Below are 57,671 nucleotides of genomic sequence, written 5' to 3'. Positions count from 1 at the left end.
CGTCTATTATCATTATTATCTGCGCTTAATAATGCCAGAGCACTGTATAAATTACCAGTAACCAATTGCAATTCATAAAAAATGCCCGCAATTGCGAGCATTTTATAGTCAACCTTTAAGTAAGACACTTACGCGAGCGAGCGTAATAAGCCTTGGGTATTTTTTCGCATTGTTCGCGCTATCATCAAATAGCCTAAACATGCCACAAATAAGCCACCGACTGCTGGGCCAATCACCCAAATATGAGGGTGAAACTTCCCTGATAGATCGAACATTTGTTTTTGCACTATTAACAGAGCAATGTCACTGACTATGGCTGCCACTAAACCTGCAGTAACGCCTAATAGTAAAAACTCATATAAGGTGGCATTTTTAATTAAGCGCCCTTTCGCACCTAAAGTTCGCAAAATGACAATCTCTTGCATTCGCTCGCCTAAACTTGCTTGCACTTGTGAAATAAGTACTAAAGCGCCACAGGCAACCACAATCGCTAGTACAAAGCCAATCGCTAGCGATACTTGCTCTATGGTTGAGCGAATTTGTTTAATGAAACTCTCAACATCTATCACGTTAACCGTTGGGTATTGACGCATTAGCTCATTAAACTCTCGTTTTTTCTCTGCTTTTACATTCACTGATGAAATATAAGTAGCAGGAAAACTCGAAAGCACGTCAGGGCTCAAAATAATAAAGAAGTTAGGTTTAAGTGTGGTCCAATTAACCTTACGTACACTGGTAATTTTTGCGTCAAACGACTGCGCACCAATTAAGAAAGTAAGCGTATCGCCAATTTGTACATCAAGGCGTTCAAGCATCGACTCTTCTACCGACGCCTCGGCTACTGAGTCTTCACTAAACCATGCACCGTCGATAAGCTCGTTTTGATTAGGCAAGTCTTTACGCCAAGTTAGGTTTAACTCACGGCCAATACCAGAGCGGGCTTCTTCGTCTTTCTTTTCGTTGTCTTCTTGCGATACTTCGCGGGCAACCAACTCACCATTTACGGCGTTTACACGGCCACGAACAACCGGATAGAAATCAGACGTTGGCATATCGTTTTGCGCTAAGAAGCTAGTTATAGGATCTAACTCTTGCTCAGTAATGTTCACTAAAAATGAATTAGGTGCATTTTCAGGAAGCTGAGACTGCCAGTCGGAAATCATGTCGTTCTTAAGTACAATTAAAAACAGTAATAGCTTGATAGCCAAAGCAAAGCTAATTAATTGCACAGCATTCACATTGGCACGCTTTTGAATTGACGCAATCGCCAATGACCAACTATTGCCCGGACTCAAGCCAAGTTTGCGGCCACCACCAAAAATAACCTTTGATAAGCCAAATAACACCGCAATTAAAAATGCCGTCGAAAGGAACAAAATTGCACTAATTTTGATGTTGTTACTAAATAACCACATCAGTAAAAACACAGTAAGCGCCGACATAGTAAGGTGCACTTTACTTACTAATAAACGGTCGCCTAAGTTACGGCGAAGTACACGTAGCGGCGGAATATCAAATAAATCGAGTAGCGGTTTAATTGAAAACATAACCGCACAAATCACACCTGTGCTGATCGCAATAATCCAAGGCTTTGCCGATGCACTCGGCAATGCTGTGCCCATGGTTTGTGCCAAATAATCGGTCGCAACCGCTTGTAAACCATAACCAATCAGTAAACCGACAATCACCGACATTGAACACACAAGGCTCAAATGTAATAAATAGATTTTACGGATCATCGCGCGGCTACCGCCAAGCGTTTTCATCATTGCAACTGGGTCGTACTGACGCTCACAATACCGTTTTGCCGATACCGCAATAGCAACGGCTGCTAAAATAATGCCTAGCAAACCAGCTAACAATAAGTAACTCTCGGCACGATTTAAACTATTAGAAATAGGTGACTGGCGGTCTTTAACACCATACCAACGTTGGTTTTCTTTCATTTGTGGTTTTAACCACGCATAAAAGGTATCTAAATTGTCTTTGTCGCCAGCATAAAGTTGACGGTAAAACACCCGACTCCCCGGCTGAATTACCTCTGTAACAGCAATGTCTGCTTCATTAATTAAGATTCGTTGGCTGCTTGAAAACACATTAAACGGTGCATCTGGCTCTTCAGCTACAACATGACTAGCCGTAAACGTAGCAGCGCCAAGCTCTACTTTATCGCCCACTTTAATATTAAGCGCATAAAACACAGATTCACTTAACCATACTTCACCACGGCTTGGAATGTCGTTTGTTACTTGTGGTTGGTCAGTCAGGCTAGTTTTAACTTTTAACTCGCCTTTTAACGGATAGGTATTTGATACCGCTTTAACCGAGCCAAGTTGCATTTCGTCACCGGCAAATAACATGGTATCGAAGTAGGTTATTTTAGCGGTGCGTAAGTTTTCTTGGTTGGCTTTATCTAAAAACTCGGCAGGTAAAGCATGGTTACTCGCTAAAACGCGATCAGCGGCAATAAAAGCACTGCTTTTTTCTTCAATACTTTGACCAATGCGGTCGGTAACCATAGACAGTGTTAAAACAGTGAGTACAGCTAAGGCTATTGCTGCACTGATCACTGTTAATTCGCCACGCTTAAACTCACGTGAAAACAGTTTTAGTGCTAATTTAGCCCACATTCGCTTGCACTCCTTCGCTTTCTTTTACAGTAACTAACTGCCCTGCTTCAATATGTAAAATCTGCTGACACTTTTGTGCTAGCTGCTCATCATGGGTTACTAAAATGAGTGTCGTGCCGTGCTCTTTATTTAGTTCAAATAATAAAGACTCAATTAACTTACCGTTTTTGCTATCTAGGTTCGCTGACGGTTCATCGGCGAATAAAATTTTCGGTGTACCAATAAATGCACGAGCAATTGCTACACGTTGCTGCTCACCGCCAGATAATTGCGATGGGTAATGACCCACGCGATGGCTCAAACCTACTTTTTCTAGTAGCTCAAGTGCTTGCTGCTTAGCGTCTTTGCTACCCGCAAGTTCAGCAGGAAGCATTACGTTTTCAAGGGCTGTTAAGCTTTGTACAAGCATGAAAGACTGAAATACAAAACCTACTTTTTCAGCGCGAAGTGCTGCGCGTGCTTCTTCATCTAATTCGTGTAATGCAGCTCCGTCTAAATGAATACTGCCGCCAGTTGATTGGTCAAGGCCTGCTAATAAACTTAATAAAGTAGACTTACCCGAACCAGAAGTGCCTACTACAGCAACTGAGTCGCCCGACTTGACATTAAAGCTGATGTCACTGAGGATGGTCAGGTCGCCCTCAACCGTGGTGACCGTTTTAGAAAGTCCTTTAACTTGAATGATGTTTAATTGAGAAAGCGCTGACATATGATGCATCCAATCCTACGTTTTATATTCGTTTTACTGTTAGTAATCAAACCACTTACGGCAGCAGCTGACAACACAATTTTAATTTTAGGTGACAGTTTAAGCGCCGCTTACGGTCTTAAACAAGAGCAAGGCTGGGTTAAATTGTTACAAGATAAGTACGATGAAAAAGACCAATCTGTATACCTAGTAAACGCCAGTATTAGCGGTGAAACCACAGGCGGTGCCCTAAGACGACTCGACGCGTTACTGAGCGAATTTGAACCCACTCATGTACTCATTGAGCTTGGCGGAAACGATGGTTTACGAGGTTTCCCTATTAAACGCCTACAAGCTAACCTACGTGATTTAATAACAAAAAGCCAACAAATCGGGGCGAAAACCGCCGTAATGGAAGTGCAAATTCCACCTAACTATGGCCCGCGTTATACCAAACTTTTCACCGATAGCTTTAAAACCATTGCCGATGAAACAGATTCTGAGCTCATGCCCTTTTTCATGCTTAGCATTGCAGGCCGTCCAGAACTTATGCAAAACGATAACCTGCACCCAAATGCCGATGCTCAACCATTAATACGAGACTTTATGTACCAAACGATCAACGATTGGCTAGATTAACCTCTAGCCCATTGATTTAATACCGATTGCCTGAACAATTAACAAGCAATCGAACAGCGGAGATATTGATTTTTATAAAAAAAGCCGTACTATGGCTTGCAACGTCGGCATATAGCGCAGCTTGGTAGCGCACTGTCATGGGGTGTCAGGGGTCGCAGGTTCAAATCCTGCTATGCCGACCATGTTTCCTTATCCCTATCAAACATTTACATAAAACCCTTACTTTTATAAGATCTAAAACGTTAATAACGTTGAAAAGCTATACACTAATTTAGCATCAACAGCTTCATGATCTTTAGCTACAAATTGTGCCGTCCAACCTTTGTTATCACTTGATGCTAAACCTGAAGAATGCAACTGACAAAAGAGTTGCTCTAAAAATAATGATTGGTAACTAATTAAGAGATCTTCCAACTCTGATTTACTTTTTGAAACTGGAATTTTTATTTTTGCGTTGTAGATAGCGTTAATGGGTTTTGGTTTATAAGCATTGAATTTAGTATATAAATCAATATTCTGATTGATAAATGAATCGAGTTCATCTCGCTCGGCTTGTTGCAAATGATAAACAAATGTTGAATCACAGCATTCTGTTGCAAAAGATCGCTTATAAGCGTCGTTTACAAAGCGTGAAGAGAAAACAACAGTTCTAGGTTTGTTAGTTTGACTTTGAATATCAAAATCATTGAGTTCTAGAATTCGATGAACTCTCCATATCCCTGAACCATAGCTTCTGACCCAATCTCCGACCTTAATATTATCGTCCATACTTTCCTTGATGCCTAACGCCTTGATAAACTGAACAAAATGGCAGGCTACAATTTGGAGCGGACACTGCCTTATCTTTTGTGTTTGATTTAATTACCTTGTTAAGGTTATAAAACACCTTTTTTGATTGAGTGTGCTTCAAGTTCTTTTGCTATTAAATCTCGATCTATATCTTTCGGTAATAAAAATGTAATTTCACTATCATCCGTAAACTTAAAAACTATGCCGTCAACAATAAACGTATACGAAGATATCAGCTCCCAAGGTATCGAAGTTATATTATCTGCTTTGATTCTAATAATACCTTTGGGGCCGGAATCAATTTTAACTGGTGACAGCCACCTGATCGTATACATGCCCCAAGCTAAAATGAAACCTCCTACAGGCGCAATCCAAATGGTTTTAGCTAGATGATTGATAAAGTCATCTTTAGTCAACAAACTTACAAGTGCCAAAAAAACGAAAAACAACGTCCAAATAAGGCAGCTGATTAAGACCCCTTTTGAAATGAGGCTATATCTTTCTTGATTTTGGATTGATTTAACCCAAGGTTCAGTCCACTTCATTGCCTGATTGTAACCCTAACGCCGCATAGAGGGCGGATAAAGCTTGGCTAAAATTAGAAACGAAGGAGCGCAAGCCAAGCATTTTGCGTTCTTTTGAGTAACTTGTTATATGACTATTTGCTGTCAAGCCAACATTTAGAAAATACTATGTTATTAGAGCTTGAAACAACAAGTTTATGGATATAATCCAAACCATGGACAGGTTCTGGGTCTTTACCAATCATATAAACCGTATTAGATGAGGTAATCAATTTTTCATTAATACTTATCGATGCTTCATTGTTTAATAATAAGCCTTCGAATAGACCTTGGTAACCTGCCATTACATGAATTGCTTTATTTAATTCTTGCCCTTGCAATCCTTCAGTTGGTATCCAAAGACTTGAATGATCAACAAGTTTGTTTTTGGGTAATTCAGACAAGCTACGAATTATGAATGCTTTTGCATTTTTTAAATAAGGTTTATGAGTTGCCATATTTTTCTCAACAAAGTTTATTGCTTTTGAAGCAGAGACAATAACTTTTGAGTTGTTAGTTTTATAGAAAATAGCAGGTAACTCGAAAGATTCGGGATGGCTTAAATTGGATTTCCATTTAACTGGGTATTGGTTTGACTCACAAGGATCGGTTTCTGCTCTTACAATGCAGGAAACTAAAAACACTAATAAAACTAAAATTTTCTGCATACTTCCCTAGCCATACAAGCCCCAAGTAGGGGTTGATATATGCTTGGCTAAACTTGTGATGTGAAGCGGAACTGAGCCAAGCTTTAGCAGTCCCATGCTTAATTGGCTTATTATGTTATCGTTGATAAATAACTTCTTTAACTATACTTGGACCGCAATCTCCACCAAATCCTACTACAATATAGTCTTTTCGTATTAAGCCAGCATCAATACTATACCAAGCCACAAGCTGTTCTCCTTCATGAAATACTTTTAAAGGAGCAATAAATGTTGGCTCTTCAATGCTACCTGAAACAAGCCAAACTGCATTCAAACTCTGATTTTCTATACTGTCAGGAAGATTAATCGTAACGAAGTAATTAGAGCTGTTTAAAGTGCTTTCTATAGTTACTTTGTTGCTGTGAAGGTCGTTATATTGTTTTTCGTCAGCATCGGTTACAACACAAGAGTCTGCATTTGCAAGGCAAGATATTGTTACTATTAACAAAATGATATACTTCACAACCAAACTCCGATTGAAACGTGACGCTTACGAACGGTACAAAATCGCAAGCTAAAATTGGCGACGAAGGAGCACAAGACTGTTGTTTTGTGTCCTTTTTTACCTTTTTTGTTATAACTAAATGACGCTAAACCTTTCAGGTTTAAATGCAAAAGAGCCTTCTGATTCGAAAAGCTTTAGTGCTAATGCTTCTGAACTATTCGCCTTTGCATATTCATGTTCTTGAGCTGTGATGCCAGTAATTTGTAGTATGTCAACTCGGCCTGATTCTAAGTTGAAGTATTCAGAATACTGGATAGGCTTTACAACCATAAGGGTAGAAATGTTGGGTTCTATTTTCATTGGAATAAGGTCTCCATAATCAACTAATGGCTTTTCACCATAATGCCCAACAGAAACCAATAAATTAAAAGCCACTAAACTTCGTAATATGTTGATAGCCCAGTCACTTTCTACCTCTGTTTCAAGGATAAACTCCGTACCGAAACCTGAGTATTCCTGTGGAGTATCAGACTCCCATGTATTTGACATACCAGAAGTAACATAAACCCAAGTTTTCCTGTCGCTGGTAGGGGCACACTTAAAAACACCGAAATGCAACCATCGTGGATCGATGTCATCGATACCAAATTGGTTCTTAAAAAGAGATCCATCTAAAGGGTAAATGCCTTCTCCAGTTCCACCAAATAATTCAGGATATACTTGTTCTTCTCTTTGTTCCCACGAATCTTCCAGCAGACTCATAATCTTCCTTTAGTTATAACATGTTTATAGCGAGCAAATCAGACGTTTTTCTACCACAGTATCGCTCGCTTTTCTGAATGACTCATTTGTAACAAACTTCTTAAGTAATTGCCAATACTACTAAAATGCAGGAGCTTTAGCTTTTGTCTCAGGACAAGAACGAGCTATTGGGTCGTTTTTCTGACGACTATGCAAGCACTTTACTTTGAGGAAATAAAAAAGCAATTGCGAACAGGCGAAGGACGGCTCTATATAAGAAAGGCCTTAGTAACACTCAGTTAGGGGCTGATTAATGTTTGGCTAAAATGCAAAGGTAGCGAAATCGAACCAAGCTTTAGCAGTCCCATGCTTAAACAGCTTGTTAGGTTTTCTTATACACATAGAACCTAAATATCATTGCTTGGGACAATGCAGTCAGCGCAAATAATACAGAATCCTGACTTTGAACAAAATACAACGTTAAGCTTACTAGAATACTAACTACCATATAGATCTTGAAGGAAGCATTTGCATATTTACAAATTACCCAATGAACAGGAAAGCCGACACATAGCCACCCGACCAACGATACAAGTAAATAGACACCTAGAAAAAGTAAACTTGATACAAATAAGCCAGCAATATCACTAGCGGTTGTAGGTAGTGAAGCCATAACCGAAGTTATTACGATTATTCCTAAGGCTACCCATGACAGGCTTTTGATAATTGCGCTATCCCAGTTTCCTAAGTTCACCACTCCCCCATTAAAACATAACTTCCAACTAAGGGGCGATAACGCATGGGCTAAAATTAGGAACGAAGTGACGCAGCCCATGTGTTAGCGTCCCAGCGAGCGAAGCGAGAGCCTTGAGTGGTTTGTTATACATTCGGTTCTTCACATTCGCTGCCAATGAGTCGGGTACTGACTTTTGAAAACAATATTGAAATAATCTTCTGAATCAAGGCTCCCATTTTTAACCATGGGAAAAAAGTAAATTGCTGCGCAAAGTGAACAAAATAAATATATGCAGCAAAATACTAATAGTATTCCAAAACCAAAAACCGAATACACGATTTGATCGCTATATTCTTTTAGTGGGACCTCAAGATCTACACCGAACATGGGCACGAATTTCATAAACAATAAATAAGCTATGAATCCTCCCACAATGCACCCGGTAGTACCAACTTTCGCCGACTTTTCGTAATAATACGGTTTAAGGTTTAACTGGCTCTTTATCGCTTTAATTAAAATAACCTATGCCTCGAGATTGTATAACATGTTTATAGCGAGCTAATCGCGTGTTTTTCTACCACAGCGTAGCTCGTTTTTCTTATTAGATTATTTCTAACAAACTTGTTAACTAATTACCAGTGTTATTAAAATTTAGGAGTTCTCGCTTTTACCTCAGGATAAAAACGAGCGATTGGGTCGTTTTTCTGACTATGCAAGCAATATATTTTGACAAAATAGAAAAGCAATTGCGGACGTTCGAAGCCCGCTTTTTTGAGAAATTCGCCAAACACGTCTTGGGGCAGAAATGAGTTACCCCAAACTCCCGCTCTATTATTTATCCATCTGTACTTCAAACTCTTTAAAAATACTGTTCACATTCACTTTTGCGCCTAGCTTTGCAGCGATTAAAAACAGGCCTGCTAGTTTTCTGTGAACGAACAAGGCATCTACGGGTGGTGCGTGCCAATGCTCTGAAGCGGTGCTCATTTTAAGGCCAAGTTCTTTAATGCGTTTTGGTAAGTCGCTATTTGCAAAGTCATACTCACCTTGGTACCGCAAAGGCTCGCAGGCGAGTAGAAATATATCAACGACATTATCTATATATTCTTGAGCAAGCCCTTTTTGAAAATAGCCAATTTGCTGTGCGGCTGTTGCAACGCCTGCTCTGTCGTTATTAATCGCAGCAGATAATAACTGTAAGTAGCCAGCACTAATATGTTGAGGTAATTCGCGGGTGGCGCCAAAATCTAAAAGCACTAAGCGTTGATTGTCGATTTGATATTGATAATTAGCAAAGTTTGGATCTGTTTGAACTAGTTTAAAGCTAAATAATTCGCGTAAGAATAAACTGAGTAACTGTTCAACCGCTTTATTACGAAGCGCTTGCTCACTGCTTGCCAGCTCATCTAGCTCTTGTCCCTCAACAAAGCTCATGACTAAAACTTGAGAAGAACTAAGCGAATCTACCACAGTTGGAATAAGGTAATTGTCGTCATCCTTTAAACACTCTCTGTAGCGTTTTAAATAATTAGCTTCTAACTCGTAGTCAGCTTCGTTTATAAGCTGTTGTTTTGCTTCATCGATAAGAGACTGTATTTCTACCTCTTTAGGTAATAAGCCACTGAGCTTCAGAAGGTAAGCTAAGTTATCAACATCACTGGCAATGCCTTTTGCAATACCGGGGTATTGCACTTTAACTGCTAACTTTTCGCCCGATTCTCGATAAGAAATATGCACTTGCCCTATTGATGCCGCAGCAAATGGTCTAAGTTCAAAATGCGATAATTGCTCTAGCCACGCATCGCCCCAATGCTCACGCATTACTTTAACTAGCTGCTTTTGTGGCATAGCTGTCGCTTCTGCACGCAGCCTTGCTAAAATTGCAGATAGTTCAGGAGTGAGTAATTCACCACTATCCATGGATAACAGCTGCCCCAATTTCATTGCAGCCCCGCGAAGATTTGCAAGCTGCTCTGCAAAGCGCTGAATATTTTTAGGCTGTAACAATAACTCTTGTCGTGATGTTTGCTTGCCCGTCGCCCATGCTTTTGTGCCTTCAAACAGCATATTACCCGCGACTTTACCAGCTAAAGAGCCAAGCCGAGCAGCGCGTGAAAACCGTGATGTTGGCACTGACTTTTGTTTATTACTCATATTGCTTCACACTATTAACTTTATGCTTTGAATACGTTGGTTGCTCAGCTTTAGATCCACTTTAGCTTTTACTATCTATAACCTTTTCGGCCGAAAAGTAAAAAGCCGCATGGCTTCCCAATGCGGCTTTTGATTAAATTAACAACTTAATAAATCGTTTTATTGAGTGTTACTGCTTACCAGACATCAACTGTTCCATTAATTGGCTAAAGTCGAAGCTGGTCGCTTTTTGTAATGGTGGATATTTTGATAATGACTGAATATGCTCACCAAGCAAGTGTTGTACGGGCTCATTTAGCCATTGTTTAGCTTGCACTATGTCGGAACGGTCAGTTAGGCCATCAAAGCTTTCAAACGGGTCCATACGTAAGTTATAGATAATCGGAAACTTTTGCTTTTCGTACTGAGCGTAATAGTTTTCGCTTGTTTCGAAATGAAGCTTCCACTGTTTGTAACGCACAGCTTTAATGCTCGATTCGTAATAATACAGAAAACTATCACGCGCACTTTCGTCTGTTTTACCTAACCAATAATCTAAGTTGTTTACACCATCAATAGGTTGCTTGTGTTCTTTAAGCGCTTTTTTCGCGATATTAGGCTCACCCGCTGCAGCTGCAAGGGTTGTATAAATATCCATGTGTGACTGAATGCCATTTAATACGGTATTTGCTGGAACTTTACCTGGCCAACGAACAATCATAGGAACGCGCACGCCGCCTTCGTATGTTGTCATTTTTTCACCGCGGAACGGTGTTGTACCGCCATGTAATCGAGCGCTGTGCTCTGGGCCATTATCAGTAGAGTAAATCACAATGGTGTTATCTAGGGCACCCATATCTTCTAGGGTAGCCATTAACTCACCCACTTGTTGATCATGCTCAATTAAACCACTGCCGTATAAATCATGCTCTGTAGTGTAATCTGCTGCTAAGTAACGGCTTTCATCACTTAAACGCGTGTACATGTGCATGCGGCTTGGGTTAAACCATACAAAGAAAGGTTTATCAGCTTTTTGCGCTCGTTTAATAAAGTCTATGCTTGCGTCCATAAACTCTTTATCAACGGTTTTCATTCGCTCACGAGAAAGCTGGCCAGTATCTTTAATTTTTTGCTTACCTACTTTACCAAAGCGTGGATCAACTGTTTTGTCATCTACATTTGTAGCGTAAGTATGTAAAACACCTCGCGTACCATACTTCTTGAAAAATTCAGGATCTTTCGGGTAATCACGTTGTTCAAACTCTTCTTGAGTATTCAAATGGTATAAATTTCCGAAAAATTCATCAAAACCATGGACGGTTGGTAGGTGCTCGTTGCGATCACCTAAGTGGTTTTTACCAAATTGCCCTGTTGCATAACCCTGCTCTTTTAAAACCTCAGCAAGCGTATAAGAGCCCGCTTTTAAACCAAGCTCTGCGCCTGGTCGGCCTACCGTTGTCATGCCACTACGAATTGGATATTGACCGGTAATGAGGGCTGCGCGCCCGGCTGTGCAAGATGGTTGCGCATAATGATCGGTAAACATGGTACCTTCATGGGCAAGCTTATCGATGTTTGGCGTTTTGTAACCCATGGTACCAAGCCCATAAGCACTTACGTTTTGCCAACCAACATCGTCGGGGAATATGATCAGAATATTAGGTTTGTCTTTAGCAAAAGCGACAGAGCTTGCTAAATATAAAGCAGCGGATGCTACGGCGAGTAGTTTTTTCATAACAGCAGTCCTTCGTGTATTGTAAAAAATACTATGTCGTTTAGTGATAAAACGAATAGTACTTTTTTTAGTCTACTAAAACTGCTATGTACCGCAATTAATTATTAACTTTAAACACAAAAAAACCGTATTTGCTTTCACAAATACGGTTTTTAAACGCTATAAGCTTAAATGTTATTTAATAACTTCTAAGCCACCCATGTAAGGGCGTAATACTTCTGGTACAACAATTGAGCCGTCTGCTTGCTGATAGTTCTCTAAGATTGCTACCAATGTACGACCAACCGCTAAACCTGAACCATTTAGTGTATGAAGTAGCTCTGGCTTTTTCTCGCCTTGACGACGGAAACGCGCTTGCATACGACGTGCTTGGAAATCAACCATGTTAGAACATGATGAGATTTCACGATAAGTGTTTTGTGCAGGTAACCATACTTCTAAATCGTAAGTTTTTGCTGCGCCAAAGCCCATATCACCCGTACATAAAATCACTTTACGGTATGGAAGTTCTAATGCTTGTAAGATTTGCTCAGCGTGACCTGTTAGCTCTTCTAGCGCTTGCATTGAATCTTCTGGTTTTACTAGTTGTACTAATTCAACTTTGTCGAATTGGTGCTGACGAATAAGACCACGTGTATCACGGCCATAGCTACCCGCTTCACTACGGAAACAAGGCGTATGCGCTGTTAAACGAATTGGTAAGTCGCTTTCGTCGTAAATTTCGTCACGAGCACTGTTCGTAAGTGGTACTTCTGCTGTAGGAATTAAGCTAAAACCAGGTTGTTGCTGACCGTCGTCATCAACTAAACCTAATGTGTGGAATAAGTCACCAGCAAATTTAGGTAATTGGCTTGTACCGTATAAGCTTGCGCTATTAACAAGGTAAGGCACATACATTTCTGTATAGCCGTTTTTGTCTGTGTGCGTATCAAGCATAAACTGCGTAAGAGCACGGTGCATACGTGCAACTTGACCACGCATAACAGTAAAGCGTGCACCACTGATTTTAACGCCCATTTCAAAGTCTAGGCCGTTTACGTCTTGACCAACATCTACGTGATCTTTTACTTCAAAGTCGTATGACTTAGGCGTACCCCAGGTTGAAATTTCAACGTTTTGGTCTTCGTCTTCACCTACTGGTACTGACTCATCAGGTAAGTTTGGAATAGCAAGTGCAATTTGCTTAAGCTCTTCAAGTACTGCGTCTTGCTCAGCTTTAACGCTGTCTAGTTGATCACCAAGGTTACTTACTGAATCAAGCAGCTGTTGTGCTTTTTCGTGCTCGCCTTTCGCTTTTGCTTGGCCGATAGCTTTGGAACTTGCATTACGCTCGCTTTGAAGTTCTTGCGTTTGTACTTGTAATGTTTTGCGTTTTTCTTCAAGTGCAGTTACCGCTGCAATATCAAGTTCGAAACCGCGTGTTGCTAAACGTGCAGCCGCTTGTTCGATATCTTGACGTAAATATTTAGAATCTAACATGTTTGATTTTTAACCTTTTTGCATTACCAGCTGAAGGCCCAGCCAAGCCATAAATATACACACCACCACGTTTAAGGTGATATTGAGGGCCATTTTAAAAAAGTGACCTTGTTGCAAGAGCAACAACGAATCCATTGAGAATGTTGAAAAGGTGGTCAATGCACCTAAAAAGCCAATACCAATTAAGGTTTTAGCGGGGCTAACAGCGATTATTTCTTTTTCAATCAAGCCGTATAAAATGCCCATTAACAATGAACCAAGAATATTAACTGTCAACGTGCCAAAAGGGAATCCCCTACCGAGCAGTTTTAGCATGGTTTCGCTAAGAAAATAGCGTAAACATGCCCCTGAAGCGCCACCCATTGCAATCATCATGTAAAGTTTCAAACTATTCATAACGTTTAATATCACTTTGCTCGTTGCGCTGAGTTAAATAGTCCAGCTTTTGTTTTATTTTTTGTTCAAGCCCGCGGTCGGTTGGGAAGTAATACTGGCGATCATGAATTGCCTCAGGGAAATACTTTTCGCCTGCTGCAAACGCACCTTCCTCATTATGTGCATACCGATATTCAGCGCCATAACCTAAGTCTTTCATTAAGCTAGTTGGTGCATTGCGTAGATGCTCTGGCACCGGATGGCTCGGCTCATTCTTAGCATCTTGCATAGCTTGATTAAACGCCATATAAACAGCGTTACTTTTCGGGGCACTGGCTAAATAAATGGTGGCTTGTGCAATAGCGCGCTCACCTTCACTTGGGCCAACACGTTGAAAAATATCCCACGCATTGAGTGCGACTTCCATTGCTCGCGGGTCTGCATTGCCAATATCTTCTGTAGCAATCGCTAATAAGCGCCTTGCCACATAAAGTGGGTCGCCGCCACCGGCTAAAATACGGCAGTACCAATACAAAGCACCATCAGGTGAACTACCTCGTACTGACTTATGAAACGCTGAAATCAAGTCGTAAAACTCATCACCGCCTTTGTCGTACTTGGCTAAGTGTGTTGGCAGCACTTGACTTAAAACATGTTGGTCAACAAGGTATTTACCCTGCTGCTCCGTGGTTAAATCAACAGCTTGTTCTAACAGGTTAAGCACTTTACGCGCATCGCCATCACTTGCTTGGCAAAGCGCTTGTTTAGCGTTTTCGGCAATTTCAATGTGTTTTTGGCTGAGCTCTACGTCTTCACGTAAGGCGCGTTCAATTACGTTAAATAAATCGGCTTGCTCAAGAGCTTTTAATACATACACACGGGCACGAGACAATATCGCGTTATTAAGTGCAAATGATGGGTTTTCGGTGGTCGCGCCAACAAAAATAAAAGTACCATCTTCAATATGTGGCAAAAATGCATCTTGCTGAGATTTATTAAAACGGTGTACTTCGTCAACAAACAATAAGGTGCGCTGCCCACGCCCAGCAAGGTTTGCTTTTGCTTCGCTTACGGCCTCACGAATGTCTTTTACACCTGCTGTGACTGCCGACATTTGAATGAGGCTGGCATCGGCATGGTTTGCAATAATCTGCGCTAAGGTGGTTTTACCAACACCTGGCGGCCCCCACAAAATGAGGCTGTGGCATCGACCTGCAAGAATCGCTTGGTAAAGAGGTTTATCGGGGCTTAAAAGGTGCTGCTGACCTATGTAGTCATTGAGTGTTCCTGGTCGCATGCGCGCCGCAAGTGGGCGCACATCAGGACCAAAATTAAATCCGAGATTACTCAAGCCTTAATCACCTTGGCTTTGGTCGTCAACTTCAACGCCTTCTGGAATGGTAAATTCAAAGGTTTGAGTTGCAAGTGCTTCGTTTACTTTAGCATCTTTAAAGGTAAATAAAGACTGCTGACCAGAGGTATCTAATACTGTCAGTGATGCTAGGCCTTGCTCTTTAGCGTTAAAGCGAATGTCTAACTTTTCAACTTGGCTCTCAACACCTTTGTTTGGCGTGACGCTAAAACCTGCATCAGTTGCCACAACTTGGTATTTAGCCCACTGCTCTGGATCTTTTGAAGTCAACAACACAAATGGAGTTGAATCAATCAGGCTGTGGGTATTCATAATCGTTACCTGCTCAGCAAAGCTGTCGAAGTAATACGTTTTATCGCCATTAGATACAAACAAGGTATCGTCTGGGCTTTGTTGTTGCCAGCGGATCATCATAGGTTGCTGAAGGGCAATATTCCCCTCACCTTGCATGATAGCTTCGCCTTGCGAATCGGTAACCTGCTGTGAAAACTCTGCTTTAAAACTTTTAATCGCAGCCAGTTGTTGTTGCAACGCTTCGCTGTCGTCTGCAAAACTTTGACCGCTTAATAAACAACCCATAATTAGGGCTAGGTATTTAATTTTTTTCATTAATTTGCTCCACCATTTGGCACTAAGACTTCGCGGGCACCGTTGTGTCCTGGTGCGCTAACAATGCCTGATGTTTCCATTTGTTCAACTAAGCGTGCTGCGCGGTTATAACCTACACGGAGCTTACGCTGTACACTCGAAACCGACACTTTGCCGGTTTCAATTACAAATGATACTGCTTCATCGTAAAGCGGATCTGACTCTTCATCACCGTCTTCACTGGTTTCTCCTGGTAGTAAAATTTCTTCTGTGGCATCGCCACTTAAAATTTCATCAATATAATTTGGTTTGCCACGTTTTTTCCAATCGTCTACAACCGCATGTACTTCGTGGTCATCAACAAACGCGCCATGCACACGCACTGGAACACTAGTACCTGGCGGTAAGTAAAGCATGTCACCCATACCAAGTAAGTTTTCAGCACCTTGCTGATCTAAAATGGTACGCGAGTCAATTTTACTTGAAACTTGGAACGCCATACGGGTTGGAATATTCGCTTTAATCAAACCTGTAATTACGTCAACCGATGGGCGTTGTGTTGCTAGCACTAAGTGAATACCTGCAGCACGGGCTTTTTGCGCGATACGTGCAATCAGCTCTTCCACTTTTTTACCCACGATCATCATCATGTCGGCAAATTCGTCAATGACCACCACAATACTCGGCAGTTTATCAAGCTCTTCAGGGCCATCGGCCATGCCGTCGGTGTCTTTAAACAGTGGATCTAGAATCGGTTGGCCCGCTTCTTTGGCATCCAGCACTTTTTGGTTGTAACCTTTTAAATTACGCACACCAAGTGCCGACATAAGCTTATAACGACGTTCCATTTCGCCTACACACCAACGCAATGCATTGGCTGCTTCTTTCATGTCGGTAACAACTTCACATAATAAATGTGGGATGCCTTCGTACACAGAAAGTTCAAGCATTTTCGGGTCGATCATGATCATACGAACATCATCAGGGCCCGATTTGTACAGTAAGCTTAATATCATTACATTAACGCCCACTGACTTACCTGAACCTGTGGTACCCGCAACAAGTAAATGTGGCATTTTACCAAGGTCAGCGCATACCGGCTCGCCAGCAATGTCTTTACCTAACACCATAGTCAGTGGTGATGGGTTTGATTCGAACTTAGGCGCGTTAATAACTTCACTTAAACGCACTATTTCACGGTGTTTGTTTGGCAGCTCTAAACCAACATAGGTTTTACCCGGAATAACTTCTACTACACGTACGCTTACAGCAGACAGTGAACGTGCTAAATCTTTCGCTAGGCCAGTGATTTTAGCTACTTTAATACCCGGCGCTAAATCAAGCTCAAAGCGCGTTACAACCGGACCTGGGTACACACCCACAACCGCAGCTTGAATGTTAAAATCAAGTAATTTGGTTTCAACTAAACGCGAAATACCATCAAGCTCTTCTTGCGATAATGGGTTTTTCGCTTTATCTGGGCGGTCTAATAAATCAAGTGATGGTAACGGGTTTGTAGGCGGCTGCTCTTCAAGCAGTGCTTCAAACTTTTCCTTTGCCGTTGGTGGTGGCTGATACGCAGGTTTCGGCTTAGGCATTGGGCGCGCAGGCGAAACAACCGTTGTAACAGGTTTTTCTGGCTCAACGACTGGGCTCTGATCAAGCGCATTCAGTGCCGATACGGTATCGAATGATTCATCATCAAGGGCACTAAAACCAATTTCTTGGTCAAGAATATCGTCTAGTTCATCAAAGCCTTTAAAGTCATCATCAGCTTTTTCAGCAGGCTTTTGCTTAGCTTTAACAGGCTTTGGCTCTTCTTCATCTGCATCATTAAAGCTAATAGCTGGCTCGTTTTCTGGTTCTACAAAGTTAGCGTCTGGCTCTGAAGTGGCGATATCTTTAACAGCTTCTTTTTCACGATGTAACCAAGCAGAAAATTGCTCACGTAAAAAGTAAAATGCTTTCATTACCCACTTGCCGACAAAATCGACAAATTGAACCCACGAAATACCGGTTAATAGGGTTAAACCAGCAAAGAAAAAACACAGTAATAAAATTGAGGTGCCGGTAAAATTAAAGGTAGGCATCATTGCTGTCGCAATAACATCCCCCACTACCCCACCAGATGAAAAGTTATAAATATCATCAAAATTAATGCTGCTGATTGCCGTCGCTGAAGTAATAAACAGCGCAAAGCCAATAACACGTAAGGCAAGCGTGGTGTAATCAAGCTGGAAAATACGGTGTGGTTGTTTAAACAATAAATAACCGAACAATTGAATGGCAACAGGCACTAAATAAGCAAGCCAGCCAAAAGTGAGTAATAGGATATCTGCAACCCAAGCTCCCGCTGTGCCGGTAATATTCTTAACATTAACAAATTCACCGGTTTGCGACCATGAAGGGTCCGCAGGATCAAAACTGATTAATGCACATAAAATAAATACTGCAGCAAAGGTGCTGATGATTAGCCCCGTTTCTAACAGTCTTTGAACACCATTTAGGCGCATAGCTCCCTATTCCTTATTATTCTTTACTGATCGATTAGCAGTGAAATACCTTAGCAGGAAATGCCGTTTGATGCACTTTATCTTAGCCTTGATGGACTGATAATGAACAAGTTTTTGTTACTCAATATGTATTTTAACAGTTTAGGCAATATATGGGCGAATAATGACCCCTTCTTCACCTTTTACTTCTTCCATTACCACATAAGTTCGGCTTTCACTGACATTTGGTAGTTTTAGTAGAATATCACCCAGTACATTACGATATTCCGACATATCATTTACACGTGTTTTTAATAAAAAGTCGAAATTACCCGACACTAGATGGCACTCAATTATTTCGTCGTGCTTTTTAACTGCAGCGTTAAACTCTTCGAAAACATCTGGTGAGGTTTTAGTGATGGTTACTTCTACATAAACCGACAAACCTTGGCCAAGTTTAGCAGGATCCACTACTGCTTTATAACCGAGTATATAACCTTCTCTTTCGAGCTTTTTTACCCGCTCCAAACAAGGGGTGGCACTTAGCCCTACACGCCTTGCCAGCTCTACGTTAGAGATCCGACCATCGAGCTGTAATTCCATTAAAATTTTACGGTCTATTCTGTCGAGTAATTGATGCATAAGCCAAACCAGAGTTTTGCACTGTTTAAAATTTATTTTTAGATTATATCACTAGAATAACACTTAAAAAAGGTGAGACACACTGGCTGGTCATGAATATAATAGTCAAAAATTTTATCCCGTTCTATTAAGGCGAAAAACTATGATTATTGGTGTACCTAAAGAAATCAAAAACCATGAATACCGTGTAGGTATGGTTCCTGCGAGTGTTCGTGAACTAGTAAACCATGGCCACCAAGTGTTTGTTGAAACTGATGCTGGTATGGGCATTGGCTTCACTAACGAAGATTATGTTGCAGCTGGTGCTGAAATTTTACCAACAGCAGCAGACGTTTTTGCTAAAGCTGAAATGATCGTTAAAGTAAAAGAGCCACAAGCTGTTGAGCGTGCAATGTTACGCGAAGACCAAATTCTATTTACTTACCTTCACTTAGCACCGGATCTTCCACAAACTGAAGACCTAGTTAAAAGTGGCGCAGTGTGTATCGCTTACGAAACAGTAACTGATTCACGTGGCGGTTTACCTCTTCTTGCTCCTATGAGTGAAGTTGCTGGTCGTATGTCTATCCAAGCTGGTGCACAAGCGCTTGAAAAATCAAACCACGGCCGTGGTATGTTACTTGGTGGTGTACCAGGTGTTGAGCCTGCTAAAGTTGTTGTTATCGGCGGCGGCATGGTTGGTCGTAGCGCAGCACAAATGGCTGTTGGTCTAGGTGCTGATGTTGTTGTTCTTGACCGTAACATCGACGTACTACGTGCATTAGACGCACAGTTCGGTAATAAAGTTAAAGCTATCTACTCTACTGCTGACGCACTAGAAAAACACGTATTAGAAGCTGACCTTGTGATCGGTGGCGTACTAATCCCAGGTGCAGCAGCGCCTAAACTAGTGACAGCTGAGCACATCAAAGCAATGAAGCCTGGTTCTGCAATCGTCGACGTTGCAATCGACCAAGGTGGTTGTATCGCAACTTCTAAAGCGACAACACACGCTGATCCTACTTACATTGTTGATGACGTTGTTCACTACTGTGTTGCTAACATGCCAGGTGCTGTTCCACGTACTTCTACGTTCGCACTTAACAATGCAACATTACCGTTCATCATCAACCTTGCTAACAAAGGCTATAAGAAAGCGCTTCTTGACGATGCAAACTTCTTAAAAGGCTTAAACGTGATCAAAGGTAAAGTTACTTATAAAGAAGTAGCCGAAGCTTTCAACATGGAATATGTTGACCCACGTACAGCAGTTGAAAATGCTTAATTAGAATTAGCATTGTGAAACAAAAAAAGCAGCGATATCGCTGCTTTTTTTATGCCTGTTTGCAAATAAAGTAGTTTATCTGCAAACAATTATATTTCTGATTAACGACGCTTAGTTTGTTTAGCGCGTTGATTGTGCTTTTTAACCGCCTTACGGATTTGGTTAATTTTGGCACGTTTGTCTTTACGCTTTTCAGGAATAACCGACAGCTTAGTTTGCGTTTCGCGGCCTAGCTGTACTGTTTTACGTAAATAGTTAACCGTGTCTAAATCAAGCTCAGCCCAACCACCTTGTGGCAAGCGCTTATCAAGCTCTAACTTACCGTAACGAATACGGATAAGACGCGATACTTCAACATCTTGTGATTGCCATAAACGACGTACTTCGCGGTTACGCCCTTCTGTTAAAGTCACATTGAACCAACGGTTGATACCTTCACCACCCATAGGTTTGATGTTTAAGAATTTTGCAGGACCATCTTCAAGCTCAACGCCTTTTGTTAAAGTGCGTAGCGTTTCGTTAGTTACTTCACCAAACACACGAGCTGAGTACTCACGCTCTACTTCGTAGCTTGGGTGCATTAAACGGTTAGCAAGTTCACCATCGTTAGTAAATAGCATTAAACCAGCGGTATTTATATCTAGTCGGCCAACTGCAATCCAACGTTCGCCATCAACACGTGGTAAACGGTCAAATACCGTACGACGACCTTCAGGGTCTTTACGTGTACATAACTCGCCTTCTGGCTTGTTATACATAAGCACTCGACAAATACGGTCGGCTTTGTCTTCAATTTTAACTACGTGACCGTCAACTCGAATTACATCGGTTGCTTCAACACGGTCGCCTAAACGTGCCACTTTACCATTCACGCTCACACGGTTGGCATCGATGTATTTTTCCATTTCACGACGTGAACCCACGCCAGCACGGGCTAATACTTTTTGTAACTTTTCAGTTTCTACATTACTCATTCAGATAGTTCTCTCACAGAAGGATCGCTCAATAGCTGGTTGATTTTACTCTCCTGAAGTTCAGGTAACGGCGGTAATTCATCTAAACCAGCTAATGAAAAATAATCTAAGAAAGCGGATGTTGTGGCATACAACGCTGGGCGCCCAGGCACCTCTTTATGACCAACAACTCTGACCCACTCTCTTTCTAATAAGGTTTTAATAATTCCTGAGCCAACAGTCACCCCCCGTACTTGTTCAATTTCACCACGGGTAATAGGTTGTCTATAGGCAATCAAGGATAAAGTTTCTAGTAGTGCTCGTGAGTATTTAGGTGCGCGCTCTTGCCATAAGTTTGCCAGCCAAGGCGCTAAACTAGCGCAGGCTTGAAACCTGTAACCGCTGCCTACTGCAACAAGCTTAATGCCTCGGGTTTGATAATGCGTTTGAATTTGTTCAATTGCATTATTAATGCGCGGCATAGATACGCTTAAATCAGCTAATACTGTCTCTTTTAAATGACGTTTAGACACAGGTTTTCCAGCAACAAAAATCGCGGCTTCTATGATTTCGACTAACTGTTCATCACTGATACGTTTTGTGGCCATCACTACTAAAGGTCATTTTAAATCACTAACGCTCTATTATGACAGAAGTCGGCCAAGGTTGGAAAAATTATTGTAAAAAAGCCAGTGTAAAACACTGGCTTTAGGGGATATTTATGAATGAATATTGAAATTAGCTATTTTTAACCATTTCAAGGGCATCATCTTCGGCAACGTCACTGCCATATTTGCTAATGTAATTAACAAACTCAGTGCGGCTTACACGCTTATCTTTGTTGATATCCATATAGCCAAAGTGATTTGCGATATCGTCGTCATCGGCTTCTTCAATAGAAACATAACCATTTTTGTCGTTATCTAACGATTTAAAGTCATTTTCGATTGGGTCAAATTTAGCGATTTCAGCTTTAAATGCTGATTCAGATACCTCACTATCAGTTGCCACTTTGCCTGTATTTAGCTGCATGTATGCATTAAATTCAGTACGGCTGATTTGCTCATCCATATTGGTATCGATATTTGAAAAATGATCCCAAATAGCATCATCGTCAGCTTCTACCTTAGAGATATAACCGTCATTGTCATTATCTAGGCTGCCAAAATCACTGTCGATTTTTGCTAAAGAGTTACTTGCAGAACATGCTGAAAGACTTAGTGCTGCTAAAATTGTTGATGCTAAAGTTAACTTGTTCATAAGACATTTCCTTGTAGTCGATTAGATTCACTTCGAATGTTACAAGTTGAATGCCAAAATGCCTTATTGGCTAAAATCAAGCACTTACAGCCTGGTTAAGTTGGTGTTAAGCCTATGATTTAGCAAGCTTTTCATGGATTACTGTAATTTTTTCATAAAAAAAGCGCTCCGAAGAGCGCTTTTTACAAATAACAAAAATGCTGCTATTAGATAGCTGCGTTTTGGTAACGCTTAACGAAGTCTGTTACTGCTTCGCCATTACATTTTAACGTATTTAAGTTACCAATTTTTTCACGCACAGGTGTTAAACCTTTTTTAAGTGCAGTGATGCAAAGTTGAGTTTCTTTTTGCTCATTTTTAGCAAACACTTCAACAGCTGCTTTTGCTGCTTCTTGTGATTGTGCTTTTTTAGCAATTTCACGGATGTCAGTACCGTTACATAAAATGCTTTTTGAAAAACGTGACATTGAAATGCCATGCTTTGCTGCTTCTTTACGTGCAGCGGTAAACCCTTCGTTCGCACTTAAGCTACATAACTTTGATTCAATACGGTTATCAGCTGAAAAGTAGTGCGGGTTGCTTGCTAATGAGCCAAATGAGATACATGCAAGAGAAAGCATCACTAATTGTTTTTTCATGGTTTACCTTTAAATAGTACATAATATGAACGGATGGTTTGCGCGCATTATATAAACAAAAATCAGTAGATCAACTGAATTATTTATTTAATTTAATAATTAATAGTGAGTTAACAATGTTTTTAAATTAAGCAGCAATTGATCAACATTTACCCAATTTGATTTTCGTAATTAGCTCATGAATAAGCCCTAGTTTGATGATAGAATTGCGCTAAACACTGAAACAAAAATAATAGGTGCACCATGAAGGTAATCTCATTTAACATTAACGGCCTGCGCGCTCGTTTACACCAATTGCAAGCCGTAATTGATAAACATCAACCAGATATTATTGGCTTACAAGAAATCAAAGTACATGATGAGGCCTTCCCTCTCGAAGATGTGCAAAAAATGGGTTATCACGTTTATTTTCATGGTCAAAAAGCGCATTACGGCGTGGCTATGTTATGTAAACAAGAGCCGAAATCAGTAGTTAAAGGCTTTGCAACCGATACCGACGAATCACAGCGTCGTATGATCAGTGTTACCGTGACACAAGAAAATGGTCGTGACCTAACGGTGATGAATGGCTACTTCCCGCAAGGGGATAATATTGCCCACGAAACCAAATTCCCTTATAAGCGTCAATTCTATAAAGATTTAATGACTCACTTAGAAGATAACCACACGCCAGAGCAAGATGTTATTGTGATGGGCGATATTAATATTTCACCAACCGATCTCGATATTGGTATTGGTGAACCAAACCGTAAGCGCTGGTTAAAAACAGGTAAGTGTTCTTTCCAACCTGAAGAGCGTGAATGGTTAAGCACGTTATTAAACTGGGGCTTTAAAGATACCTTCCGTGAACTTTACCCAGAAAAAACCGAGCAATATTCGTGGTTTGATTACCGCTCTAAAGGTTTTGATGACAACCGCGGTCTGCGTATTGATGTGATCTTAGCAACCCCTGCTCTTGCTGAGCGTTGTGTTGAGTCTGGTATCGATTACGAATTGCGTGGTATCGAAAAACCATCTGATCATGCGCCAATTTGGTCAACATTTAACGCATGATAGACACTATGCAATGGCAGCTCCCATTGTGGAGCTGTGTGGCTATAATACTTTGGCTCAGCTTTGATAAACAAAGCCTGTCACATTTGCTGGCAACACCGATAAGACAAGTGGGTGTGCTCGCATGTGCCCTTGTACTTGCGGTACTGTGGCGCATTAAAGCGGGGATATTACCTGGCCTCGAATTGCATATTTTGGGGGTCACTGCAGTGACCCTAATTTTAGGTTGGCGACTGGCAATTTTTGCAAGCCTTCTTGCAAGTTTACTCTTGGTATTAGTCGCTCAGTTGCCAGTATCAATACTGCCAGTGCATTTATTGTTTACTGCTTTTTTACCAATAACATTGAGCTATTTGTGTTTTGTGCTTTGCTATAGCTACCTGCCGAGACACTTTTTTATTTATATCTTTTTATGCGCGTTTTTAACCGCTGCTGTTATCGCCTGTATTAAAATACTTACCAGCGGTGTGTTTTATTACTTGCTTGGTGATTACAGTTTTATTGAGATTTCAGAAAACTATCTGATCCTGTGTGCCATAATTTGGTTTCCTGAAGCAATGCTCAATGGCATGGCCATTACCTTGATGATCACCTATCGCCCTCATTGGGTTAAAACCTTTTATGATAAGGACTATTTAGACTCATGAGTCTTCACTATCACTGCCCGCTTTGCAAACTTGAACTTACTCTAAACGACAAAACTTACCGTTGTGACAACAACCACAGTTTTGATATCGCCAAAGAGGGTTATGTCAATTTACTTCCCGTGCAAAATAAAAAGTCGAAACAACCGGGCGATAACCTTGAAATGGTGCAAGCACGCCGCTCATTTTTAAGTGCCGGGCACTATTTGTTTTTACAGCAAGCTTTAGCAGAGCTAGTGGCCTCTCTCGAACCAAGTTCAGTGATTGATTTAGGCTGTGGTGAAGGCTTTTACACGCAAGCTATTGCAGCGCAGTCGAGTGCCGATGTATATGGTGTTGATATTTCTAAGCCCGCGGTAAAATACGCCGCTAAGCGTTACGAAAATGCGCATTTTAGTGTCGCGTCGATTAGCCAAGCCCCTTTTGCAGATGCGCAGGCTGATGTGCTTGTTAGTGTGTTTGCCCCTTTATTTGCACAAGAACTTGCTCGCCTTGCCAAACCGCAAGCTAGTTTAATTGTTGCAAGCCCTGGCCCTTGGCATCTTAAAGAGTTAAAAGCGTTTATTTATGCCGATGTAAAACCGCATACAGAGATAGAACCACCAGCAGGCTTTAGCAAAGAGTCGATAAACTTGTTAGAGCAACAAGTGCTGTTGTCTGTCGATGAGATAAAACATTTAATTATGATGACGCCGTTTGCGTGGAAGTTTCGCCCAGAGCATTGGCAGCAGATAGAGCAACAAGGCCCACAAAAAGTAACGTTATCGTTTTATGTGAGCCAGTTTGTTCGCAATTAGAAGTGTTCTTTAGTGAAGGCTTTATCCATTTTTTCGAACATATCTTTTAATAATTGAGCTAAGTCAGTGTAGCGTGGTTTTTCAGTCGTTAATTGTGACTGATAACCATGCGCCTTCATTTTACTGTGCAGCTCTGTGTACCAACTTAGCATTGCTGGCTCTAAACGGGTTTCTGCACGGCGGCCTAGCCACAACAAACCTTGAAGTGGTAGTGATAAAAAGAAAAGCGCGATAGTGATAGCTTGTGGAAAATAATCACTACCTAAGTAATTAACTTGCATAAAAACGGTCAGCATTGCCAATATTGGCATCACTGTAATTGCCAGTTCAGTGGCCTTGATCACTCTAAATTCGGCAAACAATGGAGCGAGCTCTTGTCGCATCGGCCATTTTTTAGCGTACTGACGACCTGTTTGCACTTGTGACATGACACCTTTTTGCATCATCACTCCTAGGGTCTTCAACTTGTTTCACAACCGAGTGTAACACACTCCCGGATACAATCCCTGCAAAACCTGTCCTAGTTTTAATACCAAATTAATGGTTAGGAGACTAACGTTTAAAGTCTAAATGAGATAAAATGTTATCGGCTTAAGTCAACCAGACTTTAGTATAATTACAGCCTAGCTTTGTTAAGTGTAGCAACAAAATACTTATTTACTATACTGGCAAAGAATTCTAATTATCAAGCCTTAATATACACTGACTGATATCGTACTTTTAGGACCTAGCTATGTCGACGCCCCTTTGCTCACCACAACATGTTTTAGTACTTAACTGTGGTAGTTCAAGTTTAAAATTTGCCATTTTAGATGCCGCCACTTCTGACGAAGTTATTTCTGGTTTAGCTGAGCGCCTTGGCTCAGATACGCCTTCAATCAAATATAAATATAATGGTGAAAAACAACTTATTGAGCTTGCAAAGGGCCAAGCCCACGATGCAGCAATTGCTGAGCTTGTGAAGCTAGTTAATGAGCTAGACCTTGCAGATAATTTAATTGCTGTGGGTCATCGTGTTGTGCACGGTGGTGAGCATTTCACTGAATCTGTGCTTATTGACGATGATGTACTTGCAGCTATCGAAAAAACAGCGGCACTTGCACCACTTCATAACCCTGCCAACTTATTGGGCATTCGTACTGCACAGCAAGCGTTCTCAGCGCTGCCACAAATTGCTGTGTTTGATACGGCATTTCACCAAAGCATGCCAAATCTTGCTTACTTATACGCCCTACCTTACTCGCTTTATAAAGAGCACGGCGTAAGACGTTATGGGTTCCATGGCACGAGCCATTATTATGTTGCAGGTGAAGCTGCAAAATTATTAGGCAAAGAGCGCGAGCAAACCAATGTGATCAGTGCACATTTAGGTAATGGCTGTTCTGTATGTGCGATTAAAGATGGTAAGAGTGTTGATACCAGTATGGGCCTTACACCGCTCGAAGGCTTAGTGATGGGTACCCGCAGTGGTAGTATCGACCCGGGTTTATTCACGTTTTTAACTCAGCAACTAAATTATTCAGTGCAAGAAATTGATGACTTACTTAATAAGCAAAGTGGCTTGTTAGGTATTAGTGAATTATCAAATGACTGTCGCACTATTGAAGAAGCCGCCGTTGAGGGCCACCCACAAGCGAACCTTGCACTCGATATTTTTTGCTACCGTTTAGCAAAACAAATCGCAGCATTTTTAGTACCTGTACAACGCCTTGATGCACTTATTTTCACCGGTGGTATTGGTGAAAACTCAGATATTATTCGTGACAAAGTAATCACTCAGTTAGGCTTTTTAGGCCTTGAGTGTGACGAAGCTGCAAACTTAGCGGCACGTTTTGGTAAAGAAGGCTTAATCTCAAAAGGCCAAGCGCATGCTAAAGCGTTTGTGATCCCGACTAACGAAGAATGGGTTATTGCTAACGATGCAGCCCGCATTGCAAAGGAGGGTTAAGTAAATGGCACGTAGAATTATGTTGATCCCTATTTCGACGGGGGTTGGTTTAACATCTGTTTCTGTTGGTTTAGTGCGTGCACTTGAGCAAAAAGCGCTTAAAGTGAACTTTTTCAAACCAATTGCACAGCCGCGTTCTGGCGATACAGGTCCTGAAAAGTCGACGCAAATTGTCACCCATGGCTCGCCAATTAATCCGCCGACACCATTTGAGCTTAGCTATGCAGAGCAAATGATTGGTGATGGTAAAGGCGACGACTTACTAGAAGAAATCGTAGAGCGCTTTGAAAGCACTATTAAAGAAGACGAAATTGCTATTATCGAAGGTATGGTGCCAACACGCCGTCAGCCTTATGCAGGCCGTGTAAACCGTGAAATCGCGCAAACACTGGGTGCTGATATTGTTTTTGTTTTAACGCCTAGTAACGATAGCAACGACCAAATTGAAGACCGTTTAGAAATTGCCTCAGGCAACTATGGCGGTGTTAACCACCCTCGCGTGTTAGGTTGTATTTTCAATAAAGTTAATGCCCCTTTAGATGACGAAGGTCGTGCCCGTGCAGACCTTGTTGAAGCTCATGAACCTGAGCAACTTGAAAACGAATTAAACCGTTTAGCATCATTGCCTATTTTCAGAAAACACCCATTTAAGTTATTAGGTTCAATCCCGTGGGATTTCGACCTAGTAGCACCACGTGTACGTGATTTATGTGAATACCTAAAGGCTGAAGTTATTAATGAAGGCGACATGGCTCACCGTCGTTTACGTCGCGTTACTTTCTGTGCTCGTACTGTATCGAATATTTTAAGCCACTTTACCCCGGGTGCATTACTAGTTACTCCGGGCGATCGCTCTGATGTACTCGTTGCTGCTTGTTTATCAGCCATGAATGGTACCAAGCTTGGGGCTATTTTATTAACCGGTGGCTTTAAGCCTGAAGATCGCATCATGAAATTGTGCGAACAAGCTATGAATACCGGCCTGCCGATTCTGGCAACAGAAGAAGATACGTGGCGCACGTCTTTATTACTGCACAACTTCAATATGGAAGTACCGTGCGATGATGACCAACGTATCGATAAAGTAAAAGATCACAACGCTAGTAACATTGACTCTGACTGGTTAGACAGCCTTGCAAAAAGTGTTGGTCGTACTCGTAAAATGTCTCCGCCAGCGTTTCGCTTCTTACTAACAGATAAAGCCCGTCAAGCGAAGAAAACGGTTGTTTTACCTGAAGGTAATGAGCCGCGCACGATTAAAGCCGCAGCAATTTGTGGTCAACGTGGCATTGCAAAAACAATCCTACTTGGTGACAAAGAAGAGATTTTGCGAATTGCTGAGCAACAAGGTGTTGAGCTAAACGATAATGTAACCATTGTTGAACCAAGTGATGTGATCAACGATTACGTTGCGCCTATGGTCGAAATTCGTAAAAGCAAAGGCTTAACAGAAGTGGTTGCCCAAGAACAATTACTTGATAACGTGGTACTCGGCACAATGATGCTTGAGCAAGGCAAAGTAGATGGCCTAGTGTCGGGTGCTGTTAACACTACAGCCAACACGATACGCCCACCGCTACAGTTAATTAAAACTGCACCAGGTTCATCGTTGGTATCATCAGTGTTCTTTATGTTGTTACCTGATCAAGTTCTGGTATACGGTGACTGTGCTATCAACCCTGACCCAACAGCAGAGCAACTGGCCGATATCGCGATTCAATCAGCGGATTCAGCGGCTGCGTTTGGTATTGAACCGCGTGTTGCAATGATCAGCTACAGTACGGGTACTTCGGGTTCAGGTGCTGACGTAGAAAAAGTGCGTGAAGCCACTAAGCTTGCCCAGCAAAAGCGCCCTGATTTAGTGATTGATGGCCCGCTTCAGTATGATGCTGCAATTATGGAAAACGTAGCACTTAAAAAAGCACCTGACAGCCCGGTTGCAGGTAAAGCAACAGTGTTTGTATTCCCAGATTTAAATACGGGTAATACAACTTATAAAGCCGTACAACGTAGTGCTGATTTAATTAGTATTGGCCCTATGCTGCAAGGTATGCGTAAGCCGGTAAATGACTTGAGTCGTGGTGCATTAGTAGACGATATTGTTTACACCATTGCCCTTACAGCGATTCAAGCTAAGCAAGTTGAAAGCTTACAAAATTAACCCTTCAAAATTTAGGCTAATTTATAAAACCTTTATAAATTAGCCTATTAGCTTCTTTATACTGACCTATTCCCATATTTATCCACAGATTCTGTGGACAACCTCAACAGCGATATTGAGTAAAACCTCAGCAATCAAAATTATTGCGCTTTATCTTAACTTTGTTTACCTATACTATAAATTCAAAGGCTTCAAAGATAGGATCGCAGATGTCAAAACAAACGTTACAACTTCATAGTGAAGAACTTACCATTCATAGTTTAGATGTCGATGCGACGATTGATCCTGCCTTACTCCAACAAGCTATTTTCTTTATTGCAAAAACGGCTGATGAGCTGTCTATTGTCTGCCCTAGTAGTTTCCAACTCGACAGTCTTGATCAAGAAACCGACTGGAAAGCACTGGAAGTCATTGGCCCACTTGGTTTTTCGTTAACTGGTATTATGGCGAATATTTCTGGCGTACTAGCAAAAGCGTCGATCTCGATTTTTGCCCTATCAACCTACGATACTGATTATGTATTGGTGAAAAAGCAAAGTATGGCCAAAGCTATTACAGCCCTCAAGAAAGACGGTTACCATGTGCTAGGTGATGTTAAATAAGCCATGACTAACGAAGTTCAATACTTACCCGAACGTAGCCTTAGAAAAGCGCGCTGCATGGCCATTAAAAGCCCATTTACCGGGCGTGTAAAAAGCATTAGCGAGCACCCTGAACCATTTTTTCGTTTTGCTACCCTTGGCCCAGGGATTAGTGTTGAACTAACTAGCCACAACATCATCGCGCCATTCGATGGCACCCTATTACAAGTTAAAAATGCCGGTAAAGAATACATTTTACAGGCAAAAAACGGTTTAAAAGTTTTATTAAACTTATCGTTTTCATCGGTTGAAGAACATATCAATCACACCAATATTGCTAAATTAAACGGCAGTAAAATTAGCAAAGGTGAACGATTAGCCTATTTTGATTTACGCGAGCTGAGCAGCCCTATGCTTGGCACACTGTGCGTTCTCAATAGCCAACACCTTGGACCCCTATATTATTCACTATCTCAGGTCACTGCTGGGGTAGACACATTACTCACTGTAACTAAAAAGTAGAATTTATGACTATCATGTACGGTATCAGCAACTGCGATACAATCAAAAAAGCCAAGAAATATTTAACTGATAACAATCAAGAATTTACTTTCCATGATTACCGTAAAGACGGCATTAGTGCTGAGCTAGTTAACGAATTTGCAGCGCACATTTATTGGCAAGATTTAGTTAATAAACGCGGCACAACTTACCGTCAATTATCTGATGAGCAAAAGCAAAGCCTAGATAAAGAATCTGCATTAGCATTGCTGGTTGAGCAACCTGCGATGATCAAGCGCCCGGTACTTGTGCATAACGGCCAATACCACTTGGGTTTTAAAGCCGCTCAATACGATGAGATCTTTGCCTAATGACTCACCCTGTTATTGAACTTGCTCAAGCGCTTATTCAGCGTGAATCAGTAACGCCTGAAGATGCTGGTTGCCAAGCGTTAATGAACGAACGCCTTGAAAAACTAGGCTTTAATATTGAATCACTGTTTTTCACTGATACCTTGAATACTTGGGCTCGTAAGGGCGATGCGTCACCGCATTTTTGTTTTGCTGGTCACACTGATGTTGTACCAACAGGTCCTGAAAAAAATTGGCAGCACCCGCCTTTTTCTGCACTGGTAAAAGACGGTATGTTACATGGTCGCGGCGCAGCCGATATGAAAGGCTCTTTAGCTGCCATGGTAGTTGCCACAGAGCGTTTTGTGACTAAACACCCAGATCATAAAGGGTCAATTTCGTTTTTAATTACGTCTGATGAAGAAGGCCCGTTTATCAACGGTACAACCCGTGTTATCGATACTCTTGAAGCACGTGGTGAGAAGATTGATTTATGCCTAGTTGGCGAACCATCTTCACGTGATGTACTTGGCGATGTAGTAAAAAATGGTCGTCGCGGTTCTTTAACTGGCTTTTTAACTGTTAAAGGTGTGCAAGGCCATGTTGCTTACCCGCATTTAGCGCAAAACCCGATTCATTTAGCAGCACCTGCATTGGCTGAGCTGAGTCAAACCGAGTGGGATCAAGGTAACGAATTTTTCCCTGCAACGAGCTTTCAGGTTTCGAATATTAACGGTGGCACTGGTGCCGGTAATGTGATCCCAGGTGAGCTTGAAATTCAATTTAACTTTCGCTTTAGCACCGAAGTAACTCACCAAGAACTACAACAGCGAGTCGTAGAAATTGTTGAGAAACACAACCTGAATTACGAGCTAAATTGGATTGTAAATGGACTGCCGTTTTTAACCGATCATGGCCCGTTAGTTGATGCCACCGTGCACGCTATTAAGCAGGTGACTGGACGCGACACCGCGCTTGAAACCACCGGCGGTACTTCTGATGGTCGCTTTATCGCACAAACGGGTGCCAAGGTCATTGAGCTTGGTCCTCGTAATGAAACTATTCATAAAGTAGATGAATGTGTTAGCACCGATGATTTAATTCAACTTGCTGATATTTACGAAGTCATATTAGAGCAACTGCTTACATGAACCAAACCGAGCTTAAACAATGCGCCACGGGGTTAAGTAGCTCACATTTAGTTGAGCAACAAAATCATCGCTTGCATCGTGATATTGTTAATGATTTTTTAGCTCTGCAGCAAGGAGCAAAAGAAGCTGGTATTGATCTAACAATTGCCTCAAGCTTTCGTGACTTTCATCGTCAAAGTGCTATTTGGAATGCTAAATTTCAGGGCCTTCGACCAGTTTACACCCTTGAGCAACAAACGGTAGATTTAGAAAGCCTAAGTGATACTGAAAAGTGCCACGCTATTATGCTTTACTCGGCACTTCCAGGGGCAAGCAGACACCACTTTGGTACCGACCTCGACATTTACGATACCCGCCCTATTGACGATGATTACCAGCTGCAATTAACGCCTGATGAGTATTCGCCCACAGGACCTTTTGCCAAGCTTGCTGCATGGCTTGACGATAACCTAGAAAAGTATGGTTTTTATCGCCCTTATAAAGATTACAAAGGTGGGGTTGCCCCTGAACCTTGGCATATCAGCCATATTGGTGTATCTGCAAAGATGATGGAGCATTTGTCAGTTGCAACATTACAGCAATGTATTGAACAAAGTGAGCTCAGCGGCAAACAAGCGATACTAGCTGAACTTAACACTCTGTATGAACGCTACGTATTAAATATTAATACGCCCTAATTTTAGCCATTAAAAACACCAGTACAGCGCCAAGAATTAAGGCGCTGGCTAAAACTAAACGCGCTGTTAATTGCTCATCTAAAACCACCACCCCAGCTAATGTGGCAAGCACAGGCACGGTTAGCTGCACCACCCCTGCTTGGCTACTTTTAAGCCTAGGTAGTGCAATGTACCAAATGCTATAGCCAAGCCCAGATGCAAGCGCTCCAGAGGCTATCGCTAAATAAACCCCACTAGCAGTAATACCTTGCCAATCAACCACGGCTAGAAACACTAAAATTGGCACGAGTATTAAACTTCTTAGAAAGTTAAAGCTGGTTGCTTGCAACGGTGAGCTGCATGATTTTCCGCGAATACTGTAAATACCCCATGCCACGCCACTTAACGCCATAAGCATTGCTGGTATGAAAGAAGGCACTGTGGCTGAGGGCAGCATTAAGTAAATAAAACCCGCAAAAGCAACAAACAAAGCCCCCCACTGCACTTTACTGAGTGGTTCTTTATTTAAAACACTATGGCCTATCATGGTTAACTGTACTGCCGAAAATAAGATAAGTGCGCCTGTGCCTGTGTTTAAATCAACATAGGCAACTGAAAAGCACAGCGCGTAAACAAATAAACTAAGGGCACTGATATTGTTACCTTTATCGGTTAAAGGTTGTGCTGATTGTGATTTTGATCTCAATAAAGTTGTTTGCCATAAAAGTAAGCCAAGCAACATAAACGCCCCGCTGGCTAAGCGAATAGCAGTAAAACTTAACGGATCAATATCACCACTTTGTAATGCCATCCGGCACAGCAAAGAGTTAGCTGCAAACGCACAAAGTGCAATCAAGGTATACAGTATGGTGCTCAACAAATGAGTTATCCTTTTGGTTTTAAAAAAGATAAGACCTAAAATTAGACAATTAACTTACGATTTTTTACATAATTTATCATAGAAGGTTAAGCCTCGTATGCTAATCTCAGTACATTGTTTAAAAGGAGTGTTCAGTGCATCGACGTTTATTTATTGGAGCTGCTCTACTGTTATCTGGTTGCAGTACCATAGGTATTACTGATCTATTCCAAGATTATGCGACGCAGCTAAGACCTGTGCGCCAAGCTATTTCTCAAAATAACATAGCAAGTGCGCAGCAACTTTTGCCAAGTAACAGCCGAGGCCATAGTAACTATTTGTTAAATCAGCTTGAAACGGCCCGTCTTGAGTTTTTGGCTAAACAAAATTCTCAGGCCAATGAGACCTTTGAAGCTGTTTATCAAAATATGGAAAAAAAGCGTCAAGCAGCCAAAGTACAACTAAGTGCAGGCCTTGAACAAACAAATTCATTATTAACCAATGACTCAGTGATTGGTTATGAGCCAGCAGCCTATGAAATGACCATGCTGCATAGCTACAAAGCACTGAGTTATGTATTTGATAAGCAACTTGAATCTGCATTAGTTGAAGTTAGACGTGCAAATAAAGTGCAAGAAGATGCACTAAAAGACAACCAAGCTGTACTTGATGAACAAGCAGAAAAGGCAGCCGAAGGCTACCCTGATATGGCTGAGCTAATTGGTAATGTCAAAAATGGCTTTCAAAATGCCTTTACGTTTTATTTGTCTGGCCTACTTTATGAGGCAGATAAACAGTTTGATGATGCCTATATCGATTATAAGAAAGCACTCGAAATAAATAGCGAAAATAGCTACTTACAGCAAACAGTGTTACGCCTTGCCAAAAAACAAGGGTTTGATCAGGACTTTGAAGAATTTAGCAAACGCTTTGGCAAGCTAAAGCAGACTCAAGCAAACACGGGCCAAGTAATTGTAATTGCAGAGCAAGGGTTGATACCAGCAAGGCAAGAGTTTCATTTACGGTTACCCATTTATACCTCCCGTGGTGATGCACGCTTTTACAGTATTGCCATGCCAGTTTATCGCGATGCGCCCTATGCGGGCAGTGATAAAACCGTGAGTCTCGGTGGCGAAAATTTGCCACTTACGCCCATTGTTAGGCTTGAAGCGTTAGCAGCAAAAACTTTGAAAGATCAAAGTACTGGCAGAATAACCCGCCAAGTAATGCGTTTGGTAGCAAAAGAAAAGATGCGTGCAGAATTGGCAAGAAGCGGCGGCGATGTCGGTAATATTTTAGCGAATATTTATAACATTGCATCAGAGCAGGCTGATACGAGAAGCTGGTCGACTTTACCAAGTCAACTGAGTATTGCACAGCACGCGATGCCAGCAGGTCAGCACGCTTTAACCGTGCCAGGGCATGGCGAAATAGACTTTACGGTTAGTAAGCAAGGGTTAACCTTGATTTTTCTAACCTCTATAAATAACTACTACGACACACATGTCGTACAACTCTAGGAGCAATGATGAAATACTTAGTGCCACTATTAACCATTTTACTTGTTGCGGCTTGCTCCTCACGCCCTACCACTTCTGGCATTGGTGTTGAGCAGGCATCACAACAGTATAACCAACAACTGATTGTTAATAAACCAGAACTTGGCAAGAAATTAGCCATTACAGATGTAAAAACACGCCAAACAAATGGCTTAACAGATGTTGTTGTGACACTGGCAAGCCAGTACAAAAAGTCTCAATACTTACAGTATCAATTTACTTGGTATGACGCTGATGGCTTTGTTATTCGCGTCAACCACTCACCTTGGCAACCTATTACATTATTTGGATTTGCCAAGACCCAATTACCGGGCCTAGCCCCGACAGCAAATGCTGTCACCTTCTCGCTTGCAGTGCGTGAAGTGTCAACAGAAGCACAAGAATTTGAAGATTAAGGATACTACAATGAAATTACTTTCTGTTAAGTCGGCTGCGGCCGTTGCAATGACAAGCGCTTTATTGCTGTCTGGTTGTGCTAATAAAGCCGTTGTTAGCTATGGTGATGCGCAAGCTGTTGAAACCACAGATATCAACTTTGGCTCAACGGATCTACAAAAAGTAGCAAGCCAAATGACAGACTCGTTACTTGCTTCACCTGTGGTTGGTACCATGACAGCAAATACCCGCCCTATCGTGTTTGTTGAGCGTATTAAAAACAAAACGAGCGAGCATATTGATACTGAATCTATTACTGATTCAATCTCAACACAGTTATTACGCAGTGGTAAGTTCCGCTTTGTTGATATGACCCGCGTTGAAGCTGTGCGCGAGCAACTTAATTTCCAAAACGTTGACCCACTTGTAAACCCAAATACCGCTATTGCTTTTGGCCAGCAAGTTGGTGCGCAATATATGTTATACGGCAACTTATCGAGCATTGTTAAATCAAATGCTGACAAGGCTGATGTGTATTATAAATTCACTATGCGTTTAATGGATTTAAAAAGCGGCCTAGTTGAGTGGGCTGATGAAACTGAAATCCGTAAAACACGTGAGAAATCAACTTTTGGCTGGTAGTCAGGAGGGTTTATGAAATACCTAGTAGCAATCCTTGCAAGCTGTTTATTACTGAGCTCGCCTAGTTATGCTGATTATCAGCGTAACAAAGCAGTACCTGTACAACAGGTGTTGTTTGGCTCAGTACAGTCAGTGCGAACAATTACTGAACAAGAGCTGGTCAGAGATAAAACCAACGGCTGGGAAACGTTTGGAGGTGCGCTAATTGGCGGTGTTATCGGTAATCAGTTTGGTGGCGGCAGTGGCCGCACTGTAGCAACCATTTTAGGTTCGATGATTGGTGGCTCTGTTGCTCACAACCGCCAACAAAACAGTCACGTTATACAATATCAGCTCGTTGAATTAATGATCAAAGTAGAAAGCGGCGAACAATTTATGGTTGTACAAGATAAAGACAACCAAATGCTGTTTAACCAAGGTGATAAAGTACGTTTGGTGTACCTCACCGATAACACAGTGCGTGTTGATAAAGCTTATTAAAAAAGCGAGCCTCGGCTCGCTTTTTTTTAGCTTTGTCGATAATCAGCGAAGAATCGCTGCATCTTACTCATGGCTTCTGTTAAATCATCTTTGTTTGGTAAAAATACTAATCTGAAATGATCAGGATCAGGCCAATTAAATGCGCGACCATGCACTAATAAGATTTTCTCAGCTTTGAGTAAATCTAAAATCATGCGCTCATCATCTTTAATGTTAAAGTGCGCCGTATCCACTTTCGCAAATGCGTAAAGTGCCCCTTTAGGCTTTTTACAGCTAATACCATCAATGGCATTTAAGCCACGCCATGCAATATCACGCTGCACATACAATCGACCACCAGGGTTTATCAAGTTATCGATTGACTGCACACCGCCTAAAGCTTGTTGAATAGCATACTGAGCAGGCACATTGGCACATAAGCGCATTGATGCCAGCATATCTAGGCCACGGCTTAAGTCGTCCATCATGCTAGTACGACCGCTTAAGACCATCCAGCCCATACGCAATCCCGCAGCGCGGTACGTTTTTGCTAGGCCATTAAAGGTAATAATTGGCACATCATCACACAGCGCACCAATCGAGCTGTGGCTGACACCGTCATACAAGATCTTCTCGTAAATTTCATCGCTCAGTAACAATAACTTGTGCTCGCGAGCAATATTGATAAGTTCCATCAACAGATCATCACTATACACCGCCCCTGTTGGGTTATTCGGGTTTATAAGCACCAACGCTTTGGTCTTTGAGGTGATCTTCGATTTAATATCAGCAATATCAGGGAACCAATCTTGTTCTTCATCACATAGATAATGCACAGGGTTACCCCCTGCTAATTTAACCGATGCTGTCCATAACGGATAATCCGGTGCAGGAATAAGCACTTCATCGTCATTATCAAGTAATGCTTGTGTGGTCATTTGAATTAATTCGCTGACCCCATTGCCGATATAAATATTATCGACATCAAGATTAAATAATCCTCGTTGCTGATAGTGTTGATAGACAGCCACACGGGCTGAGTAGAGGCCTTTAGAGTCACAGTAGCCTTGGGCTGAATATAAGTTACGAATGATATCTTTGTGCATATCTTCAGGCATATCAAAGCCAAAGGCAGCTGGGTTGCCAATGTTTAGCTTTAATACTTTTTGCCCTTCGTCTTCCATTTTTCGAGCTTGTGCAAGCACAGGCCCACGTATGTCATAACAGACACCGTCTAGTTTGTGACTCTTTTTGATTTGTGACATGGTTACCTCTACTAATTAGCCTTAAGACTAACCCAGTAAGGGGCCACCACGCCAGAGGATTATTGCGGTTATAACTGAAATAAATTCAAGTTTTTAGCGAGTAGCGAACCAAGCTTGTAATTTTTCTACAGAACCTGAAACTTGTTCATCAAGGGTTTGTGATTTTTCTTGTGCAGTGGCTACATCACCTTGGTTCAAGGTCAGTTCAATTTCTTGCGCAAGCGATGATAAACTTGCAGCACCAAATTGAGCTGCATTTGATTTTAAACTGTGTGCATGCCTTGCAGCTGCTTCGTTATGTGAACCAAGATTTGCAAGTACTTCAGAACCTAAACGCTGAAATTCACTACAACAAAAGGTCAAGGTGTCGGCAAATTGGTCACCTAAAAGTGATTCCATCCCTTCAAGTGCACTCTCATCAATTGTGATTGTCGTCATCTTTATCCCTTAATCAAAAACGTAATTATATAAATCGCAACTTTAGCCGTTCATAGCTAAAAAGCAAACCTGCTTTGCGAGTTAAGCTCATGTATACTAGGCATAGTTTTGATTTACACCTGAGTTCGTATGGCTAGAGAATTGTGCTCACATTGTGGCTTTTCAGTTAAAACCTGTTTATGTGATTCAATAAGCATAATCAATAATAAACTAAAAATCATTATATTACGCCACCCTAGTGAGGAAAAAGTTACTAAGAACACCGCTAATTTACTGAATTTAGGCTTAGATAATTGCCAGATCCTTGCGGGTGAGTCAGAACAAGACTTTTTACAGCTTGCAACATTGCCAAAAGCAACAACTGCGGTACTCTATCCTGCTGATAATGCATTATGTTTAGATGAACACACAGCCACTACAGATGCTTTAAAACAGTCTTTAACTCATTTAATTGTAATTGATGGTACGTGGAAAAAAGCCTACAAAATGCTGCAATTAACTCCAAGCCTTCAGGGGTTTCAGGCTGTGAGTTTTAAGCAAATACCACAAAACAAATACGTCATTCGTAAAGCACCACGCGCAGATAGTTTATCAACTTTAGAAGCAGTGGCTCATAGCCTTAAACTGATTGAAGGCCTTGATGTAACACCGCTATACAAATTATTAGCAGCACTGGTCGATAAGCAAACCCAACATATGCCAGATGATGTTAAGGCACGCTATTTATAATGCGTGTATCAAAACGACTTAGCGCGGGTTTTCACCGTCAGGGACCAGATTATCGCTTTGATGATCAGGTCGATTTTGACGATATTCGCGATACCTTTGGTTTTCGTACTATGGTGGTTGGCAATTGGGTTAATAAGCAAGAGCGGCTATTAGCGGCGAATTTAATTTACGATGCCTTAGCTGATCTTGCGCAAATACTGGCTTTACCCCCAACGGCAATTGGCCTTAGGGGTAAGCTTAATTTTGCCTTTGGTCATGGTGGGCAAAAAGGTGTGCAGGCTCATTACAATGCCCACAGTCAAACCCTTGCGCTAGCAAAAAATGCCGGTGGTGGCGCTCTCGCCCATGAATGGTTTCATGCGTTTGATCACCATATTTGTCAGCATTTATTTAAGAGCAGAAAGAGTATGCAATTTTGCTCAGCACTGTGGCTCGAACAGTCACCAGATTTGAGTCATCCACTTAATCAACACTTAAATGAGTTTTACCATCAGGTATTTTTAGACACATCAGGTGAAAATCCAAATGCGTTCGTGAAGCAATCTATCGCTTTTGATAGGCAAGTAAAGCAACTTTATATGAGTATGCCTGAAGAACTAGCGGCTCGCTGTTTTGAAAAATGCATTGCCATGCACCCTGATATAAAAAATAGCTTTTTAGTGAGTGGGTTATCGACAAGTGGCTTAATCTACCCAGATGAGCAGCATACAATGCGCTGCTTTTCAGCACTGCTGAATTACTTTAATCAGTTAGGTTCGCTGTTGCATCAAGGCTAATTTCAACTTTCTGCACCTCGCTTATCCAAGTTAAGTAATCATCTGCACAAAGCGGTTTTGAAAAATAATACCCTTGTCCAAATTGGCAGCCATAACTTTGCAGCATTGCTAGGCTTTGCTCATCTTCAATACCCTCAGCAACAACATGTGCACCCAAAGTAGTGGCGATATCACAGGTAGCCCGGCAGATACTCTGATCGTTAACTGAAAATGGCAGGTTTAACACAAATTGTTTATCTATTTTAACTTCATCAAAGCCTAGCTGGCTCAGATAGGCAAGCGATGAGTAGCCAGTACCAAAATCATCAATTGCAAGCTTTAAGCCGATTAAACGGTAGTCATCAAGTGTCGCTTTAATTTTTTTACTTTCTTCTAAAGTGGCTGATTCTGTCAGCTCCAACATCACAGATTCAGCCGCTACTTTTTGCTCATTTAAAATAGTGATTAACAGCACGGGTAAGTCTTTATTTAATAAATCTTTTGCTGAAATATTTATAGAAATAACGTGATCGGCTATCAGTTTGCAAAACTTTGCTTGCCACTCAATGCCTCTTTCAACAACCCATTCAGTTAACTGATTGATCACACCGGCTGACTCTGCAATTGGAATAAACACATCAGGGCTTACTGCACCAAAAACGGGATGCTGCCAACGCAGTAATGCTTCACAGCCAACAACTTTGCCTGTTTTTAAGCAAATCTGTGGCTGAAAATGCAAGCTGAGTTGGTCTTCATCAATCGCTATTTTAAGCGCTGCAGCAATCGATAACCTTTGCTCAGATAGGCGTGCAGTTTCTGAATCAAACATGCGCCAACGCTCACCTTGTAAACGCTTTTCAGACATTGCTTGTATCGCACATTGGAAAATTTGTTTCGCGGTATTACCGTGCATTGGGTAATAAGCAACGCCGATATCAACACTGTCGACTAAATTAATTTCTTCATGGGTGAGCCCTTCTTCAAACACACCATGGATCAAACATGCAAACTGCTCAATGTGACTTAGTTCAAGCTCTCCCATTATTAGACAACCAAATGTGTTATCATCAACATGTGCAAGCCAAGCACTTCTACTGGTTTGGATTTCAAGTTTTAGTGCATTCATACTCTGCAACTGAGTATTTAAGATACTTAATCTTTCATTGATACAAATATTGGCCTGTTCAAAGCCAAAGGTAGAACGGGCATTTGAAAGTACATGAGCCTTAAATAATAAAACTGAGAAGTGTTGTTTCTGCGAAACTTTTTTCACTATCTGCGCGAGCAAAAATTGCTTATTTGGCAGTTTAGTATCTGCATCATGCAGCATAGAATAATTAAATGCTGATATTTGCTGGCGATCTTTTAACAACAGTACGGAACATATCGCCAACGAAGTGAGCAGCAATATGGTGTTATGGACACCATGATAACCAATCCCAAATCCATTCCAAATAACTAGACTCAGCACTTGAATAACAATAGTTAAAAGCATAAAAACACGTAGGTGGGTTCGGCTATTTTTACGCCCCATTAAACTAAAAAATAGAGCACCAGCAAAACTCAAGAATCCAACGCAAGAAACGATAAATAACCACTGGCGATTGAACTGTGGTTGAATTGATGACAGTAAAGCTGCAATAAGCAAACATACAATCATTGCTTGCCATGCTTTTTTAAAAAGAGGTTTGTATGTATGAATGGCTAAAAAATGATATAAAAAGTAGCTAACAAAACACAGTGCAAATTCATTAACCGGCCATTTTGCTTCCCAATCTAAGCCATCAACTAGATAGTTGATTAAACCGTTATCTATGAGAAATCCGACCGTAACAAGCAAAAAGTAGGCACTTAACACCATATACTTTAGTTGCTGAGAGACAAAGAAATATACTGCGCACACGAACATGCATAAAATTAGCACGCCTAAAATTGCGCCATAGCTTAAAATTATTTGATGTAAATTGGTTTCAAAAGTTTTAGCAGAGACCACCCCAACTTCTATCGTCAATGCCCTATCGTGCTCAAAGTTAACCAATGCCCAGCGATGGCCCTGACTATGCTCTATTAACCAATACGGTCTCACATTTGATAAGCTTTCGAGTGAAGCGAGTCGCTGATTATTGGTAGCCTGATAGTTTTCATCTAAAAGATAAAATTTAGCCCAGCTTAAATTAGGCTCACCAAGATACACAACATAATTTTTATTGTCGGGTAGTTGGAATAAATCGATTATTAACCAATGAGATGTTTGCGGGGCAAGGCGAATAGAGCTGCTTTCGAGTGCATTCAGCTTTTTAGCATTTTGTAGTGATTGTTCCAAGGATTCACTTAATTTGGCAAGTGGCTCAGCGGAGTCAAGCAGCCAAACTGACGCACTATCACTGGCAGCAAAAGTACTTACGCTGTGTAACAACACACAACACAGAAATACGAGCAATTTTTTTATAACCCGATGGACTTGCTTGCCAATAAAGTGCATTTTAGCTCCGTGCTTTAAACACCAGCTAAAAGTATGGGAGGAATACGCTTAAATTGCCAATTATGCAGGCTTTTATTAGGTAAAAAGTTCAGTAACAAAATGTTATGTGGCCCGAAAGCCACACAAACTCTAATTATTTATTATCATCACTGATACGACTTGCAACCGCCGAATTTTGATCTTTATATTTTGCGTCTTTACGAACGTTGTATGGGTTTTCTGCAGGGCTTGTCATGGTTTCAAAGCTCATAGCACCAATTTTCATCATTGGGCGTAAAGCCAATGGCAATTTACCTGAGTTATAAAACTCTAACACGATATTACCAGACCAGCCTGGATCAATACGATGTGCTGTTACATGAACCATCAAACCAAGACGTGCTAACGATGAGCGACCATCTAACCAACCAACAATATCTGCTGGTAATGTTACTTTTTCGTGGGTGATAGCCAGTGCCAATTCACCTGGGTGGAGGAAAAATGCTTCTTCTTCAGCAAGCACAATTTCATCACTCATAATTGATTCCATCGCCTTGTTAAGCTGATCTTTTGGACCACTTAAGTCAACATAGGCTGCGGTATGATCTTGGAAAACTCGAAACTTGTTGCCCAAACGCAAGTCTACCGTCACACCTGAAATCATTTCTTTACTCGGTGTTGGCTCAATAACAATGCGGCCTTCGTCAATATACTGCTGAATATGGGTATCTGATAATCTCATTTATTATTCTACCTAAAACAACTTAAACATATGATTTTAAGCTGAAAAAACACGCTAAGCTCTAGTTGAAACACAACAAAAGTCGAGTGTGTATCAGTAAAGCCAGATGGGGTGGATATAGTGTGACATATATTACACAAATCAACAGCGTGTTGCGCGAATAATTCTCAACAAAATAAGATAAGCCATCTCAGGTAATAAGATCAGTGATTTCTGATTTATCTAAAGTACTGGGTTTTGTTTTAATTACGCGATTACAAGGAGAATGAGGATAAGTTGTTATGGATTACGTTATTTTATCCGTAATAACATTGCCAGCATGCGTTGTAGCAATTTTAATAGCCAAACACTATGCTAAAAAGCACGATTTATGGCATGGCTTTCTCGTTTTTGTCGGTTCACTACTATTAACTAGCTGGTCGGTAGTGGGCTTAGTTGCTAACGAAACGTTCTTTTTCCCGCTACCTTCATTACTCACTATTGCCTTTTACTTCTACTGTTTTGGTGAAACCGATATTGTGTTCATGCCTAATTTATTAATTAATCCTGGCATTGCTATTTTCTGCTATTTTTTTGGTTACTTACTTTATCGCAAGAAGCCTCTTTAAAAACGTCTTAATTATCAGATTTAAAATAAAAAAAGCCGCTCATTGAGCGGCTTTTGTTCCATCGGGATCACATATTAAAAGCTATAACGGGCACCAATTGTGTAACGAGGTCCGTATTGACGAGCAAATAAGAACTGCTCTTCGTAACGACCGTAGCCACGCTCAGTTTCGTTATTAAGGTTTATACCTTCAAAGAAAACAGTCATGTTTTCGTTGATGTCGTAGTTAACACTTAAGTCCCATTGACCGTAAGTATCGCCAAACTGTGGCGGAGCATCAGATGAGCCTTGCGATTGACCAACACCAATTAAGTAAGAATCACGCCATGCGTAAGTTACTTTTACTGATAAGCCGTCTTTATCGTAAAAAGCTTGGAAGTTAGCTGAATCACTTAAACCTGATAATGGAGCTTGTTGAGTCAAACTTGCTACATCAAATTCAACATCACCATCAACAAACGTAGCATTAACCCCTAAACCAAAGCCACTTTCACCAAATAAGTGTTGAACAGCAACTTCAAAGCCATCAACTGATTTGCTATCAGTATTTTGTGGCTGAGAAATGTTCCATACCATCAATGGATCTGAACTCGTTGGCTCAATGGCACCGTCCGCATTACCATAACCTAATGCCAGCATTTCATTGAACACAGCGTCACTCGTTGCCTGCTCGCCACGTGCTTCTACAGATGCAACAGCTTCAAGGTAACGCGGACCATTCAAGATATCGTATAAACCATCAATGGTTGTTTCTGTGATTTGCGTTTGAATAAAGTTATCCACATCTTTTTTGAAGTAACCAACCGATGCGTAGCTACCTTCACCGTAGTAGTACTCAAGCGATAAATCTAAGTTTGTAGACTCAAATGGCAACAGGTTAGTATTACCTTGACCACCAGTACGCGAACCAGGTTTCGGGCTACCCGTTAAGCTTCGGCCACCAGCCAAATTACCAAGCGGTGCGCGAGCCATGGTTTTACCCCAAGAAACACGACCTACAAGCTCGTCTGTAATTTCAACTTTTACGTCGATATTTGGTAACCAGATATCATAATTACCTTCTTCTTGATAAAAGTTATCTGTACCGCCAGTTTCGTACTGCATGATCCACTCAGATGCACTCACCCAGTTAACTTGACTTTCAACACGTTGACGAACCGTACTGGTCACATCAGTTTCTTCATAACGAAGACCTGCGTTGATTTGAACAAAGTAATCAGACAATTCAAATTCCCATAAGCTATTCACATAGAAGCTTTGCGTTTTTTCTTCTACGTAGCTTTCACTGTCGATACCATCAAAAAATGGGTCAATTGAATATTGATTATCGCCTAATAAATCTTCGTTTAAATAAGCAAGCTGGCGAGCTAACGCTTCTTCAAAGCTATAGGTGTAATAGTAATTTGGTTCAAGGGCACTACCACCACCAGCAAACTGATCTAGCATGTCGCCAGTATCATTATAAGTGAACATGCCATCAGGGAAGATTTCGGTGAAAGATGGATTAAAACCTGGGCCGCCACGTAAGCCACTCCACGCAGTAAAACCACCCATAGTTTGCTTAGTATTTGCAGCACCGAATTTCACTTTAACAAGCGGAATTTCAAAGCTTTCATTGAACCAGGTTGCATGAAGCTGTGCTTGCTCAACTTTAGACTCGCCTGGCGAGTAACTAAACTGGCTGAAGTTTGAATCAATCTCACTTGGGTCTAGTACTGTAGTACCGTTGTTCCAATTGACGTATGCATGTGGAATTTCGCCAGTGCGATAGTCATATACTTTGCTCTGTAACTGGTCTGAGCCAAGAATGATTTGGCCATCAGAACCTAAGCCATCATCTGCGCCGTTATCTGTTTCGTTTTTCGAATCATGATAATCGAACTCAAATTCCCACTGGTCATTGATTTGCCATTCTAGGTTTAAACCAATTGAACGTGCTTTAACTTCTGTAGTGGCACGACTTGCGGTGAATGAACCATCATTACCACTGATATCGGCATAAAGTGCTGTACCATTTTCATCAAGCTCATAACTATTGATGTTACTGCCAAACTCATTCCAAATACCCCAACCTGCAGTTTCAACACCGGTGATTGCACGACTTGCCGTGTAATCAACTGTTGCAGTAAAGCTTTCAACTGGTGAGTACTGTAAAGTTACTTGGCCATTAGTACGCTCACGTTCAACATCAGCAATACTGTAGTTCATGTCTTTCGGGAAGAAATGATTACCGACACGATTGCCTTCGCTATCGACTGCACGTGGGTCAATGTAGTCACCTTCATCAAGGGTTGGTAAGTCAACATTGGCCTGCCAACCTTGAATATTGGCACTTTGCTGTTGAAAATCACGTTCTTGATGAGAGAATGATGCCGCAAAACCAAATGTATCATCAGCATAGGTATTGCTGTACATCGCTGAAAACTCTGGCGTTACATCATCACCTTTTTCATTTGACGAGTCATGAATAGCTTTAATCGACGAGCTAAACTTTTCGCCTGGGCTATTTAATGGGCGAGTTGTAATAATATTTACAGTAGCACCTAGACCACCACTTGGAACATCAGCTTGACCTGATTTTGCTACTTCAAGTGCACTTACACCATCAGCGGCAATATTCTCAAGGGCGTATGAACGCGTATAACCTGTACCTGGCATTTGACGGCCATTCAACATTACTAGGTTAAACTCAGGGCCAAAACCACGTACCGTAATTTCGCTACCTTCGCCGTTTGAACGGCTCACTGATACACCGGTAATACGCTGTAATGATTCAGCCAAGTTAGTATCTGGGAACTTACCCATCTCTTCTGCTGAAATCGCATCAACAACACCTGCTGCATCACGTTTCATATCCATGGCGCGGATCATACTGCCACGAATACCTTTAATTTCGATAACTTCAATATCGTTATCAGCTTTCTCTTGCTCATCCTGTGCATAAGCAGACATAGTGCCTAGCCCTGCGGTTAAAATCATCGCAACTGACGCTGCAAGAGGTGTTTTAATAAATTTTGTGCTTTTCATGATATACCTGCTTTTGCAATATGTTGTCATGGATACTGGGTGCTGTAATCAGCACCCATCACTTGTTGCCAATGTTAATTACGGGTTTGCAATAACTGCATTATCAATACGGTAAACCGCACCTTCACCCATCCCCCATGACGGGAACACCATAACAACGTCGATTGCACTAATATCAAGACCTGCACTTAGTAAATCGGCAAGTGTATAAGTATAGGTTTGCCACTCACCAACCACAGGCTCGACACCTTCTTGGCTTGCACTTAAAGCAAGCTCCACAGCTTGACCTGCATCGTTTGATTCAATTTTGAATAACCACTGAGCATCTTGGTTGCTGGCGTTTGAAACAATCTTCATTTCAAAACGAACCACACCTTCAGATAATAAGTGCGATGCATCAAAGCTCACGCCATCATCAGCTAAAAAGCCCATTACCGTTGCGGTAGAACCAATTTGAAATTCTGCCACAGAGCCATGAGTTTCATCGTCAGTTTCGACTGTTGGCGTGCTACCAGCACAACAATCCCAAATGCTCCACTTTTCTGCCACGTTTTCGGCAAACAGCGTCAGCTCTGATGCTGTCGATTCTTGCTCTGGTGCATAAATGCGAGCATTGTCGACACGGTAAACGGCACCTTCACCTTGACCCCAAGCAGGGAAAATCATGATTACATCAATAGCACTTACATCTAAACCTGCGTTTAATAAAGTACTGATTGGGAACGTGTATGTTTGCCATTCACCAGCAACAGGGTCAACACCTTCTGAGCTTGTGTTAAGGTTAACTTCTACTGCTGTTGCACCTTCATTCGACTCAACTTTTAATAGCCAAGGCGCATCTGGTGTTGATGATAAAGAGGTGATCTTCATCTCAAACTGCAGCATGCCGTCATCAACCAATGCTGATGCATCAAACTGCGTACCACTACCACCTGATGAAGTACGGTTAATAAAGCCCATTACCGTAGGAGTAGCACCAATAGAGAACTCAGCAGTTACACCATGTTCTTCGTCGTCGACTACTTCAACAGGTGTTGAACCACCACAACAATCCCATAGCGGCCAATCAAGATTAGTTTCATCAGTGAATAAAGTTAATGAAGGTAATGTTGTTGTGCCGCCATTGGTAATTTCAACATTATCAACACGGTAAACAGCACCCTCACCTTGACCCCATGCAGGGAAAATCATGATTACATCAATTAGCGATACATTTAAACCTGCGTCAGCTAATGTTTGCAGTGGGAACGTATATGTTTGCCATTCACCAGCAACTGGGCTAACACCTTCAGTGCTATCACTTAAGTTGAGCTCAACGGCTGTCGCGCCTTCATCACTTTCGATTTTAAATAACCAAGGTGCATCTGGCGTTGATGGTAAAGACGTTACTTGCATATCAAAAGTTACATAGCCATCTTCTAACATTGCACTTGCATCATAAGGAGAGGCTTCACCATTTTCATCGGTAATAAAGGCATCACGGCTAATAAAGCCATTTACTGTAGGCTCTGCACCCACACTAAATTCAACTACATTACCACGGTCTGCATCTTCAACTAACCCTGGCGTTGTGCCACCACAACAGTCCCACGCAGGCCAGTTAGGGTTAAAGCTGCTATCAAAGATAGTAAGTGGTGTGATTGTGCCATCACTTGGTGGTGTTGGCGCCGGGGCTGCACCTTGCACAAGTGCATCTTCTAAATTGTCGTAACCTGGGCGAACTGTTTCACAGCCTTTACCTGTGTCTGGATCTTGAGCACATTCATAAACACGTACATAGTCAACTTCAAAAGTTTGACCATTTTCGAATGCACTTGCATCAATACCGGTTGCATTAACGTTTTCAGGCCAATCACCGCCAACTGCGAAGTTAAGAATTAAATAAAACTCTTGGTCATAAGGAGATTCATCCCAAAACGTTTTTAACTCACCAGTTGTTTGGTCAAAGTACTCTGTGTACCAACCTTTATGTTTTAGAGCCAGCGCTTCACCATTTGCATTGTAAAGTAGCTCTGACTTGCGCTGTGTCGCGTATAAGTAGTCATCAACATACCAGCGAATTTCACCCTCTTGCCACTCAATAGCATAAGTATGAAAGTCATCAGCAGGGTTTGACCCTTGGTCAAATGCATAAGCCTTACCACTGCTATCATTATTTGGCCACTCTTTACCATAGTGAAGCGTGCCGTAAATATTTGACTCGACACCATCTTCGGTTGGAACTTTTAAGTTAACCGACTCAACAATGTCAATTTCACCAGAGCGAGGCCAGCCACCGTAAACTTCATCGGTTGGCATCATCCAGAACGCAGGCCAAGAACCTTGCCCACTAGGTAGCTTTGCACGTACTTCAAAGCGACCATATTTAAAATCAGCTTTATAGCGAGTATTGATACGTGCAGACGTATAAGGTTTTGCTGCACCCTCTTCTGCAGGTAATGCAACAATATTTAGAATACCGTCTGCAACAAAAGCGTTTTCTTCACTGTCGGTATAACATTGTTTTTCGTTATTACCGCCACCCGCACAGTCTATTTCGAAATTCCATTTGTTGTCATCAATGGCATCGCCGTCAAAGTTATCTTCCCAAACCATCACCCAATCTGAAACAGGTTCAGTTGGATCAACAGTATCTATTTTTGTATCTGTGGCAGAGCCACCGCAGCCAGCTAAAGTCGCTACAGAAAGCGCCATTGCTAGTTGTGTTAAGTGTGTTTTGAATTTGTTCATTGCATTGAACCCTAACATTATGTGTTTGTTAGTACTCAACTGATATATATAGAGTATAGTTTTAATCAGTCAATTGTAAGCGCTTACATTAAAAGCCAAATAAAAAGCCCTTTCAATGTAAGCGCTTTCATTAGGGTGTGACACGGTTACTAAAACGTCAATAAAATATTAACATTTACTGCGAAATTGTTTTTAGTCTAGGTGGTTAACAAGGCAAGACGTGAACAAAAAAGTGAGGAAGTACCCTTACAGCAAGACAAATCACTAATAACAACTTTATTAATTAAAAAGTCTCGCTGTAAAAATATTTGCTACTATCAGTCTTCGGTAATGATGATTTCAATAGAAGTTGACTGCGCCTGTTGATAATACAAGCTACTAGCAAGCACACGGGCAGCGGTTTTGTAGGTTTCACTTATTTTAGCCGCGTTGTCTTTGGCTATTAAATTGCCCTGCTCTGAGCTTTCGCGAATTTCAATAGCCAGCGGAATATTAGCAAGCACCGGTACACCATGACGATGCGCTAATGTCACAGCGCCATCTTTACCAAATACATGATTGGGCTCACCACAATGTCCACACAAGAAATAACTCATGTTTTCAATTAAACCAAGCACAGGCACGTTCACTTTATTGAACATAGCAATGCCCTTTTGCGCATCTGCTAAGGCCAAATCTTGAGGCGTGGTAATGATCACCGCACCACTGGCTGGCACTTTTTGGCTCATGGTTAATTGAATGTCACCGGTGCCTGGAGGCATATCTACGATAAGATAATCAAGCTCTCCCCAAGCGGTTTCGTTCATTAATTGATTAAGTGCACCTGATGCCATTGGCCCGCGCCAAACGGTTGCATCATCGCTAGGTACTAAAAAGCCGATCGATTGCGCTTTGAGGTTGTGCGCTTCAAAAGGAAGTAAGTTTTTATCATCGGCTGCTTTCGGCTCAGCACCTTGTAGGCCAAGAAGCAGCGGAATAGACGGACCATAAATATCGGCATCGAGAATACCCACTTGGGCACCCTCTTGCTCTAAAGCTGAGGCAAGATTCACCGCGGTGGTTGACTTTCCAACACCACCTTTGCCTGACGCAACGAGCACAATATGTTTAATTTGCTTAAAACTATATGTACTAGGTAATTTAACTTTTGCGCTAATTGACACAGGCACTGATAGTTTATCAGCGACAAATTTTTCAATCTCGTTGATTTCGCCACAGCCAGCGAAAGGTAGGCTAAGTTTTACCTGCCAGCTTTTATCGCTGTTTTGATTAAGCTCTTCGAGCCAGTCTTGCTCAATGCCAATGGCAAATGCGCTACTACGGTAGGCGGCTAAGGCAGCAATGATAGGTGCTTTTTCAGCCGATTTACTTGAGAATAGTTTTGACAGTCCAAACATAGCAATAAATTAGCGTTTCTTTGATGAAAAGTGCTGCGGAATTATGTAACATTCATGGCATTAAAACCAGACAATTAGATAATATCATTGCTTTAGGTTGTATATAAGCAACTCACAATGAATTAAATAATGATATTCGAGCATGTTTGCATCGAACTAATCTCAATTCGGAATGATTATGGCACAGCGAAAGATCCTGATTACTAGCGCATTACCTTATGCCAATGGCCCGACTCACTTAGGTCATTTACTAGAATATATCCAAACTGATATTTGGGCGCGTTTCCAAAAACAACAAGGTCATGAAACCTACTACGTTTGCGCGGATGATGCTCACGGCACACCAATTATGCTTAATGCGCAAAAGCAAGGGATCACGCCAGAAGAGATGGTTAAAAACGTGAGTGTTGAACGTCAACGTGACTTTGCTGATTTCAATATTGAGTTTGATAACTATCACAGCACGCACAGTGAAGAGAACCGCCATTTCAGCGAGCTAATCTACAACCGTTTAAATGAAGCGGGTCACATTAAAAAGCACACTATTTCTCAACTTTTCGACCCTGAGAAAGGTATCTTCTTACCAGATCGCTTTGTAACAGGTACTTGCCCAACGTGTAAGTCTGAAGATCAAAACGGTGACAGCTGTGATTCTTGTGGTGCAACTTACAGCCCAACTGAGCTTATCAACCCACGCTCTGTTATGTCAGGTGCTGAGCCAATCTTAAAAGATTCAGAGCATTACTTCTTCGACCTACCTGCTTTTGAAGACATGCTTAAAGAGTGGTTACACTCAGGTACGATTCAACAAGAAATGGCGAACAAGCTTGATGAATGGTTTGCGGATGGCCTACAGCAGTGGGATATCAGCCGTGACGCACCTTACTTTGGTTTTGAAATCCCAGGTGCACCGGGTAAATACTTCTACGTGTGGTTAGACGCACCTATTGGCTACATGGCGAGCTTTAAAAACCTGTGTGATAAGAAAGGGATTGATTTTGATGCATTCTGGAGCGAAGACTCAGATGCAGAGCTTTACCACTTCATTGGTAAAGATATCATCTATTTCCACAGTCTATTCTGGCCTGCAATGTTAGATGGCGCAAAATTCAGAAAGCCAACAAATGTATTTGCCCACGGTTTTGTAACTGTGAATGGCGCGAAGATGTCTAAATCAAAAGGCACTTTTGTTAAGGCGCGTACTTACCTTGATAACCTAGATCCTGAATATCTTCGTTATTACTACGCAGCAAAACTAAACAACGGCATCACTGACCTTGATTTAAACCTTGAAGACTTTGCACTTCGTGTAAACTCAGACTTAGTAGGTAAAGTGGTTAATATCGCAAGTCGTTGTGCAAGCTTCATTACCAAGAAGTTTGACGGCAAGCTTAGCGACACCGTAATGGACGAAGCGCTATTAGGTGAGTTCCAAGCAGCTGCTGCAAGCATCGCAAACCACTATGAAAACCGTGATTACAGCCGTGCAATTCGTGAAATCATGGCCCTTGCTGATAAAGCAAACCAATTTATCGACGCTAAAGCACCTTGGGTATTGATTAAAGACGAAACAAAACAACAAGAAACACACGATGTTTGTTCACTTGGCTTAAATATGTTCCGTGTACTTATCACTTACTTAAAACCTGTTCTTCCAGGTATGGCTGCAAACGTTGAAGCCTTCTTAAACGATGATTTAACATGGCAAGGCGCGCAAACTGCGCTTGTTGGTCACGCAATTAATAAGTTCAAACCGCTAATGCAGCGTGTTGAAATGGATAAAGTAAATAAAATGATTGAAGAATCAAAAGAAAGCCTAGTTGCTGAAAAAGACAAGATTGATCCAAACAGCCCACTAGCAAAAGAGCCAATCAGCCCAGAAATCGAATTTGATGATTTTGCGAAAGTTGATTTACGTATAGCAAAAATTGCTAAAGCAGAACACGTTGAAGGCGCAGATAAGTTATTAAAACTAACTTTAGATTTAGGTGGCGAAACGCGCCAAGTATTCGCAGGCATTAAATCTGCGTATGCACCAGAAGACATTGAAGGCAAGCTAACGGTAATGGTCGCGAACCTTAAGCCTCGTAAGATGCGTTTCGGTATGTCTGAAGGCATGGTATTAGCTGCAGGCCCTGGCGGTAAAGAAATTTATATTCTTAATCCAGATGAAGGCTCAGAGCCTGGCATGCGTGTAATGTAATTACACAATTTCTAGTTAATATAAAAAACCGTTGTGTTTCAGACACAACGGTTTTTTTGTATTTAATGAATGCTTTAGATTAATGTTGTTAGCTTAAGAGCTGGGGCATGCAGGATATTCAGTCAGTACTTGAGTAATTATTTGCCCAAACTGCTGGTGTTGTTGTTCGGTAATCGCAAAAGCAGCATTGTAAGCTAGGGTATCTGCAAGCTCACCTGTTATAACTTCATAAAAAGTCATCGCGGTCAGTAAGTGCCCTGCATCTGAAGCATGATTTCCATCTGCACTGTAAAAATTAAGCTCCGGTAATGCGGCGATTGCTTTGTCCCAAACTAAGCCGATTGGTGCTACACAGCTTACCTCTTTTTCGCTAATCGACAAATGCAATTGATAGACAAGCTCCCCTTCTTTGCTGTCACCTTGCTGTGGATGCTCTGGAAACAAAATAGGTGTAATTTCCAGCTCTTTTGCACTGGCAATTAATCGCTCAGCCTCACTTGTAGAATAATTCACAGAGCCAGACTGAGAATACTTTTGACCTTGAAAAATAGCATGGCTCCAATTGGCTTGCTGTAGCTTTTCAATATTGCCCGAAGTGTTCACTATTTCATCTAAAAAACGACCACTGACGGTAAGAGTTGAAACTTGAGCGTTGGTTAACTCACTGGAAATAAGCTGTTCAAGCAAATCCCCTAATCTAGCACTATGGCTATTGCCATAAATAATAATTTTATAGTCAGCACTACCACTGTTATCGACAAGCTCAACACCTGTATCCGGTGTTGAGCTGTTAGTTTCATCAACTTTTGTAGATTCGTTTTTTGAGCTCGAACCACATGCAACTAGGCTAATCGAAAAGACGAGTAAAAAATAACATCGAATTAATCTCGCAAACTTATCATTTATCATACTTTACCTTTTGGCTTATTATTTTTATGTCGTTAATATTGAAACATAAAACTCTAAATTGCCAATTTTTGTACGATTTTTATCTAGGGTGCTAAGTACAAATTATGTAAAACCCGTTCTTTTCGAGGTAAGTAATAATCATCATAATCGAGTGATACAAGCACTCTTTTAGCTTTGCCTAATAACTCACTGCGAGGCACTAGCCCAATCACTCGTGAGTCTGCACTATTATCGCGGTTATCGCCCATCGCTAGATACATATCTTTGGGAATAACGACAGGGGCAAAATGCTGCATCACCGAGGGCGTTTTTGATACCTGAATAGCGTGCTGAACACCTGCAAGGTTTTCAATGAGTATCTGCTGCTCTTGCTTATCATCAGTTAATGCGTAATCAAGTGCTTTACCGTTAATGATTAATTTGTTATCGACTAAAGTCACTGTATCGCCCGGCACGCCAATAACACGCTTTATTAAGCGATTATTTGCAGCCTTAGAATCAAATACAATGATATCACCGGCTTTTGGCTCATCAGTACGCATTAGCGAAATATGACTAAATGGCACACGCAGATCATAAGCCATTTTATCCGTTAAAATTCGGTCCCCTTCAACGATGGTCGGATTCATTGAGCCTGTTGGCACTTCATACCAATCAGCCACCGCACTTCTAAACACACTCATCAAACAGATGAATAAAATCAAAGAGCGGTTATTTTTCCATACCTTCAAAAGCCAGTTCATATTCGTTCCTTATTTGTTGTTTGTTTCAATAGGAGTCTGTTCGGTAGGAATTAGTTCTCAACTAAATGTAACGAAATACGTCAATGATAAAAATACCATACATGATGTTAAAAATATTTGACACCACACCCAATGAGTAGTTTACTTAACACTAAGTCAAATATTTTTTACATAGGGTGGAAGAAAATGAGCTACAAAGAAATGACAATTTGGAGCACCTTGGTGGTAACCATAGGCCTTTTAAGCTATTACCTGTTAGGCATTAATTCACTACAAGCTGCGGGTGATCTTAGCCAAGAGACCATGGTGTCTTATTTGTATAAGGTTGTCATGATTGCGGTGATCTTAGAGATCATTATGCAATCTGTGCTTGCTAGTATTAAACATAAAGAAGCAGACTTAGGGGATGATGAGCGTGATAAGCTCATTGAGCTAAAAAGCACCAAACTTGGTCACTGGTTCTGCTCTGCAATTATCTTAATGTGTGTATTTTTAGCGACGCAAATTGAACGTGTATCTGGACGCATGCTGTTACCTGAAGTCTCTGATCTATATAATATTATGCACTTTCTTATTATTGGTTTTTTAGTCAGTGAAATTATTACTATTGCCAGCAAAGCATATTTATATCGAAGAGACAGCTAGATGACAAAACAGCTCAGTAATACTATTCGGGAACTTCGATTTCATCACAACGAAATGACTCAGCAAGCATTGGCAGAGGCAGTTGGCGTTTCAAGACAAACTATAGTAGCAATTGAAAAAGGTAAATATTCACCCTCGCTCGAGGTGGCTTTTAAGATTGCTCAACTGTTTGATAAGAAACTAGACGACGTGTTTTCGTATCAGTAATTAACAAAAAAGGTTAGCCAAAGAGCTAACCTTTTTTAAATTCGTATCATTTAATTTTATGACTGCTGATTTTTGAACTGCGCTTTGGCTTGCTCAACTTCATCATCACTGATACCCACTGATTCAGCCGCTTCTTTAATAAGGTGTGGCTGCGTCATCACTAATGCCATCAATTGTTGAAGCTTTTCTGGTGGGATACCTAACTGTTGGACCAGACCCATTGCCATCATTGGGTTTTCCATAAACGCTTGAAACAGCTCACGCACTTTCTCGTCACTTACATTGTGCTCTTTGAGCATTGCAATAATAGGGTTCATATTAACCTTTACTTTTAACTACTAATAAAACCAATAATATGGGCAAATTGATGTTATTCAACTAACATCACCACTTTTCCCGAGTTTTCGTTGTTATCTAAAATACGGTGAGCCTCATTCGCTTCTTGCCAATTTAAGGTTTTATAGATATTGCAATCGAACAGCCCGTTGGCCAAGTCATCATAAAAGCGCGAAATAAACTGCTCTTTTAAATCACGTTTAAACTCAATTGAACGGTTACGCAAGGTTGATGCATGAAAGGAAATACGTTTGCTAAGCAGCCTTGCAAAGTCAACCTCAGCAAAGCGCGCATCTAAAAAGGCTAACATCACAATTTGGCAATCCATTGCTGCAACGGCAGCATTTTTATTTAAATAGCTTCCTGAGACAGGATCAACAATGGTGTTAGCCTGTAAATTATTGGCTTTGAAGTATTCTACAAAATCAGCGGTTTTATAATTAATGGTGTGGTCTGCGCCAAGCTGCTTGGCATGTTCGCACTTTTCATCGCTGCCTGCAGTGATCACCACTTGAGCACCCGCGCGTTTTGCCATTTGAATTGCCGCCCCACCTACACCACTGGCTCCCGCATGAATAAGTGCCGTCTGCCCTGCTTTGAGCTGACCAAATTGAAATAAGGCAGAGAAAGCCGTTAAGTATACTTCACTGATAGCAGCGCCCTCTGCCATTGTCATTTCATCTGGTAACGGCATCACTTGCGCAGCATCAACGGCAACATACTCGCTGTAAGCACCGCCCGCGCACAAGGTAAAAACACGTTTATTAAGCCAGTCACCGGATACTGCACTACCTTTCTCAACAATGGTGCCGGCGCATTCTAAACCTAATATTTCACTGTCACCTTTGGGTGCTGGATATTTGCCCTGTCGCTGTAAACAATCTGCCCGATTAACGCCGATTGCTGCAACAGCAATAAGAACTTCGTTATCTTTTAGGGCTGGTTTATCTGTTTGCGCAAAGTGTAACTGTGAGTCTTCGTGCTTAATATAACGCATATCACCTTCTATTTAATTCGTTGCCAGATCTCAGCTTCGACTAATTTGCCATTTTCATACAAGGTGTGGTGCCATAAATCACCTTCAATTTTGTAATCAAATGCCATGGTCTTACCAAGTAGTGAAGGTACATTACCATAGGAAAAAGTTTCGATAAATTGCTGGTCTTGCAAAACATATTTGCCGCCACCAGCATAATGAAAGTTGCCTTGCTTTTGAGTGATATAGCTAAAATGACTGGGTGTAATCAGTTTAACAGAGGTTATTTCTGGCGCTTTTGCCGTCACATAGCCGTCATTGGTTGCATATTTGCCTTCAACAAATTGCCAGCTACCTAATAACGGATTGGCGCTTACCATAGACGAAATAAATAAACTCGATAATAACAGTGTGTTTTTCATAGTGCGTTCCTTAGCAATTTTTAAATAGCATACGCTAACACTATGTTCCTATTAAACAGTTATAGGTTGAGATTTTTTCATTTGAGCTCTCATCGACGAAAAGCGCCAAGACTGCTTATAAGGATAAACATCAAGCAATTGCCCATCGTTTATGGCTGTCTGTAATTGCTGCCACATTGTGGCGGTGAAAATATCTTGATGTGCAGCATTGAAGTAATCAAACGCTCGCTTATTAGCGCTAAAAAATACTTTAAACTGGCTCGGAAATACGTCGTTTTCGGCAATATCAAAGTAGCTTTCGCTGCTTAGCTCATCTAATGAGTCATCGGTTTTTGGCAGTTCTCTAAATTGACACTCTGTCATCGGGCAAATTTCATCATAGTCGTAGAACACTACTCTTCCCCAACGGGTTACACCAAAGTTTTTCATCAGCATATCACCGGGGAAAATATTAGCCCCCGCAAGCTCTTTTAT

General features: G+C 41.3%; 56 protein-coding genes and 1 tRNA gene (1 of these 57 only partly in view). 23 read left to right on the top strand and 34 right to left on the bottom strand.

Annotated features, from left to right (window positions below):
- Nucleotides 1–128: 128 nt before the first annotated feature.
- The gene (locus tag HUS61_RS00560) at nt 129–2,630 is read right to left on the bottom strand and encodes an ABC transporter permease (RefSeq protein WP_175081790.1); all 2,502 of its coding nucleotides are present in this window, start codon (nt 2,628–2,630) and stop codon (nt 129–131) included.
- Nucleotides 2,620–3,339, bottom strand: coding sequence for an ABC transporter ATP-binding protein (locus HUS61_RS00555; protein ID WP_054561283.1), 720 nt, complete (start codon nt 3,337–3,339; stop codon nt 2,620–2,622). The genes HUS61_RS00560 and HUS61_RS00555 overlap by 11 nt, the downstream gene beginning before the upstream one ends.
- Between HUS61_RS00555 and HUS61_RS00550 the strand changes: the two genes are divergently transcribed.
- Nucleotides 3,340–3,957, top strand: a complete 618-nt coding sequence (locus HUS61_RS00550) for an arylesterase (protein ID WP_175081789.1) — start codon at nt 3,340–3,342, stop codon at nt 3,955–3,957.
- A gap of 105 nt (nt 3,958–4,062) precedes the next feature.
- Nucleotides 4,063–4,139 (top strand) — tRNA-Pro (locus HUS61_RS00545).
- Between the two features lie 52 nt (nt 4,140–4,191).
- On the opposite strand, the gene HUS61_RS00540 is transcribed toward HUS61_RS00545, so the two are convergent.
- The 13 genes from HUS61_RS00540 to lrp form a co-directional block, all read right to left on the bottom strand.
- Entirely contained in the window at nt 4,192–4,725 is a 534-nt protein-coding gene (locus tag HUS61_RS00540) for a hypothetical protein (RefSeq protein WP_175081788.1), read from the bottom strand.
- 107 nt (nt 4,726–4,832) lie between these two features.
- The gene (locus HUS61_RS00535) at nt 4,833–5,291 is read right to left on the bottom strand and encodes a hypothetical protein (protein ID WP_175081787.1); all 459 of its coding nucleotides are present in this window, start codon (nt 5,289–5,291) and stop codon (nt 4,833–4,835) included.
- 113 nt (nt 5,292–5,404) lie between these two features.
- Nucleotides 5,405–5,977, bottom strand: a complete 573-nt coding sequence (locus HUS61_RS00530) for a hypothetical protein (RefSeq protein WP_175081786.1) — start codon at nt 5,975–5,977, stop codon at nt 5,405–5,407.
- Between the two features lie 115 nt (nt 5,978–6,092).
- The gene (locus tag HUS61_RS00525; RefSeq protein WP_282658743.1) at nt 6,093–6,479 is read right to left on the bottom strand and encodes a hypothetical protein; all 387 of its coding nucleotides are present in this window, start codon (nt 6,477–6,479) and stop codon (nt 6,093–6,095) included.
- A 117-nt stretch (nt 6,480–6,596) separates the two neighbouring features.
- Nucleotides 6,597–7,223, bottom strand: a complete 627-nt coding sequence (locus HUS61_RS00520; RefSeq protein WP_175081784.1) for a suppressor of fused domain protein — start codon at nt 7,221–7,223, stop codon at nt 6,597–6,599.
- A 1,546-nt stretch (nt 7,224–8,769) separates the two neighbouring features.
- Nucleotides 8,770–10,092 carry an AarF/ABC1/UbiB kinase family protein gene (locus tag HUS61_RS00515; RefSeq protein WP_175081783.1) on the bottom strand — a complete coding sequence of 441 codons (1,323 nt, stop codon included), beginning with the start codon at nt 10,090–10,092 and terminating at the stop codon, nt 8,770–8,772.
- A gap of 169 nt (nt 10,093–10,261) precedes the next feature.
- Nucleotides 10,262–11,806, bottom strand: coding sequence for an arylsulfatase (locus HUS61_RS00510; protein WP_175081782.1), 1,545 nt, complete (start codon nt 11,804–11,806; stop codon nt 10,262–10,264).
- Nucleotides 11,807–11,980: 174 nt separating this feature from the next.
- On the bottom strand, nt 11,981–13,285 hold the full coding sequence (gene serS / locus HUS61_RS00505) for a serine--tRNA ligase (protein ID WP_105174304.1): 1,305 nt from the start codon (nt 13,283–13,285) through the stop codon (nt 11,981–11,983).
- Nucleotides 13,286–13,294: 9 nt separating this feature from the next.
- The gene (crcB, locus tag HUS61_RS00500) at nt 13,295–13,681 is read right to left on the bottom strand and encodes a fluoride efflux transporter CrcB (RefSeq protein ID WP_082389253.1); all 387 of its coding nucleotides are present in this window, start codon (nt 13,679–13,681) and stop codon (nt 13,295–13,297) included.
- On the bottom strand, nt 13,674–15,011 hold the full coding sequence (locus tag HUS61_RS00495; RefSeq protein WP_175081781.1) for a replication-associated recombination protein A: 1,338 nt from the start codon (nt 15,009–15,011) through the stop codon (nt 13,674–13,676). The genes crcB and HUS61_RS00495 overlap by 8 nt, the downstream gene beginning before the upstream one ends.
- Nucleotides 15,012–15,014: 3 nt before the next feature.
- Nucleotides 15,015–15,641 (bottom strand): outer membrane lipoprotein chaperone LolA, encoded by a 627-nt coding sequence (lolA, locus tag HUS61_RS00490; protein ID WP_175081780.1) that lies wholly within the window; start codon nt 15,639–15,641, stop codon nt 15,015–15,017.
- Nucleotides 15,641–18,133, bottom strand: a complete 2,493-nt coding sequence (locus HUS61_RS00485) for a DNA translocase FtsK (RefSeq protein WP_175081779.1) — start codon at nt 18,131–18,133, stop codon at nt 15,641–15,643. Before HUS61_RS00485 ends, lolA begins: the two co-directional genes overlap by 1 nt.
- A gap of 141 nt (nt 18,134–18,274) precedes the next feature.
- Nucleotides 18,275–18,754, bottom strand: a complete 480-nt coding sequence (lrp, locus tag HUS61_RS00480; RefSeq protein ID WP_054552971.1) for a leucine-responsive transcriptional regulator Lrp — start codon at nt 18,752–18,754, stop codon at nt 18,275–18,277.
- A gap of 142 nt (nt 18,755–18,896) precedes the next feature.
- Here lrp and ald point away from each other — a divergent pair, with 142 nt between their 5' ends.
- Nucleotides 18,897–20,018 (top strand): alanine dehydrogenase, encoded by a 1,122-nt coding sequence (gene ald, locus HUS61_RS00475; protein WP_054561274.1) that lies wholly within the window; start codon nt 18,897–18,899, stop codon nt 20,016–20,018.
- Nucleotides 20,019–20,119: 101 nt separating this feature from the next.
- Here ald and rluB read toward each other — a convergent pair whose 3' ends face one another.
- From rluB to HUS61_RS00455, 4 genes are all read right to left on the bottom strand, one after another.
- The gene (rluB, locus tag HUS61_RS00470) at nt 20,120–20,992 is read right to left on the bottom strand and encodes a 23S rRNA pseudouridine(2605) synthase RluB (protein WP_055198703.1); all 873 of its coding nucleotides are present in this window, start codon (nt 20,990–20,992) and stop codon (nt 20,120–20,122) included.
- Nucleotides 20,989–21,579 (bottom strand): SMC-Scp complex subunit ScpB, encoded by a 591-nt coding sequence (gene scpB, locus HUS61_RS00465; RefSeq protein WP_130051724.1) that lies wholly within the window; start codon nt 21,577–21,579, stop codon nt 20,989–20,991. The genes rluB and scpB overlap by 4 nt, the downstream gene beginning before the upstream one ends.
- A 130-nt stretch (nt 21,580–21,709) precedes the next feature.
- Nucleotides 21,710–22,231, bottom strand: a complete 522-nt coding sequence (locus HUS61_RS00460) for an EF-hand domain-containing protein (RefSeq protein WP_175081778.1) — start codon at nt 22,229–22,231, stop codon at nt 21,710–21,712.
- A 206-nt stretch (nt 22,232–22,437) separates the two neighbouring features.
- Nucleotides 22,438–22,869 carry a hypothetical protein gene (locus HUS61_RS00455; protein ID WP_054561271.1) on the bottom strand — a complete coding sequence of 144 codons (432 nt, stop codon included), beginning with the start codon at nt 22,867–22,869 and terminating at the stop codon, nt 22,438–22,440.
- A 243-nt stretch (nt 22,870–23,112) separates the two neighbouring features.
- Here HUS61_RS00455 and xthA point away from each other — a divergent pair, with 243 nt between their 5' ends.
- Genes xthA through HUS61_RS00440 form a run of 3 tightly spaced genes read left to right on the top strand, consistent with a single transcriptional unit; the run spans nt 23,113 to nt 25,363 of the window.
- Nucleotides 23,113–23,922, top strand: a complete 810-nt coding sequence (xthA, locus tag HUS61_RS00450; RefSeq protein ID WP_054552965.1) for an exodeoxyribonuclease III — start codon at nt 23,113–23,115, stop codon at nt 23,920–23,922.
- Nucleotides 23,919–24,569, top strand: coding sequence for an energy-coupling factor ABC transporter permease (locus HUS61_RS00445; protein ID WP_175078162.1), 651 nt, complete (start codon nt 23,919–23,921; stop codon nt 24,567–24,569). The genes xthA and HUS61_RS00445 overlap by 4 nt, the downstream gene beginning before the upstream one ends.
- A complete protein-coding gene (locus HUS61_RS00440) occupies nt 24,566–25,363 on the top strand; it encodes a putative RNA methyltransferase (protein WP_175081777.1) in 798 nt (265 codons plus the stop codon). The genes HUS61_RS00445 and HUS61_RS00440 overlap by 4 nt, the downstream gene beginning before the upstream one ends.
- On the opposite strand, the gene yfbV is transcribed toward HUS61_RS00440, so the two are convergent.
- Entirely contained in the window at nt 25,360–25,806 is a 447-nt protein-coding gene (yfbV, locus tag HUS61_RS00435; RefSeq protein ID WP_130166284.1) for a terminus macrodomain insulation protein YfbV, read from the bottom strand. The two genes, HUS61_RS00440 and yfbV, sit on opposite strands and share 4 nt — an antisense overlap.
- A 290-nt stretch (nt 25,807–26,096) precedes the next feature.
- Here yfbV and HUS61_RS00430 point away from each other — a divergent pair, with 290 nt between their 5' ends.
- From HUS61_RS00430 to HUS61_RS00400, 7 genes are all read left to right on the top strand, one after another.
- Entirely contained in the window at nt 26,097–27,311 is a 1,215-nt protein-coding gene (locus HUS61_RS00430) for an acetate kinase (RefSeq protein WP_175081776.1), read from the top strand.
- A 4-nt stretch (nt 27,312–27,315) separates the two neighbouring features.
- Nucleotides 27,316–29,472: a phosphate acetyltransferase gene (pta, locus tag HUS61_RS00425; protein WP_175081775.1), complete on the top strand. Its 2,157-nt coding sequence runs from the start codon at nt 27,316–27,318 to the stop codon at nt 29,470–29,472.
- Nucleotides 29,473–29,681: 209 nt separating this feature from the next.
- A complete protein-coding gene (locus HUS61_RS00420) occupies nt 29,682–30,074 on the top strand; it encodes an ACT domain-containing protein (RefSeq protein ID WP_175081774.1) in 393 nt (130 codons plus the stop codon).
- Between the two features lie 3 nt (nt 30,075–30,077).
- Nucleotides 30,078–30,575, top strand: a complete 498-nt coding sequence (locus HUS61_RS00415) for a PTS glucose transporter subunit IIA (RefSeq protein ID WP_054561267.1) — start codon at nt 30,078–30,080, stop codon at nt 30,573–30,575.
- 5 nt (nt 30,576–30,580) lie between these two features.
- On the top strand, nt 30,581–30,925 hold the full coding sequence (locus tag HUS61_RS00410; RefSeq protein ID WP_175081773.1) for an ArsC family reductase: 345 nt from the start codon (nt 30,581–30,583) through the stop codon (nt 30,923–30,925).
- Nucleotides 30,925–32,055, top strand: a complete 1,131-nt coding sequence (dapE, locus tag HUS61_RS00405) for a succinyl-diaminopimelate desuccinylase (protein WP_175081772.1) — start codon at nt 30,925–30,927, stop codon at nt 32,053–32,055. Before HUS61_RS00410 ends, dapE begins: the two co-directional genes overlap by 1 nt.
- Nucleotides 32,052–32,732 (top strand): M15 family metallopeptidase, encoded by a 681-nt coding sequence (locus HUS61_RS00400; protein ID WP_175081771.1) that lies wholly within the window; start codon nt 32,052–32,054, stop codon nt 32,730–32,732. Before dapE ends, HUS61_RS00400 begins: the two co-directional genes overlap by 4 nt.
- On the opposite strand, the gene HUS61_RS00395 is transcribed toward HUS61_RS00400, so the two are convergent.
- On the bottom strand, nt 32,719–33,588 hold the full coding sequence (locus tag HUS61_RS00395; protein ID WP_175081770.1) for a DMT family transporter: 870 nt from the start codon (nt 33,586–33,588) through the stop codon (nt 32,719–32,721). The genes HUS61_RS00400 and HUS61_RS00395 overlap by 14 nt on opposite strands.
- Nucleotides 33,589–33,725: 137 nt before the next feature.
- On the opposite strand from HUS61_RS00395, the gene HUS61_RS00390 reads away from it, so the two are divergent.
- Genes HUS61_RS00390 through HUS61_RS00375 form a run of 4 tightly spaced genes read left to right on the top strand, consistent with a single transcriptional unit; the run spans nt 33,726 to nt 36,626 of the window.
- Nucleotides 33,726–35,090, top strand: coding sequence for a COG3014 family protein (locus HUS61_RS00390; RefSeq protein ID WP_175081769.1), 1,365 nt, complete (start codon nt 33,726–33,728; stop codon nt 35,088–35,090).
- Between the two features lie 8 nt (nt 35,091–35,098).
- A complete protein-coding gene (locus tag HUS61_RS00385; protein WP_175081768.1) occupies nt 35,099–35,524 on the top strand; it encodes a YcfL family protein in 426 nt (141 codons plus the stop codon).
- Nucleotides 35,525–35,534: 10 nt separating this feature from the next.
- Complete coding sequence (gene lpoB / locus HUS61_RS00380; RefSeq protein ID WP_054561262.1) at nt 35,535–36,146, top strand: penicillin-binding protein activator LpoB; 612 nt, start codon at nt 35,535–35,537, stop codon at nt 36,144–36,146.
- A 12-nt stretch (nt 36,147–36,158) separates the two neighbouring features.
- On the top strand, nt 36,159–36,626 hold the full coding sequence (locus HUS61_RS00375; protein WP_175081767.1) for a glycine zipper 2TM domain-containing protein: 468 nt from the start codon (nt 36,159–36,161) through the stop codon (nt 36,624–36,626).
- Nucleotides 36,627–36,652: 26 nt separating this feature from the next.
- Here HUS61_RS00375 and HUS61_RS00370 read toward each other — a convergent pair whose 3' ends face one another.
- Both HUS61_RS00370 and HUS61_RS00365 read right to left on the bottom strand, forming a co-directional pair.
- Nucleotides 36,653–37,870 (bottom strand): pyridoxal phosphate-dependent aminotransferase, encoded by a 1,218-nt coding sequence (locus tag HUS61_RS00370; RefSeq protein ID WP_054552951.1) that lies wholly within the window; start codon nt 37,868–37,870, stop codon nt 36,653–36,655.
- A gap of 93 nt (nt 37,871–37,963) precedes the next feature.
- Nucleotides 37,964–38,308, bottom strand: a complete 345-nt coding sequence (locus HUS61_RS00365) for an Hpt domain-containing protein (protein WP_175081766.1) — start codon at nt 38,306–38,308, stop codon at nt 37,964–37,966.
- Nucleotides 38,309–38,437: 129 nt separating this feature from the next.
- On the opposite strand from HUS61_RS00365, the gene HUS61_RS00360 reads away from it, so the two are divergent.
- Nucleotides 38,438–39,037 (top strand): tRNA-uridine aminocarboxypropyltransferase, encoded by a 600-nt coding sequence (locus HUS61_RS00360; protein ID WP_175078152.1) that lies wholly within the window; start codon nt 38,438–38,440, stop codon nt 39,035–39,037.
- Nucleotides 39,037–39,813 carry a CLCA_X family protein gene (locus HUS61_RS00355; protein ID WP_175081765.1) on the top strand — a complete coding sequence of 259 codons (777 nt, stop codon included), beginning with the start codon at nt 39,037–39,039 and terminating at the stop codon, nt 39,811–39,813. Before HUS61_RS00360 ends, HUS61_RS00355 begins: the two co-directional genes overlap by 1 nt.
- Here HUS61_RS00355 and HUS61_RS00350 read toward each other — a convergent pair.
- Nucleotides 39,779–42,274 (bottom strand): EAL domain-containing protein, encoded by a 2,496-nt coding sequence (locus HUS61_RS00350; RefSeq protein ID WP_175081764.1) that lies wholly within the window; start codon nt 42,272–42,274, stop codon nt 39,779–39,781. The two genes, HUS61_RS00355 and HUS61_RS00350, sit on opposite strands and share 35 nt — an antisense overlap.
- Nucleotides 42,275–42,407: 133 nt before the next feature.
- Nucleotides 42,408–42,995 (bottom strand): dCTP deaminase, encoded by a 588-nt coding sequence (gene dcd / locus HUS61_RS00345; protein WP_055021131.1) that lies wholly within the window; start codon nt 42,993–42,995, stop codon nt 42,408–42,410.
- Nucleotides 42,996–43,276: 281 nt separating this feature from the next.
- Here dcd and HUS61_RS00340 point away from each other — a divergent pair, with 281 nt between their 5' ends.
- Nucleotides 43,277–43,603: a hypothetical protein gene (locus HUS61_RS00340; RefSeq protein ID WP_175081763.1), complete on the top strand. Its 327-nt coding sequence runs from the start codon at nt 43,277–43,279 to the stop codon at nt 43,601–43,603.
- Between the two features lie 74 nt (nt 43,604–43,677).
- On the opposite strand, the gene HUS61_RS00335 is transcribed toward HUS61_RS00340, so the two are convergent.
- The 3 genes from HUS61_RS00335 to apbC all read right to left on the bottom strand — a co-directional run bounded on the left by HUS61_RS00335 (nt 43,678) and on the right by apbC (nt 50,756).
- Nucleotides 43,678–46,629 (bottom strand): TonB-dependent receptor, encoded by a 2,952-nt coding sequence (locus tag HUS61_RS00335; RefSeq protein WP_175081762.1) that lies wholly within the window; start codon nt 46,627–46,629, stop codon nt 43,678–43,680.
- Between the two features lie 78 nt (nt 46,630–46,707).
- Nucleotides 46,708–49,359 carry a glycoside hydrolase family 16 protein gene (locus HUS61_RS00330; RefSeq protein WP_175081761.1) on the bottom strand — a complete coding sequence of 884 codons (2,652 nt, stop codon included), beginning with the start codon at nt 49,357–49,359 and terminating at the stop codon, nt 46,708–46,710.
- Nucleotides 49,360–49,676: 317 nt separating this feature from the next.
- Nucleotides 49,677–50,756, bottom strand: a complete 1,080-nt coding sequence (gene apbC / locus HUS61_RS00325) for an iron-sulfur cluster carrier protein ApbC (protein WP_175081760.1) — start codon at nt 50,754–50,756, stop codon at nt 49,677–49,679.
- A gap of 178 nt (nt 50,757–50,934) precedes the next feature.
- On the opposite strand from apbC, the gene metG reads away from it, so the two are divergent.
- Entirely contained in the window at nt 50,935–52,959 is a 2,025-nt protein-coding gene (gene metG, locus HUS61_RS00320; RefSeq protein ID WP_175081759.1) for a methionine--tRNA ligase, read from the top strand.
- A 93-nt stretch (nt 52,960–53,052) separates the two neighbouring features.
- Here metG and HUS61_RS00315 read toward each other — a convergent pair whose 3' ends face one another.
- Nucleotides 53,053–53,868, bottom strand: coding sequence for a hypothetical protein (locus HUS61_RS00315; protein WP_175081758.1), 816 nt, complete (start codon nt 53,866–53,868; stop codon nt 53,053–53,055).
- Between the two features lie 83 nt (nt 53,869–53,951).
- Nucleotides 53,952–54,611, bottom strand: coding sequence for a signal peptidase I (gene lepB / locus HUS61_RS00310; RefSeq protein WP_175081757.1), 660 nt, complete (start codon nt 54,609–54,611; stop codon nt 53,952–53,954).
- Between the two features lie 186 nt (nt 54,612–54,797).
- Here lepB and HUS61_RS00305 point away from each other — a divergent pair, with 186 nt between their 5' ends.
- Nucleotides 54,798–55,256: a hypothetical protein gene (locus HUS61_RS00305; RefSeq protein ID WP_175081756.1), complete on the top strand. Its 459-nt coding sequence runs from the start codon at nt 54,798–54,800 to the stop codon at nt 55,254–55,256.
- Entirely contained in the window at nt 55,257–55,463 is a 207-nt protein-coding gene (locus tag HUS61_RS00300; protein ID WP_054552938.1) for a helix-turn-helix transcriptional regulator, read from the top strand.
- Between the two features lie 56 nt (nt 55,464–55,519).
- Here HUS61_RS00300 and HUS61_RS00295 read toward each other — a convergent pair whose 3' ends face one another.
- The 4 genes in view from HUS61_RS00295 to aceK are tightly spaced (at most 53 nt apart) and all read right to left on the bottom strand, a layout consistent with a single transcriptional unit that may run on beyond the window.
- Nucleotides 55,520–55,780 carry a DUF2999 family protein gene (locus HUS61_RS00295; RefSeq protein ID WP_054561248.1) on the bottom strand — a complete coding sequence of 87 codons (261 nt, stop codon included), beginning with the start codon at nt 55,778–55,780 and terminating at the stop codon, nt 55,520–55,522.
- 53 nt (nt 55,781–55,833) lie between these two features.
- Entirely contained in the window at nt 55,834–56,796 is a 963-nt protein-coding gene (locus HUS61_RS00290) for a zinc-binding dehydrogenase (RefSeq protein WP_175081755.1), read from the bottom strand.
- A gap of 8 nt (nt 56,797–56,804) precedes the next feature.
- Nucleotides 56,805–57,197: a hypothetical protein gene (locus HUS61_RS00285; protein WP_058584827.1), complete on the bottom strand. Its 393-nt coding sequence runs from the start codon at nt 57,195–57,197 to the stop codon at nt 56,805–56,807.
- 51 nt (nt 57,198–57,248) lie between these two features.
- Nucleotides 57,249–57,671: the end of a bifunctional isocitrate dehydrogenase kinase/phosphatase gene (gene aceK, locus HUS61_RS00280; protein ID WP_175081754.1), read on the bottom strand. The gene runs 1,407 nt beyond the window's last position; only the last 423 of its 1,830 coding nucleotides appear in the window; its start codon lies off the right edge, out of view; it ends in the stop codon at nt 57,249–57,251.

Source organism: Pseudoalteromonas sp. 0802, from assembly GCF_013350085.1.
GTDB lineage: Bacteria > Pseudomonadota > Gammaproteobacteria > Enterobacterales > Alteromonadaceae > Pseudoalteromonas.
The sequence above is the reverse complement of the archived record's forward strand: the minus strand, read 5'-3'. Positions and strand labels throughout refer to the sequence as shown.

What these genes read in the sequence shown, in the direction of transcription:
- yfbV (WP_130166284.1), bottom strand. Translation starts at nt 25,806, where the DNA reads ATGCAAAAAGGTGTCATGTCACAAGTGCAAACAGGTCGTCAGTACGCT.
- HUS61_RS00315 (WP_175081758.1), bottom strand. Translation starts at nt 53,868, where the DNA reads ATGATAAATGATAAGTTTGCGAGATTAATTCGATGTTATTTTTTACTC.
- HUS61_RS00340 (WP_175081763.1), top strand. Translation starts at nt 43,277, where the DNA reads ATGGATTACGTTATTTTATCCGTAATAACATTGCCAGCATGCGTTGTA.
- metG (WP_175081759.1), top strand. Translation starts at nt 50,935, where the DNA reads ATGGCACAGCGAAAGATCCTGATTACTAGCGCATTACCTTATGCCAAT.
- HUS61_RS00330 (WP_175081761.1), bottom strand. Translation starts at nt 49,359, where the DNA reads ATGAACAAATTCAAAACACACTTAACACAACTAGCAATGGCGCTTTCT.
- HUS61_RS00385 (WP_175081768.1), top strand. Translation starts at nt 35,099, where the DNA reads ATGAAATACTTAGTGCCACTATTAACCATTTTACTTGTTGCGGCTTGC.
- HUS61_RS00300 (WP_054552938.1), top strand. Translation starts at nt 55,257, where the DNA reads ATGACAAAACAGCTCAGTAATACTATTCGGGAACTTCGATTTCATCAC.
- HUS61_RS00515 (WP_175081783.1), bottom strand. Translation starts at nt 10,092, where the DNA reads ATGAGTAATAAACAAAAGTCAGTGCCAACATCACGGTTTTCACGCGCT.
- HUS61_RS00535 (WP_175081787.1), bottom strand. Translation starts at nt 5,291, where the DNA reads ATGAAGTGGACTGAACCTTGGGTTAAATCAATCCAAAATCAAGAAAGA.
- HUS61_RS00430 (WP_175081776.1), top strand. Translation starts at nt 26,097, where the DNA reads ATGTCGACGCCCCTTTGCTCACCACAACATGTTTTAGTACTTAACTGT.
- HUS61_RS00375 (WP_175081767.1), top strand. Translation starts at nt 36,159, where the DNA reads ATGAAATACCTAGTAGCAATCCTTGCAAGCTGTTTATTACTGAGCTCG.
- rluB (WP_055198703.1), bottom strand. Translation starts at nt 20,992, where the DNA reads ATGAGTAATGTAGAAACTGAAAAGTTACAAAAAGTATTAGCCCGTGCT.
- HUS61_RS00530 (WP_175081786.1), bottom strand. Translation starts at nt 5,977, where the DNA reads ATGCAGAAAATTTTAGTTTTATTAGTGTTTTTAGTTTCCTGCATTGTA.
- HUS61_RS00445 (WP_175078162.1), top strand. Translation starts at nt 23,919, where the DNA reads ATGATAGACACTATGCAATGGCAGCTCCCATTGTGGAGCTGTGTGGCT.
- dcd (WP_055021131.1), bottom strand. Translation starts at nt 42,995, where the DNA reads ATGAGATTATCAGATACCCATATTCAGCAGTATATTGACGAAGGCCGC.
- HUS61_RS00555 (WP_054561283.1), bottom strand. Translation starts at nt 3,339, where the DNA reads ATGTCAGCGCTTTCTCAATTAAACATCATTCAAGTTAAAGGACTTTCT.
- HUS61_RS00410 (WP_175081773.1), top strand. Translation starts at nt 30,581, where the DNA reads ATGACTATCATGTACGGTATCAGCAACTGCGATACAATCAAAAAAGCC.
- xthA (WP_054552965.1), top strand. Translation starts at nt 23,113, where the DNA reads ATGAAGGTAATCTCATTTAACATTAACGGCCTGCGCGCTCGTTTACAC.
- serS (WP_105174304.1), bottom strand. Translation starts at nt 13,285, where the DNA reads ATGTTAGATTCTAAATATTTACGTCAAGATATCGAACAAGCGGCTGCA.
- HUS61_RS00440 (WP_175081777.1), top strand. Translation starts at nt 24,566, where the DNA reads ATGAGTCTTCACTATCACTGCCCGCTTTGCAAACTTGAACTTACTCTA.
- dapE (WP_175081772.1), top strand. Translation starts at nt 30,925, where the DNA reads ATGACTCACCCTGTTATTGAACTTGCTCAAGCGCTTATTCAGCGTGAA.
- HUS61_RS00360 (WP_175078152.1), top strand. Translation starts at nt 38,438, where the DNA reads ATGGCTAGAGAATTGTGCTCACATTGTGGCTTTTCAGTTAAAACCTGT.
- lepB (WP_175081757.1), bottom strand. Translation starts at nt 54,611, where the DNA reads ATGAACTGGCTTTTGAAGGTATGGAAAAATAACCGCTCTTTGATTTTA.
- HUS61_RS00290 (WP_175081755.1), bottom strand. Translation starts at nt 56,796, where the DNA reads ATGCGTTATATTAAGCACGAAGACTCACAGTTACACTTTGCGCAAACA.
- HUS61_RS00520 (WP_175081784.1), bottom strand. Translation starts at nt 7,223, where the DNA reads ATGAGTCTGCTGGAAGATTCGTGGGAACAAAGAGAAGAACAAGTATAT.
- lolA (WP_175081780.1), bottom strand. Translation starts at nt 15,641, where the DNA reads ATGAAAAAAATTAAATACCTAGCCCTAATTATGGGTTGTTTATTAAGC.
- HUS61_RS00420 (WP_175081774.1), top strand. Translation starts at nt 29,682, where the DNA reads ATGTCAAAACAAACGTTACAACTTCATAGTGAAGAACTTACCATTCAT.
- HUS61_RS00350 (WP_175081764.1), bottom strand. Translation starts at nt 42,274, where the DNA reads ATGCACTTTATTGGCAAGCAAGTCCATCGGGTTATAAAAAAATTGCTC.
- HUS61_RS00540 (WP_175081788.1), bottom strand. Translation starts at nt 4,725, where the DNA reads ATGGACGATAATATTAAGGTCGGAGATTGGGTCAGAAGCTATGGTTCA.
- lpoB (WP_054561262.1), top strand. Translation starts at nt 35,535, where the DNA reads ATGAAATTACTTTCTGTTAAGTCGGCTGCGGCCGTTGCAATGACAAGC.
- scpB (WP_130051724.1), bottom strand. Translation starts at nt 21,579, where the DNA reads ATGGCCACAAAACGTATCAGTGATGAACAGTTAGTCGAAATCATAGAA.
- lrp (WP_054552971.1), bottom strand. Translation starts at nt 18,754, where the DNA reads ATGCATCAATTACTCGACAGAATAGACCGTAAAATTTTAATGGAATTA.
- HUS61_RS00460 (WP_175081778.1), bottom strand. Translation starts at nt 22,231, where the DNA reads ATGAACAAGTTAACTTTAGCATCAACAATTTTAGCAGCACTAAGTCTT.
- HUS61_RS00285 (WP_058584827.1), bottom strand. Translation starts at nt 57,197, where the DNA reads ATGAAAAACACACTGTTATTATCGAGTTTATTTATTTCGTCTATGGTA.
- HUS61_RS00400 (WP_175081771.1), top strand. Translation starts at nt 32,052, where the DNA reads ATGAACCAAACCGAGCTTAAACAATGCGCCACGGGGTTAAGTAGCTCA.
- apbC (WP_175081760.1), bottom strand. Translation starts at nt 50,756, where the DNA reads ATGTTTGGACTGTCAAAACTATTCTCAAGTAAATCGGCTGAAAAAGCA.
- HUS61_RS00305 (WP_175081756.1), top strand. Translation starts at nt 54,798, where the DNA reads ATGAGCTACAAAGAAATGACAATTTGGAGCACCTTGGTGGTAACCATA.
- crcB (WP_082389253.1), bottom strand. Translation starts at nt 13,681, where the DNA reads ATGAATAGTTTGAAACTTTACATGATGATTGCAATGGGTGGCGCTTCA.
- HUS61_RS00485 (WP_175081779.1), bottom strand. Translation starts at nt 18,133, where the DNA reads ATGCGCCTAAATGGTGTTCAAAGACTGTTAGAAACGGGGCTAATCATC.
- pta (WP_175081775.1), top strand. Translation starts at nt 27,316, where the DNA reads ATGGCACGTAGAATTATGTTGATCCCTATTTCGACGGGGGTTGGTTTA.
- HUS61_RS00415 (WP_054561267.1), top strand. Translation starts at nt 30,078, where the DNA reads ATGACTAACGAAGTTCAATACTTACCCGAACGTAGCCTTAGAAAAGCG.
- HUS61_RS00365 (WP_175081766.1), bottom strand. Translation starts at nt 38,308, where the DNA reads ATGACGACAATCACAATTGATGAGAGTGCACTTGAAGGGATGGAATCA.
- HUS61_RS00295 (WP_054561248.1), bottom strand. Translation starts at nt 55,780, where the DNA reads ATGAACCCTATTATTGCAATGCTCAAAGAGCACAATGTAAGTGACGAG.
- HUS61_RS00355 (WP_175081765.1), top strand. Translation starts at nt 39,037, where the DNA reads ATGCGTGTATCAAAACGACTTAGCGCGGGTTTTCACCGTCAGGGACCA.
- HUS61_RS00550 (WP_175081789.1), top strand. Translation starts at nt 3,340, where the DNA reads ATGATGCATCCAATCCTACGTTTTATATTCGTTTTACTGTTAGTAATC.
- HUS61_RS00335 (WP_175081762.1), bottom strand. Translation starts at nt 46,629, where the DNA reads ATGAAAAGCACAAAATTTATTAAAACACCTCTTGCAGCGTCAGTTGCG.
- HUS61_RS00560 (WP_175081790.1), bottom strand. Translation starts at nt 2,630, where the DNA reads ATGTGGGCTAAATTAGCACTAAAACTGTTTTCACGTGAGTTTAAGCGT.
- ald (WP_054561274.1), top strand. Translation starts at nt 18,897, where the DNA reads ATGATTATTGGTGTACCTAAAGAAATCAAAAACCATGAATACCGTGTA.
- HUS61_RS00370 (WP_054552951.1), bottom strand. Translation starts at nt 37,870, where the DNA reads ATGTCACAAATCAAAAAGAGTCACAAACTAGACGGTGTCTGTTATGAC.
- HUS61_RS00455 (WP_054561271.1), bottom strand. Translation starts at nt 22,869, where the DNA reads ATGAAAAAACAATTAGTGATGCTTTCTCTTGCATGTATCTCATTTGGC.
- HUS61_RS00510 (WP_175081782.1), bottom strand. Translation starts at nt 11,806, where the DNA reads ATGAAAAAACTACTCGCCGTAGCATCCGCTGCTTTATATTTAGCAAGC.